The 56,564-nt window shown below is 55.8% G+C and carries 54 protein-coding genes and 1 tRNA gene (1 of these 55 running past the window's edge); 26 read left to right on the forward strand and 29 right to left on the reverse strand.

Annotated features, from left to right (window positions below; genetic code table 11):
• Positions 1-132: 132 nt before the first annotated feature.
• A tRNA-Phe gene (locus ACGS9J_RS21670) sits at positions 133-208 on the reverse strand.
• Between the two features lie 702 nt (positions 209-910).
• On the opposite strand from ACGS9J_RS21670, the gene speF reads away from it, so the two are divergent.
• Positions 911-3,073 (forward strand): ornithine decarboxylase SpeF, encoded by a 2,163-nt coding sequence (gene speF / locus ACGS9J_RS21675; protein ID WP_442232818.1) that lies wholly within the window; start codon positions 911-913, stop codon positions 3,071-3,073.
• A gap of 107 nt (positions 3,074-3,180) precedes the next feature.
• Entirely contained in the window at positions 3,181-4,293 is a 1,113-nt protein-coding gene (locus ACGS9J_RS21680) for a membrane-associated sensor domain-containing protein (protein ID WP_442232819.1), read from the forward strand.
• 44 nt (positions 4,294-4,337) lie between these two features.
• Here ACGS9J_RS21680 and mltC read toward each other — a convergent pair whose 3' ends face one another.
• The 3 genes from mltC to mutY are packed head-to-tail and all read right to left on the reverse strand — an operon-like array spanning position 4,338 to position 6,883.
• Positions 4,338-5,414 carry a membrane-bound lytic murein transglycosylase MltC gene (gene mltC / locus ACGS9J_RS21685; protein WP_442232820.1) on the reverse strand — a complete coding sequence of 359 codons (1,077 nt, stop codon included), beginning with the start codon at positions 5,412-5,414 and terminating at the stop codon, positions 4,338-4,340.
• A 54-nt stretch (positions 5,415-5,468) separates the two neighbouring features.
• The gene (locus ACGS9J_RS21690; protein ID WP_020828614.1) at positions 5,469-5,741 is read right to left on the reverse strand and encodes an oxidative damage protection protein; all 273 of its coding nucleotides are present in this window, start codon (positions 5,739-5,741) and stop codon (positions 5,469-5,471) included.
• Positions 5,738-6,883: an A/G-specific adenine glycosylase gene (gene mutY, locus ACGS9J_RS21695; RefSeq protein ID WP_442232821.1), complete on the reverse strand. Its 1,146-nt coding sequence runs from the start codon at positions 6,881-6,883 to the stop codon at positions 5,738-5,740. Before mutY ends, ACGS9J_RS21690 begins: the two co-directional genes overlap by 4 nt.
• Positions 6,884-7,015: 132 nt before the next feature.
• Here mutY and trmB point away from each other — a divergent pair, with 132 nt between their 5' ends.
• The 6 genes from trmB to ACGS9J_RS21725 all read left to right on the forward strand — a co-directional run bounded on the left by trmB (position 7,016) and on the right by ACGS9J_RS21725 (position 10,390).
• Positions 7,016-7,735 carry a tRNA (guanosine(46)-N7)-methyltransferase TrmB gene (gene trmB, locus ACGS9J_RS21700; RefSeq protein WP_442232822.1) on the forward strand — a complete coding sequence of 240 codons (720 nt, stop codon included), beginning with the start codon at positions 7,016-7,018 and terminating at the stop codon, positions 7,733-7,735.
• Positions 7,735-8,061 (forward strand): YggL family protein, encoded by a 327-nt coding sequence (locus tag ACGS9J_RS21705; protein WP_442232823.1) that lies wholly within the window; start codon positions 7,735-7,737, stop codon positions 8,059-8,061. Before trmB ends, ACGS9J_RS21705 begins: the two co-directional genes overlap by 1 nt.
• 95 nt (positions 8,062-8,156) lie before the next feature.
• Positions 8,157-9,080: a glutaminase B gene (gene glsB, locus ACGS9J_RS21710; protein ID WP_442232824.1), complete on the forward strand. Its 924-nt coding sequence runs from the start codon at positions 8,157-8,159 to the stop codon at positions 9,078-9,080.
• Positions 9,081-9,110: 30 nt separating this feature from the next.
• Complete coding sequence (locus ACGS9J_RS21715) at positions 9,111-9,827, forward strand: DUF2884 domain-containing protein (RefSeq protein WP_442232825.1); 717 nt, start codon at positions 9,111-9,113, stop codon at positions 9,825-9,827.
• A gap of 88 nt (positions 9,828-9,915) precedes the next feature.
• Positions 9,916-10,158 carry a DUF4160 domain-containing protein gene (locus ACGS9J_RS21720; protein WP_442232826.1) on the forward strand — a complete coding sequence of 81 codons (243 nt, stop codon included), beginning with the start codon at positions 9,916-9,918 and terminating at the stop codon, positions 10,156-10,158.
• Entirely contained in the window at positions 10,142-10,390 is a 249-nt protein-coding gene (locus tag ACGS9J_RS21725; protein WP_442232827.1) for a DUF2442 domain-containing protein, read from the forward strand. The genes ACGS9J_RS21720 and ACGS9J_RS21725 overlap by 17 nt, the downstream gene beginning before the upstream one ends.
• A 36-nt stretch (positions 10,391-10,426) precedes the next feature.
• Here ACGS9J_RS21725 and hemW read toward each other — a convergent pair whose 3' ends face one another.
• The 6 genes from hemW to ACGS9J_RS21755 all read right to left on the reverse strand — a co-directional run bounded on the left by hemW (position 10,427) and on the right by ACGS9J_RS21755 (position 14,649).
• The gene (gene hemW / locus ACGS9J_RS21730; protein WP_442232828.1) at positions 10,427-11,566 is read right to left on the reverse strand and encodes a radical SAM family heme chaperone HemW; all 1,140 of its coding nucleotides are present in this window, start codon (positions 11,564-11,566) and stop codon (positions 10,427-10,429) included.
• Complete coding sequence (locus ACGS9J_RS21735) at positions 11,559-12,152, reverse strand: XTP/dITP diphosphatase (RefSeq protein WP_442232829.1); 594 nt, start codon at positions 12,150-12,152, stop codon at positions 11,559-11,561. The genes hemW and ACGS9J_RS21735 overlap by 8 nt, the downstream gene beginning before the upstream one ends.
• Positions 12,153-12,169: 17 nt before the next feature.
• A complete protein-coding gene (gene yggU, locus ACGS9J_RS21740; protein ID WP_020828604.1) occupies positions 12,170-12,460 on the reverse strand; it encodes a DUF167 family protein YggU in 291 nt (96 codons plus the stop codon).
• Complete coding sequence (locus tag ACGS9J_RS21745; protein WP_442232830.1) at positions 12,457-13,011, reverse strand: YggT family protein; 555 nt, start codon at positions 13,009-13,011, stop codon at positions 12,457-12,459. The genes yggU and ACGS9J_RS21745 overlap by 4 nt, the downstream gene beginning before the upstream one ends.
• 31 nt (positions 13,012-13,042) lie before the next feature.
• Positions 13,043-13,864 carry a pyrroline-5-carboxylate reductase gene (gene proC / locus ACGS9J_RS21750; protein ID WP_442232831.1) on the reverse strand — a complete coding sequence of 274 codons (822 nt, stop codon included), beginning with the start codon at positions 13,862-13,864 and terminating at the stop codon, positions 13,043-13,045.
• A gap of 77 nt (positions 13,865-13,941) precedes the next feature.
• Positions 13,942-14,649 (reverse strand): YggS family pyridoxal phosphate-dependent enzyme, encoded by a 708-nt coding sequence (locus ACGS9J_RS21755; protein WP_442232832.1) that lies wholly within the window; start codon positions 14,647-14,649, stop codon positions 13,942-13,944.
• 20 nt (positions 14,650-14,669) lie between these two features.
• Here ACGS9J_RS21755 and ACGS9J_RS21760 point away from each other — a divergent pair, with 20 nt between their 5' ends.
• Positions 14,670-15,692 (forward strand): type IV pilus twitching motility protein PilT, encoded by a 1,023-nt coding sequence (locus tag ACGS9J_RS21760; protein ID WP_442232833.1) that lies wholly within the window; start codon positions 14,670-14,672, stop codon positions 15,690-15,692.
• Here the strand turns inward: ACGS9J_RS21760 and ruvX are convergent.
• From ruvX to ACGS9J_RS21790, 6 genes are all read right to left on the reverse strand, one after another.
• Positions 15,689-16,111: a Holliday junction resolvase RuvX gene (gene ruvX, locus ACGS9J_RS21765; protein ID WP_012146730.1), complete on the reverse strand. Its 423-nt coding sequence runs from the start codon at positions 16,109-16,111 to the stop codon at positions 15,689-15,691. The two genes, ACGS9J_RS21760 and ruvX, sit on opposite strands and share 4 nt — an antisense overlap.
• Positions 16,111-16,674 (reverse strand): YqgE/AlgH family protein, encoded by a 564-nt coding sequence (locus ACGS9J_RS21770; protein ID WP_442232834.1) that lies wholly within the window; start codon positions 16,672-16,674, stop codon positions 16,111-16,113. The genes ruvX and ACGS9J_RS21770 overlap by 1 nt, the downstream gene beginning before the upstream one ends.
• Before the next feature lie 153 nt (positions 16,675-16,827).
• Positions 16,828-17,778: a glutathione synthase gene (gene gshB, locus ACGS9J_RS21775; protein WP_442232835.1), complete on the reverse strand. Its 951-nt coding sequence runs from the start codon at positions 17,776-17,778 to the stop codon at positions 16,828-16,830.
• 10 nt (positions 17,779-17,788) lie between these two features.
• Positions 17,789-18,520, reverse strand: a complete 732-nt coding sequence (gene rsmE, locus ACGS9J_RS21780; protein ID WP_442232836.1) for a 16S rRNA (uracil(1498)-N(3))-methyltransferase — start codon at positions 18,518-18,520, stop codon at positions 17,789-17,791.
• 187 nt (positions 18,521-18,707) lie between these two features.
• On the reverse strand, positions 18,708-19,403 hold the full coding sequence (endA, locus tag ACGS9J_RS21785) for a deoxyribonuclease I (RefSeq protein ID WP_442232837.1): 696 nt from the start codon (positions 19,401-19,403) through the stop codon (positions 18,708-18,710).
• A 101-nt stretch (positions 19,404-19,504) separates the two neighbouring features.
• Positions 19,505-20,017, reverse strand: a complete 513-nt coding sequence (locus ACGS9J_RS21790; protein ID WP_442232838.1) for a SprT family zinc-dependent metalloprotease — start codon at positions 20,015-20,017, stop codon at positions 19,505-19,507.
• 370 nt (positions 20,018-20,387) lie between these two features.
• Between ACGS9J_RS21790 and fumA the strand changes: the two genes are divergently transcribed.
• Together fumA and ACGS9J_RS21800 are read left to right on the forward strand one after the other, a co-directional pair.
• Positions 20,388-22,034: a class I fumarate hydratase FumA gene (gene fumA, locus ACGS9J_RS21795; protein WP_442232839.1), complete on the forward strand. Its 1,647-nt coding sequence runs from the start codon at positions 20,388-20,390 to the stop codon at positions 22,032-22,034.
• 171 nt (positions 22,035-22,205) lie between these two features.
• Positions 22,206-23,072: a helix-turn-helix domain-containing protein gene (locus ACGS9J_RS21800; protein ID WP_442232840.1), complete on the forward strand. Its 867-nt coding sequence runs from the start codon at positions 22,206-22,208 to the stop codon at positions 23,070-23,072.
• On the opposite strand, the gene ACGS9J_RS21805 is transcribed toward ACGS9J_RS21800, so the two are convergent.
• Positions 22,996-24,048, reverse strand: coding sequence for an XdhC family protein (locus tag ACGS9J_RS21805; protein WP_442232841.1), 1,053 nt, complete (start codon positions 24,046-24,048; stop codon positions 22,996-22,998). The two genes, ACGS9J_RS21800 and ACGS9J_RS21805, sit on opposite strands and share 77 nt — an antisense overlap.
• Positions 24,049-24,055: 7 nt before the next feature.
• Entirely contained in the window at positions 24,056-24,640 is a 585-nt protein-coding gene (locus ACGS9J_RS21810; RefSeq protein ID WP_442232842.1) for a nucleotidyltransferase family protein, read from the reverse strand.
• 204 nt (positions 24,641-24,844) lie between these two features.
• On the opposite strand from ACGS9J_RS21810, the gene ACGS9J_RS21815 reads away from it, so the two are divergent.
• The 3 genes from ACGS9J_RS21815 to ACGS9J_RS21825 are packed head-to-tail and all read left to right on the forward strand — an operon-like array spanning position 24,845 to position 29,417.
• The gene (locus ACGS9J_RS21815; protein ID WP_442232843.1) at positions 24,845-27,634 is read left to right on the forward strand and encodes a xanthine dehydrogenase family protein molybdopterin-binding subunit; all 2,790 of its coding nucleotides are present in this window, start codon (positions 24,845-24,847) and stop codon (positions 27,632-27,634) included.
• Positions 27,631-28,185, forward strand: coding sequence for a (2Fe-2S)-binding protein (locus ACGS9J_RS21820; protein WP_209637516.1), 555 nt, complete (start codon positions 27,631-27,633; stop codon positions 28,183-28,185). Before ACGS9J_RS21815 ends, ACGS9J_RS21820 begins: the two co-directional genes overlap by 4 nt.
• A complete protein-coding gene (locus ACGS9J_RS21825; protein ID WP_442232844.1) occupies positions 28,182-29,417 on the forward strand; it encodes a c-type cytochrome in 1,236 nt (411 codons plus the stop codon). The genes ACGS9J_RS21820 and ACGS9J_RS21825 overlap by 4 nt, the downstream gene beginning before the upstream one ends.
• Before the next feature lie 58 nt (positions 29,418-29,475).
• Here ACGS9J_RS21825 and ACGS9J_RS21830 read toward each other — a convergent pair whose 3' ends face one another.
• The 3 genes from ACGS9J_RS21830 to ACGS9J_RS21840 form a co-directional block, all read right to left on the reverse strand.
• Positions 29,476-30,426 carry a glycoside hydrolase family 43 protein gene (locus ACGS9J_RS21830; RefSeq protein ID WP_442232845.1) on the reverse strand — a complete coding sequence of 317 codons (951 nt, stop codon included), beginning with the start codon at positions 30,424-30,426 and terminating at the stop codon, positions 29,476-29,478.
• Positions 30,427-30,436: 10 nt separating this feature from the next.
• Entirely contained in the window at positions 30,437-31,837 is a 1,401-nt protein-coding gene (locus ACGS9J_RS21835; protein WP_442232891.1) for a glycoside-pentoside-hexuronide (GPH):cation symporter, read from the reverse strand.
• A 199-nt stretch (positions 31,838-32,036) separates the two neighbouring features.
• A complete protein-coding gene (locus tag ACGS9J_RS21840; RefSeq protein ID WP_442232846.1) occupies positions 32,037-33,416 on the reverse strand; it encodes an amino acid permease in 1,380 nt (459 codons plus the stop codon).
• Positions 33,417-34,048: 632 nt separating this feature from the next.
• On the opposite strand from ACGS9J_RS21840, the gene pdhR reads away from it, so the two are divergent.
• The 4 genes from pdhR (at position 34,049) to lpdA (ending at position 41,192) form a co-directional block, all read left to right on the forward strand.
• On the forward strand, positions 34,049-34,813 hold the full coding sequence (gene pdhR / locus ACGS9J_RS21845; protein WP_037416788.1) for a pyruvate dehydrogenase complex transcriptional repressor PdhR: 765 nt from the start codon (positions 34,049-34,051) through the stop codon (positions 34,811-34,813).
• A 165-nt stretch (positions 34,814-34,978) separates the two neighbouring features.
• Positions 34,979-37,642, forward strand: a complete 2,664-nt coding sequence (gene aceE / locus ACGS9J_RS21850; protein WP_442232847.1) for a pyruvate dehydrogenase (acetyl-transferring), homodimeric type — start codon at positions 34,979-34,981, stop codon at positions 37,640-37,642.
• 14 nt (positions 37,643-37,656) lie between these two features.
• Entirely contained in the window at positions 37,657-39,534 is a 1,878-nt protein-coding gene (gene aceF / locus ACGS9J_RS21855) for a pyruvate dehydrogenase complex dihydrolipoyllysine-residue acetyltransferase (protein WP_442232848.1), read from the forward strand.
• Between the two features lie 233 nt (positions 39,535-39,767).
• A complete protein-coding gene (gene lpdA, locus ACGS9J_RS21860) occupies positions 39,768-41,192 on the forward strand; it encodes a dihydrolipoyl dehydrogenase (protein WP_020828582.1) in 1,425 nt (474 codons plus the stop codon).
• A 95-nt stretch (positions 41,193-41,287) separates the two neighbouring features.
• Here lpdA and ACGS9J_RS21865 read toward each other — a convergent pair whose 3' ends face one another.
• On the reverse strand, positions 41,288-41,410 hold the full coding sequence (locus ACGS9J_RS21865; protein ID WP_442232849.1) for a hypothetical protein: 123 nt from the start codon (positions 41,408-41,410) through the stop codon (positions 41,288-41,290).
• A 695-nt stretch (positions 41,411-42,105) separates the two neighbouring features.
• On the opposite strand from ACGS9J_RS21865, the gene acnB reads away from it, so the two are divergent.
• Both acnB and yacL read left to right on the forward strand, forming a co-directional pair.
• The gene (acnB, locus tag ACGS9J_RS21870; protein ID WP_442232850.1) at positions 42,106-44,703 is read left to right on the forward strand and encodes a bifunctional aconitate hydratase 2/2-methylisocitrate dehydratase; all 2,598 of its coding nucleotides are present in this window, start codon (positions 42,106-42,108) and stop codon (positions 44,701-44,703) included.
• Positions 44,704-44,842: 139 nt separating this feature from the next.
• Positions 44,843-45,205: a protein YacL gene (gene yacL, locus ACGS9J_RS21875; RefSeq protein ID WP_442232851.1), complete on the forward strand. Its 363-nt coding sequence runs from the start codon at positions 44,843-44,845 to the stop codon at positions 45,203-45,205.
• 37 nt (positions 45,206-45,242) lie between these two features.
• Here the strand turns inward: yacL and speD are convergent, their stop codons facing one another.
• The 3 genes from speD to ACGS9J_RS21890 all read right to left on the reverse strand — a co-directional run bounded on the left by speD (position 45,243) and on the right by ACGS9J_RS21890 (position 47,386).
• On the reverse strand, positions 45,243-46,037 hold the full coding sequence (gene speD / locus ACGS9J_RS21880) for an adenosylmethionine decarboxylase (protein WP_442232852.1): 795 nt from the start codon (positions 46,035-46,037) through the stop codon (positions 45,243-45,245).
• Positions 46,038-46,064: 27 nt separating this feature from the next.
• Entirely contained in the window at positions 46,065-46,928 is an 864-nt protein-coding gene (gene speE / locus ACGS9J_RS21885) for a polyamine aminopropyltransferase (protein ID WP_442232853.1), read from the reverse strand.
• Positions 46,929-47,038: 110 nt separating this feature from the next.
• Complete coding sequence (locus ACGS9J_RS21890) at positions 47,039-47,386, reverse strand: YacC family pilotin-like protein (RefSeq protein WP_442232892.1); 348 nt, start codon at positions 47,384-47,386, stop codon at positions 47,039-47,041.
• Between the two features lie 174 nt (positions 47,387-47,560).
• Between ACGS9J_RS21890 and cueO the strand changes: the two genes are divergently transcribed.
• On the forward strand, positions 47,561-49,207 hold the full coding sequence (cueO, locus tag ACGS9J_RS21895; protein WP_442232854.1) for a multicopper oxidase CueO: 1,647 nt from the start codon (positions 47,561-47,563) through the stop codon (positions 49,205-49,207).
• A 100-nt stretch (positions 49,208-49,307) separates the two neighbouring features.
• On the forward strand, positions 49,308-49,844 hold the full coding sequence (gene hpt / locus ACGS9J_RS21900) for a hypoxanthine phosphoribosyltransferase (protein WP_071827054.1): 537 nt from the start codon (positions 49,308-49,310) through the stop codon (positions 49,842-49,844).
• A 36-nt stretch (positions 49,845-49,880) separates the two neighbouring features.
• Here the strand turns inward: hpt and can are convergent, their stop codons facing one another.
• Positions 49,881-50,537: a carbonate dehydratase gene (gene can / locus ACGS9J_RS21905; protein WP_061807929.1), complete on the reverse strand. Its 657-nt coding sequence runs from the start codon at positions 50,535-50,537 to the stop codon at positions 49,881-49,883.
• A gap of 237 nt (positions 50,538-50,774) precedes the next feature.
• Between can and ACGS9J_RS21910 the strand changes: the two genes are divergently transcribed.
• The 3 genes from ACGS9J_RS21910 (at position 50,775) to ACGS9J_RS21920 (ending at position 53,967) form a co-directional block, all read left to right on the forward strand.
• Positions 50,775-51,698: an ABC transporter ATP-binding protein gene (locus tag ACGS9J_RS21910; RefSeq protein ID WP_442232855.1), complete on the forward strand. Its 924-nt coding sequence runs from the start codon at positions 50,775-50,777 to the stop codon at positions 51,696-51,698.
• Positions 51,695-52,465, forward strand: a complete 771-nt coding sequence (locus tag ACGS9J_RS21915) for an ABC transporter permease (RefSeq protein ID WP_442232856.1) — start codon at positions 51,695-51,697, stop codon at positions 52,463-52,465. Before ACGS9J_RS21910 ends, ACGS9J_RS21915 begins: the two co-directional genes overlap by 4 nt.
• A 221-nt stretch (positions 52,466-52,686) precedes the next feature.
• Complete coding sequence (locus ACGS9J_RS21920; protein ID WP_442232857.1) at positions 52,687-53,967, forward strand: polysaccharide deacetylase family protein; 1,281 nt, start codon at positions 52,687-52,689, stop codon at positions 53,965-53,967.
• 39 nt (positions 53,968-54,006) lie between these two features.
• Here ACGS9J_RS21920 and panD read toward each other — a convergent pair whose 3' ends face one another.
• From panD to panB, 3 genes are all read right to left on the reverse strand, one after another.
• Positions 54,007-54,387 carry an aspartate 1-decarboxylase gene (gene panD / locus ACGS9J_RS21925; protein ID WP_037416822.1) on the reverse strand — a complete coding sequence of 127 codons (381 nt, stop codon included), beginning with the start codon at positions 54,385-54,387 and terminating at the stop codon, positions 54,007-54,009.
• 260 nt (positions 54,388-54,647) lie between these two features.
• A complete protein-coding gene (gene panC / locus ACGS9J_RS21930; RefSeq protein WP_442232858.1) occupies positions 54,648-55,502 on the reverse strand; it encodes a pantoate--beta-alanine ligase in 855 nt (284 codons plus the stop codon).
• 24 nt (positions 55,503-55,526) lie between these two features.
• On the reverse strand, positions 55,527-56,321 hold the full coding sequence (panB, locus tag ACGS9J_RS21935; RefSeq protein ID WP_442232859.1) for a 3-methyl-2-oxobutanoate hydroxymethyltransferase: 795 nt from the start codon (positions 56,319-56,321) through the stop codon (positions 55,527-55,529).
• Between the two features lie 169 nt (positions 56,322-56,490).
• Between panB and qseB the strand changes: the two genes are divergently transcribed.
• Positions 56,491-56,564 carry the beginning of a quorum sensing response regulator transcription factor QseB gene (gene qseB / locus ACGS9J_RS21940; RefSeq protein ID WP_442232860.1) on the forward strand. Its footprint extends 589 nt past the window's final position, so only the first 74 of its 663 coding nucleotides appear in the window; it begins with the start codon at positions 56,491-56,493; the stop codon falls past the right edge of the window.

The raw sequence follows: 56,564 nt of genomic DNA on the forward strand, positions 1-56,564 counted from the left end.
TGCGCCGGGTTGAACAACGCTTCAGCGTTGGCCCGCAGGGTGAGGCCTTTAGGCCGAATAATCGAACTTGTTCGATGAAGAGTCCCACTCCAGAAAAGCAAAAACCCAGCCATTGGCTGGGTTCTCTAAATATGGTGCCCGGACTCGGAATCGAACCAAGGACACGGGGATTTTCAATCCCCTGCTCTACCGACTGAGCTATCCGGGCAACGGGGCGCATTTAACCCTATTGGCCGGATATCGTCAATCGCTTTCTGTCACAAAGCCGATCGGTTGCTCTATTTTCATGCAGCGGCCGGTGGGGCAGGAGGGGTTCTCGGATGTGTTTCGAATATAGATATGCAGAAAAGATGTGTATTTATACCGTTTTGTTTTTTCTGGGTTTTATTTTTATATGATAAATAACAATGTGTTATGTCATGTTTGCGCGTGTGAAATTCGCATGATTGTTACTTGAACACCATAAGGAAACATGCAATCATTGCGCAAATTTTAGCACTCTAGTTCCCTAACGGTGTTTCCGCCCATTTAAGTCAGAGGGTTGCAGGCATGACTGGTTTTGTTACTCAAGCGCCATTGCGCACCAGACATCTGATGATGCCGTCACTCCGCCGTTATCTTTCCCGAACGCCGTCCTCCAGAAACGCCCAGCCCGTCATGCGGTAAGGCTACACCATGCTCGCTGTTAGGCATTATTAAAAATAGAGCTGCGGCTCTGATTTTACTGATGTCTATTGGACGCTGCCGATCCCAGTTCCCGATAGTGACCTGATAATCTTAAGAGAGTCAGCCGGTCACGCTTGCGCTCTGGGCTGCAACCCCGGACATCAATTTGCCGGGATAACCTTTGTTATCTCATCAGCGTGCCCCGTGGCACACCCTCATCCTTAATCGTTTGAGAGTTAGCACTATGAAAGAATTGAAAATAGCCACCAGCGCCAGCCTGGTCGCCGCGATTGAAACACTGCGTGAGATAGTTCGCGTCGAGCAGACTGATTATACCGACGTAGCGGCGTTAGTGGTGTCGGTTGATGACGTCAATGCCGGTATCCTGGCGCAGCTTAAAGCGACCGGGTTCGAGATCCCGACCTTTGTGGCGGTGGCCGGTGACGAGCATCTCTCCCCGGACTACCTGCCGTTTATCAGCGGTGTTTTTGCGCTGGATGGTGCCAGCAAGGCATTTTATATGGCGCAGTTGGAAGCCGCTGCGGATGCCTACGAACAGGCGTTGCTGCCGCCGTTTTTCAAGACCTTGAAAACCTATGTGGAAATGGAAAACTCGACCTTTGCCTGTCCGGGGCATCAGGGCGGGGAGTTTTTCCGCAAGCATCCGGCGGGTCGCAAGTTTTTCGAATTCTACGGTGAAACGCTTTTTCGTTCCGACATGTGCAACGCCGACGTCAAGCTGGGTGACCTGCTGATCCACGAAGGATCGGCCAAGGATGCGCAAAAGCATGCGGCGCGGGTATTCAACGCCGATAAAACCTATTTTGTGCTCAACGGCACCTCGGCCGCCAACAAGGTGGTGACCAACGCGCTGCTGACCCGTGGCGATCTGGTGCTGTTCGACCGTAACAACCATAAGTCCAACCACCATGGCGCACTGATCCAGGCTGGGGCGACGCCGGTGTATCTGGAAACCGCGCGCAACCCGTTTGGCTTTATCGGCGGCATTGATTCTCGCTGCTTTGACGAGCGTTATCTGCGCGAACAAATTCGCGAGGTGGCACCGGAGAAGGCCGAGGCAGCGCGCCCGTTCCGCTTGGCGATCATTCAGCTCGGTACCTACGACGGCACTATTTATAATGCACGCCAGGTGATCGACACCATCGGCCACCTGTGTGATTACATCCTGTTTGACTCCGCCTGGGTGGGTTACGAAGGTTTTATCCCGATGCTGAAAGAGTGTTCGCCGCTGCTGTTGGAGCTGGACGAACTTGATCCGGGCATTTTTGTCACCCAGTCGGTACACAAGCAGCAGGCCGGTTTCTCGCAAACCTCGCAGATCCATAAGAAAGACGACCACATCAAGGGCCAGAAGCGTCACTGCAACCACAAGCACCTGAATAATGCTTTCATGCTGCACGCCTCTACCAGCCCGTTCTACCCGCTGTTTGCTGCGCTGGACGTCAACGCCAAGATGCATGCCGGAGCCGCCGGTCGCCGCATGTGGATGGACTGCGTGAAGCTTGGCATTGAAACTCGCAAACAATTGTTGGAACGCTGTTCGCAGCTCAGGCCGTTTGTGCCGCTGCAGGTCGCGGGCAAGAACTGGCAAGATTACGACACCGATCTGATCGCCAACGACGCCCGCTTCTTCAACTTTGTGCCGGAGGAGAAATGGCACGGTTTTGAAGGCTATGCGCAGGACCAGTATCTGGTCGACCCGTGCAAACTGCTGCTGACCACGCCGGGTATTGATGCGGCCACCGGCCAATACACCGAGTTTGGCGTACCGGCCACCATTCTGGCCAACTTCCTGCGTGAGAACGGCATCGTGCCGGAGAAGTGCGATCTTAACTCGATCCTGTTCCTGCTGACCCCGGCGGAAAATCCGGCCAAAATGGAACAACTGGTGGACATGCTGGTGCAGTTCGAGCGTTACGTGGAAGAGGATGCGCCACTGAGCGTGGTGTTGCCCACGGTGTACCGTAAGAATGAGCAGCGGTATCGCGGCTATACCCTTCGCCAGCTGTGCCAGGAAATGCACGATCTGTACGTCAGCTTTGACGTTAAACAGCTGCAGAAAGAAATGTTCCGGCAGCGTCATTTCCCGCAGGTGATGATGAACCCGCAGGACGCCAACGTGGAGTTTATCCGCGACAACGTCGAACTGGTGCCGATCGGCCAGGCTGAAGGGCGCATTGCGGCGGAGGGCGCGTTGCCATACCCACCGGGCGTGCTGTGCGTGGTGCCGGGGGAAGTCTGGGGCGGGGCGGTGCAACGTTACTTCCTGGCGCTGGAAGAAGGCATTAACCGTCTGCCGGGCTTCTCACCGGAGCTGCAGGGGGTCTATATCGAGAAAAAGGATCACGGTTGGAAACGCATTTTCGGCTATATGATCAAGGCATAGATTGAGGCGGCCAAACAGGCCGCTTTTTAATCCTCCTGGCCTGGGATGACAAAGCAGAGGGGGGCGGCTACCTTTTAGATAAAAGCCATAGGTGCCGGAATAAGCTAATGAAAGAAGAGGGGTATCTCGAGTGGGTCGGCAGAGAGAAAAAACGCTCAACGCTGCGTAATTTTAACTGGTTCTTATTGGTTAATGTGTTGTTGGCGCTCTACCTGTTGTTTCAGCGCGCTGAAGCGTTAGGCGATCCTTCTCTCCTGCATTTGCTGCGCGGTGCGCCGGCGATCTGCGGTGTGATACTGGTGTCCACCCTATTTTTTTTCGTGCTACGCCAGTTGGCTACCGGAGGCGAAAAGCAAGCCTGGCGCGGTGCGGTAGTTTGCACGCTGCTGTTGACCCTGTGCTGGTGCGGTATCTTTCGCTATTTGGTCATAAGCAACAATGTGAATCTGGTTTATCCGTTGTCGCTCGGCCTGTTGTTTTCTTCCCTGATCGCGTTTTACCTGTCCCCACGGTTGTTTTTCCTGTTCAGCATTCCGGTGCTGCTGGTGGCGATTGCCGAAAATATGGTTATCCGCAGCGCTTTTTCACTGGTGAACCTGATTTCATATGCGCTGATGCTGTTTCTGATTTATTCGGCGCAGAGCCGGCTGGAGCAATGGTTCCGGCTGGCGATTGAGCGTGAGCAGGAAAACAAGCAGCTGATTGAGCGGTTGAGCAAGTTGGCACACCGCGATCCGCTCACGGGTATAGCCAATCGTCGCTATTTCGATCACTACTTTGACGCAGTTCTGTTACGCGAATCGACGCTGCAGTCGCCGTTTTCCCTAATCCTGCTGGACGTCGATTTTTTCAAAAAATATAACGACCACTATGGCCATCAGCAGGGAGACGAGTGCCTGATTCGGTTGGCTACCTGTCTGGAAAGCGCCACGCGGCGTGCACAGGATCTGGTGGCCCGCTATGGCGGGGAAGAGTTCGTGATCATGCTGCCGAAATCCGATGTTCACGAGGCGACGCAAGTGGCTCAGAGGATTGAAGCATTGCTTGCCGGTCTGGCCATACCGCATGCGGCTTCCGAGGTGGCCTCATGGGTAACGGTGAGTCAGGGTATTGCGCAATGGCAGCCGGGACAGGATCGTGAACAACTGCTGGGGGCCGCCGATCGTGCCCTGTACCGAGCCAAGGAACTGGGTCGCAACGGTTTTAGTGTAGCGGAGTGAGGTTGGTGGTCAGGGCGATACGAGAGATCGCCCTGACCGGGCAATTAACGGCGTCGGTAACTCTTCTGCGCGTTGTTCACTTTCACCAGATAGCGGCGAGATTCGCCGGCCGGGTGCTTGGTGGTCAGCGTCTGGTAGACGTCGCCAGGCTGCATGCCGTTGATGATGCTTACCGCACGGGTTCTGTCGCTCGAGAACACCCGCAGCACGCTGCCGGCGCCACCGTTATAGGCGGTGATAACGGCATAGCGGCGTGAGGTTGGGTTTTGAATCCCGCCCAAATAGTTGTTCTGCAAAATGGCCAGATAGGCGGTACCGGTGTCGATGTTGTTCTCCGGATCGAACAGGTAACTGCGGCTGGGTTTGCCCCATTTCCCACGCATCTGGAACACATCCTTACCGGCGGTGTGCTGCACCACCTGCATCAGACCCAACGCATCTGAACCGCTCACCGCATACGGGTTAAAGCTCGATTCGGTTTGCATGATCGCCAGGATCAGCGACTCTTCCACCCCGTATTTCTCCGACGCCTTACGGACCATCGGCAGGTATTTGTGCGCACGCTGGTCCAGGTGGTTCGGCACCAACTGAATAGTGACCGAGTAAATCACGTGCAGGCCGGAAGTGCGTTTTTGCAGCTTACTCTGCAACAGATAGTCGGCGAAGTGCGCCGCGCGCCATTCCCAACGGATCGGTGCGCCTTTGTTATCCAGTACCTGGCCGTAAAGGAACGGCTCTTTACTGATCTGGATATCGTTGACGTCGGAATAGAGGTCGATGGAACCTGGATCGTCCCCCATCAGCAAGGTGCTGATAATCGCCTGGCGCAGGTGCGCAGCAGGGTCGGTGGTAGCGATGGTTTCAATGGTGATGGCACCGGTATCAAAGTTGATGTGGCTACGGGTTTGATACTGGTCGGTGTATTTAACGTAATCTTTTGGCCCGGCGATCAGAACTTCGTTCAGACCCCAGATATTCTCGATGTTGTGGGCGAACTGCCCCATCAGGATCTCGAAGCCGTTGGTGTCTTTGACCCAGGCTTCGTTGACTTCGGTGCTTTTTTTGCCGGAACAGGACATCAGCAGGGGCGCTATCACTAGCAAAGCTACAATTTTCTTCATCTTAAAGCCGTATACGAGAAGTATTGGAAGGGCCAGCGCCTGGCCCCAACAGCATTATTCGCTCGGTGGCGTATAGCCTTCGATATGGACGTCGTGTCCTTCGAACAGGAACTTGATCATTTCCGCTTCCAGCAGCTTGCGGTCATCAACGTTCATCATGTTCAGCTTTTTCTCGTTGATCAGCATGGTTTGTTTTTTCATCCATTCTGCCCAGGCTTCTTTCGAGATCTCGTTATAAATGCGTTTGCCGACTTCCCCAGGGTAAAGCTGGAAGTCCTGCCCTTCGGCGTCGCGCTGCAGGAAGGTACAAAAAATGGTTCTGCTCATGCTAATTCCTCATCAATGGCACTATCGCCAAATAAACCCTGTTGGCGCGGGGACTGTTTTGCCAACTGTTGCAACAGGCGGTCAACCGGCGCTGCCAGCCCGACCGATGGCGGCTGCGCTAAGTTATACCAGAGACCGGTGCCCTCATCCATGCTGGCGCCTGCGACGTCCATTTCCAGCCATATTGGCACGATATCGAGATGGAAATGACTGAAAGTATGGCGAAATGCGGTCAACTGCTCCCGGCGATTGTTGTTCAGACCGCGCTGTTGCAGCCAGAGTTCCATCTCTTCGCGTTCGCTGAACTGCGGGAAGCAGAACAGGCCACCCCATAGCCCGACGGCGGGGCGCTGCTCAAGCCAGGCGCGTTCGCCATGCTGCAGCAATAAAAAGTAGGCGGTTTTTTCCGGCAAGGTCTGCTTGGGCTTTTTGCCGGGGTATTTTGCCCAACTGGTATGGGCATAGGCGATGCAGCCAAGGCTGAGCGGGCACAGTTCGCATTTCGGCCTGGAGCGAGTGCAGACCATTGCCCCCAGATCCATCATTGCCTGGTTGAACTGGTCGACGCCCTTGGCCGGGGTAACGTTTTCGCTGATCTCCCACAGCCGGTTTTCGACGTCTTTCTTGCCCGGCCAGCCTTCGACGGCGTAACAGCGGGCCAGCACGCGTTTCACGTTACCGTCGAGGATCGGATAATGTTGGCCAAGCGCCAGCGACAGCACGGCGCCTGCCGTTGAGCGACCGATGCCGGGCAGGGCGTGGATTTCTTCAAAGGTTGTCGGGAACTCACCGCCGTGCTGTGCGACAATAGCCTGCGCCGCCTTATGCAGGTTGCGCGCACGGGCGTAGTAGCCCAGGCCGGTCCACAGGTGCAGCACTTCGTCCAACGGCGCTTCAGCCAGCGCGCGTACGTTGGGAAAACGTGCCATAAAGCGCTGAAAGTAAGGGATCACGGTGGCAACCTGAGTTTGTTGCAACATGACCTCAGAGAGCCATACTTGATAGGCGGTCTTATCAAGCTGCCACGGCAAGGTTTTACGGCCGTAACGCTGGTACCAGTCAAGCACCACCTGTGCGAACTGTTGTGCTTGCATCATAAGCTGATTCGATATCCGGCAGAAAATGAAGCGCGATTGCAGCATAGAGTCATGATGCTGTAAACCGGAACTTTCCGACGTCGCACGGCAGGTACATTAGATGAACACTTGCTAAACCAATGTATCTTTGCATAATGCGCGTTTCCCTAATTGGCAGCCAAACAGACAGAAAGCACTATGATTAATGACGTCATCTCCCCAGAATTTGATGAGAACGGCCGCGCGATGCGCCGTATCCGCAGTTTTGTTCGCCGCCAGGGGCGGTTGACCAAAGGCCAACAGCACGCGTTGGACCACTATTGGCCGGTGATGGGCGTGGAGTATCAGGCTGAACCTGTCGATATCGCCGCACTGTTCGGGCGCGATGCGCCGACCGTGCTGGAGATCGGTTTTGGCATGGGGGCCTCGCTGGTGACCATGGCGGGCAATAACCCACAGCAGAATTTCTTGGGGATTGAAGTCCATTTGCCGGGCGTAGGTGCCTGCCTGGCCGACGCTACCGAAGCGGAACTGAGCAACCTGCGCGTGATGTGTCACGATGCGGTTGAGGTGCTGGAGAATATGATCCCGGACGGTTCGCTGGACATGGTGCAGCTGTTTTTCCCCGATCCGTGGCACAAAGCGCGCCACAACAAACGCCGCATCGTACAGACGCCGTTTGTTGAACTGGTGCGACGCAAACTGAAAGTCGGCGGCGTCTTCCATATGGCCACCGACTGGCAGCCTTATGCAGAACATATGTTAGAGGTTATGAACGGGATCTCAGGCTATCGGAATCTTTCCAGCGATAATGATTACGTGCCGCGCCCGGATTCACGCCCACTGACAAAATTTGAATTACGCGGCCAGCGTCTGGGACATGGCGTTTGGGATTTGATGTTTGAGAGGAAAGAATAATGGCTAAGAACCGCAGTCGTCGTTTACGTAAAAAGTTACACATTGAAGAATTTCAGGAGCTGGGTTTCTCCGTAGCATGGCGCTTTGCCGAAGGCACCGCGGTTGAAGATATCGACAGCACGCTGGACGCTTTCATCGACGAAGTGATTGAGCCGAACGGCATGGCGTTTGACGGTAGCGGCTACCTGCAGTGGGAAGGGTTGATCTGCCTGCAGAAGATCGGTCACTGCACCGACGAACAGCGCGAACTGGTCAAAAACTGGCTGGAAGCGCGTAAACTGACCGACGTTAAGGTCAGCGATCTGTTCGATATCTGGTGGGACTGATTTTCCTGCCTGATAAGCGCGGCCTGATGTCGCGCTGAATCTATTGATTTAAGGTGCCTTTATGGCACCTTTATTTTGTCCGGAGTGTGACCGCGGTGGTAACAACATTGGATAACGCGTTGCTGGATGACATCCTGCAACAGGTGCGCCCGTTGATTGGCCAGGGCAAGGTGGCGGATTATATTCCGGCACTGGCGGAAGTGGCTGCCGATCGCCTGGCGATCGCGGTTTGCACCGTCGACGGCGAGCTGTTCCAGGCCGGCAACGCCTGCGAGCGCTTCTCTATTCAGTCCATTTCCAAGGTGCTGAGCCTGACGCTGGCGCTGACGCGCTATCAGGAGCCGGAGATCTGGCGCCGGGTCGGCAAAGAGCCTTCCGGTCTGCCATTCAACTCGTTGTTGCAGTTGGAAATGGAGCAAGGCAAACCGCGCAATCCGTTTATCAACCCCGGCGCGCTGGTGGTGTGCGACATGCTGCAAACCCGGCTCAGCGCGCCCAAGCAGCGCATGCTGGAAGTGGTGCGCCAACTGGCCGGTGAAGATGACCTGGCCTATGACTCGCGGGTGGCCCGATCCGAGTTCGAACACTCCGATCGCAATGCGGCGATAGCCTACCTGATGAAGTCGTTCGGTAACTTCGAAAACGACGTGCTTACCGTACTGCAAACCTATTTTCACTACTGTGCGCTGCGCATGAGCTGCGTGGAGCTGGCGCGCAGCTTTGTTTATCTGGCCAATCATGGCCGTGATCTTAGCGGGAGCGAAGTGATAAGCCCCCTGCAGGCGCGCCAGATTAATGCGCTGATGATGACCAGCGGGATGTACGACGGCGCAGGGGAATTTGCCTATCGCGTGGGCATGCCGGGCAAGTCCGGAGTGGGGGGGGGTATCGTCGCTATCGTGCCCGATGAGCTGTCGATCGCCGTCTGGTCACCGGAGCTGGATGCCTCCGGTAACTCACTGGCGGGAACTGCGGCGCTGGAACTGTTGTCTCAACGGATTAGCCGTTCGATTTTTTAGCCCCACCACGGAAGGGCGTCAGGAGAATATATGTTAAAGAAAACCGGGTTAGCCTTACTGCTGTTGACTGCTTCACAGGCCCATGCCGAGTATCAGTGCAGCGTTAAACCCCAGGACGATGTGATTATCAGCCCGCAGAACGTGCAGGTGACCGGGGCCAGCGGCAATCTGCAGATTTCCCCGGATGGCGACGTAACCCGTAACGGCCAGGCCTTGAGCCTGAATGACAGCCAGCGCCAGAAGGCCTTCAGCTACCAGAGCGCACTGCGCAAAGAGTTGCCGTGGATCGACAACGGCGCGCAGCAACATTTGGAAAAAGCGCGGGTGGCGCTGGACAAGGTGATCGTCAAAGAGTTGGGCAGCGACAGCAACGTGCGCAACCGTCTGACCACGCTGAATGGCCAGCTCAAGCAGCAGATGAACCGTATCATCGAACACCGCAGCGACGGCCTGGCTTTCCATCACAAGGCGATTGATCAGGTTGAGCAGGATGGCCGCAATCTCGTCCAGCAGAGTATGGGCGGCGTATTGCAGGACAGCCTGAATGAAATGGGCGTCAAGCAGGCGGCCAATAGCGGCGGTAACCCGCTGCAGGCGATCATGGGCAATCTGGGGGGGCTGCAGAAGGCGATTCAGAACGAATGGAATAACCAGGAGCAGGACTTCCAGAACTTCGGCCACGACGTGTGCAACCGCGTTACCGGTTTGGAAACCCAGCGCAAAGATCTGCTTAATGCTTTGAAGTGATCTGGCTATTGGCGCGTTTTTTGACCTTCTAACGAGTATCTGACAGACTGGCTAAACTATAATCAATTGCCAAAAGGATTTTGCATTGATGCCCGTGATATTTCGTTATAAAGGTTATAAATTCTTTTTTTATTCGAATGAAGGTGAGCCTCTGGAACCGGCTCATATTCACGTCAGAGACGCTGTGGCGGAAGCCAAATTCTGGCTGCTGCCGGAGGTGCTGATAGCCCGCAATGATGGGTTTAATGCCAGAGTATTAAAAGAATTAACTGAAGCCGTTGGAGTCCATAAGGGGTTATTTTTGGAGGCCTGGGATGAGTATTTCAGCTAAGAATGTAAGCTTTGATGAGACAACGATGTGGGTTGAGTTGAGCGATGCCAGAATTATCGGTGTTCCACTCGCATGGTTCCCTCGATTGCTGAATGCGACGAACCAAGAGCGCGCCCACTATGAGCTAAGTGCTCGTGGGATCCATTGGGATACGTTGGATGAAGATATTTCTGTTGAGGGTTTGCTAAAGGGAAGGGGGGATATCACTCATTGCCCCCACCATGCGGCCTGACGCTTAAAAAAAGCGCTGAAAATTCAGCGCTTTTTGCTATTCATCTGCCAGGAACAGTTCCAGCAACGAGTTAAGGAACAGTTTGCCTTTTTCGGTGATCTGCCAATATTCCGGCGTTTCTTCCAGATAACCTTTCGCCAGCGCTTCGTCCAGTGGAGCGCGGATAGTGCTTTCATCCAACCCGGTGTAATTGACGAATTCAGCGCGCGGCGCGGCTTCCAGCAGGCGGAAGCGATTCATAAAGAACTCGAACGGCCGATCCGCCGCCGTCACCTCATGCTGCTTGTCCATATACTTGCCCTGCATAAAACCGCGCGGGTGCTTGGTTTTAGCGGTGCGAACAATGCGGCCGTCGCTGAAGGTCAGCTTGCCGTGTGCACCACAACCAATCCCCAGATAGTCGCCAAAGCGCCAGTAGTTGAGGTTATGTTGGCACTGATAGCCCGGTTTGGCGTAGGCCGAGGTTTCATACTGCTGATAGCCGGCGGCGCTCAGCAACTCATGACCCCGCTCGAAAATATCCCACAGGGCATCGTCGTCCGGCAGCACCGGCGGGCGCGAGCTGAACAGGGTATTGGGCTCGATGGTCAGTTGATACCACGACAGATGCGGCGGATTGAGGGCAATGGCCTGGCGCAGATCGTCCAGTGCTTCTTCCAGCGACTGGTCCGGCAGGCCGTGCATCAGATCGAGGTTAAAACTGCGCAGCCCGAGGCCGGTGGCCAGGTGCGCTGCGCGTTTGGCCTCTTCCGGGCCGTGAATGCGTCCCAGACGAGTCAACTTCTCGGCGCTGAAGCTCTGCACCCCGATAGAAATGCGGTTCACACCGGCGCGCTGGTAGCCGCTGAAGCGATCGGCCTCCACGGTGCCAGGGTTGGCCTCCATGGTGATCTCGGCATCGTCAACGACCCTGATGCGTGACCGGACGCCGTCCAGCAGCGATTGCATCGCTTCGGCACTCAGCAGGCTGGGGGTGCCGCCGCCGATAAAAATGGTGCTGATTTCACGGCCGCTGACCAGCGGCAGATCGGCATCCAGATCCGCCAGCAGGTGATCGACATACTCTTGATGCGGTACTTCGCCCTTCAACGCATGCGAGTTGAAGTCGCAGTACGGGCATTTCTGCACGCACCACGGAATGTGAATGTACAAACTCAGCGGGGGCAACTTAAGCATTGCGCATCGCTTCCAACATCAGCTTCAGGGCTTTACCACGGTGTGATACTGCGCGCTTTTCGTCACGGCTCAGTTCGGCAGCGGTGCGGCCCAGCTCCGGAACGTAGAAGATAGGATCGTAACCGAAACCGCCAACACCGGCGGCAGCCTCGGCGATTTCACCGGCCCAGCTGCCGTGGAACACCAGCGGCGTTGGGTCTTCCGCGTGGCGCATATACACCAGCACGCAGTGGAACTGTGCGCCGCGGCTGCCCTGAGGCACGTCTTTCAGCGCCACCAGCAGTTTGTCGAGGTTTTGCTGGTCAGAGGCGTCTACACCCGCGTAACGTGCAGAATAGATGCCTGGCGCGCCGCCCAGCGCATCCACCGCCAGACCCGAGTCGTCGGCGATTGCCGGCAGGCCGGTGATTTGTGCCGCATGGCGGGCTTTCAGGATGGCGTTTTCGATGAACGTCAGGCCGGTTTCTTCGGCGGAATCCACACCCAATTCGGTTTGTGCGACCACGTTCAGGCCAAAATCGGCCAGCAGGTCGGCGAGTTCGCGCACTTTACCCGGGTTACCGGTGGCAAGAACGACTTTTTGCATGATGACTACCTTGAAATTTATTCGATTAGCGCCGCGACCACGGCGGGGATCTGTTGCGGATTAACGATGCGTAACTGTTTATGCCGCCCCAGTTCGCCTTTCTCTATGGTGACGTTGCTTTTCGCCACTTTGAACTGCTTGGCGAGAAACTTGATCAGATGCGCGTTGGCCTGGCCGTCTACCGGCGGGGCGGTAATGGCGACTTTAAGTTCGTCGCCATGCAAACCGACAATCTGGTCGCGGCTGGCTTTCGGCTGAATATATAGCCTGATTGCCAGCCCGTCCAGCACGGGGGTGACTGCACTCACAGCAGGAACCAGATCTCACCGAACAGATCCATGCCCAGGTAGTTGATCAGATACAGGATCAGGATCACCACCATTGCTGAAAAATCAATGCCGCCCATGGCCGGAAGAATACGGCGAATTGGCGCCATCAAGGGTTCGGTCAGTTGATACATCAACTGGTCAATCGGGCTGCGCCCCTGACTGATCCAGCTCATCAGCGCACGGATAATCATCACCCAGAAGATCAGGTAACCGGCCGACTTCACCAGCGAGATCAAACCAAACAGCAGGTTATACGGGCTGAGTGACATCGCGCCGCCCTGAATGAGCAGCAACAGTGGGTACTTGATGGTCATCAGCAGGAACGCCAACAGCAGCGATGCGCTGTCGATGGGGCCCAGTGATGGAATGATGCGACGCAGCGGGCCGATCACCGGCTGGGTGATCTTCACGATAAACTGCGCGAATGGGTTGTAAAAGTCAGCGCGTGTCCACTGCATCCAGATGCGCAGCAGCAGTACCATGACGTAAAGATCAATAACGGTTTTGACCAAAAAAGTCAGCGTTAGCATGAAGTCGTCCTTCTCCTTAACTCTCGATTATTTAAAATGATTTTTCCATTTCCTGCGCGCGGGAAACTGCCGCCTGCATGGCTTTGGCCACGGTGGCCGGCAGCTGTTGCTCGTTGAATACCCGCAGTGCCTCGGCGGTGGTGCCGCCTTTGGAAGTCACCTGCTCACGCAAGGTCGACAATGGCGTCTCCGGGTTGGCTTCCACCAGCGCCGCGGCGCCGGAAGCCGCCTGTTGTACCAGTGCGCGGGCGGTCTGGCTGTCGAAGCCCATACGTTCGGCTTCCTGCTGCATGGCTTCCATAAACAGGAAGAAATAAGCCGGTGCGCTGCCCGCTGCGGCGATCACGCCGTTGATGCCATTTTCGTCATCCACCCAGCACACCTTGCCGACCGAGGCCATCAAATCGCTGGTGTAGTCGCGGTCCTGCTGGTTGACCTGCTGCGGTGCATACAGGCCGCTCATACCTTTGCCCACCAGCGATGGGGTGTTCGGCATGATGCGCACCAGGTTCAGCTTGTCGGCCAGCAGTTGGTAAAAACGGCTGACCTGAATGCCGGCTGCGATCGACAGCACCAGTTTGCCGCTGAAATCGATCTGATCGCGCAGCGGCTGGCAAACGTCCGCCATCATCTGCGGCTTAACCGCCAGCACAATAACATCGGCCGCGCGTGCGCAGGCAAGGTTGTCGCCGCTGCTGACGATACCGTAGTCGGCCGCCAGCGCATCGCGGTTTTTAGCCGAAGGCGCGCAGACGCTAATGGATTTGGCTGGGTAACCGCCCGCCACCAGGCCGGCGATGATGGCACGCGCCATGTTGCCGGCGCCAATAAAGGTAATCTTACGGTGTTGCATTAAAATTCCTCGTCAGTGTGTATCCCCGTCGTCTTGCAAGCAGCAGCCAGGCTACAACTTGAAAGCCATAGGGCAGGTTAAATCGCTGAATAATCACGAGCGCCAAAAATTGCGGTGCCGATACGCACCAGGGTGCTGCCTGCGGCAATGGCCGCCGCCATGTCATCGGTCATGCCCATCGACAGTGTATCCACCTGCGGATAATGCTGTTGCAGAGCCAGAAAGGCATCGCGCATCCGGCCGAACACCGCCAACTGGCTCTGGTAATCTGCTTGCGGAGCCGGAATGGCCATCAGCCCGCGTAACCGGACGTTTGGCAAGGCGACCACCGCCGCGGCCAACGCCGGCAATTCAGCCAGTACAATGCCAGATTTACTTGGCTCATCGCTGATATTTATTTGGATCAGAACGTTAAGCGGCGGCATGTCCGCCGGGCGCTGGTCGCTCAACCGCTGGGCGATGCGCAACCGATCGACGGTGTGGCACCAGGCGAAATGCTCCGCGACCAGCCGGCTCTTATTGGATTGCAAAGGACCGATAAAGTGCCAATCCAGCGTCGCGCCTTCCGGCTGCGCGGCGAAATGCTGAACTTTATCCACGCCTTCCTGAACATAGTTCTCGCCGAAGGCACGCTGGCCTGCCGCGATGGCTTCTGCGATCGCCGCCACAGGTTTGGTTTTACTCACTGCAAGCAGCGTCACTTCTTCTGGAGCACGAGCGCAGCCTTGAGCGGCCGTGACGATGCGGTGTCTGACATCCTGCAGATTCTGTTGGATAGTGCTCATTATTGACCCAGGAGATTGATATGGATATCGGTGAATTCGTGGCCCTTAGTGTAAAGCATAATGCTTCCGATCTGCACCTTTGTACGGGGCATCGGCCGATGTTGCGCATTGATGGTGAATTACAGCCCCTGGAAGGGGCGGAAAGACTGACCGAGACGAAGATGCACCGACTGTGCAGCGCGCTGTTGCAACCCCAGCAACGGCAGCAATTGCAACAGCAGGGGCAGCTTGATCTGGCACTGACGCTACCGGGCGATATCCGGTTGCGCGCCAATTTCTTTCTGCAAAGCCTTGGGGTCTCGGTTGCCATGCGGCTGATTGCCGGTAATTGTCCTACCTTGGCGGACCTGGGGGCGCCGGATATTCTCCCGGCGCTGATGAGAAGGGAGGATGGGTTGATCCTGGTGACCGGGGCGACCGGCAGCGGTAAATCCACTACCCTGGCGGCAATGATCGAGGACATCAATCAGCACCAGCGGCGACATATCCTGACGCTGGAAGATCCGATCGAGTTTATCCACCACAGTCGGCAATGTTTGATCCAGCAGCGTGAGCTGGGCCGCGACAGCCACAGTTTTGACGATGCACTTCGTGCTGCCCTACGTGAGGATCCGGATGTGATCTTGCTGGGGGAGCTGCGTGACACCACAACCATTCGGCTGGCGCTGACCGCCGCGGAAACCGGCCATCTGGTACTGGCGACGTTGCATACCCGCAGTGCGCCGCAGGCGGTGGATCGGTTGGTGGATGTTTTTCCAGCGGAACAAAAGCCCTATGTGCGCGCCCAACTGGCCGGCAGCCTGCAAGCGGTGATTGCGCAGAAACTGTTGAGCCGGGCCGGTGGCGGCAGGGTGGCAATTTTTGAGGTGCTGACGGCGACGGCGGCGGTCAGCAGCATGATCCGCGAGGGCAAAACTCATCAACTGGCTAACGTGCTGCAAACCGGCGGGCAGTCCGGTATGCAGACCTTTGAGCAAGGCCTGCAACAGCGGATCAGTGCGGGATTACTTGGCGGCGGGGAGGGGGCTTTGCGAAGGGATTAACCCAACTGCCGTTCGAACCAGCTTTCCAGAATAACCACCGCCGAGGCGGAGTCCACGCTGCCCTTGTCCAGCGCGCGGAAGCCGCCGCGGTCGAACAGGTTGGCGCGGGCTTCGACGGTGCTGAGACGCTCATCATGCAACGCGATTTGCACGCCAAAACGGCCGTGCAGGCGGTTGGCGAACTTGCGCGCTTGCTCGGTGACCAGCTGTTCGGTGCCGTCCATATTCAGCGGCAGGCCGACCACCACCAGATCCGGTTGCCACTCTTTCAGCAGCTTTTCGATCTTCTGCCAGTCCGGCGAGCCGTCCTGCGCTTTAAAAGCCGCCAGCGCGCGGGCGCTGCCGGTAAGCTCCTGACCAATGGCCGCGCCGATGCTTTTGGTGCCGAAATCGAAGGCGATAATGGTACGGTTGGTCATCAGGCGTGTCCTGCGTGGTTGGCAATGCTGCGGATATCGATGCCAAGGCGGTTGGCGGCCTCGCGCCAGCGGCTGGCGATCGGCGTATGGAACAAGATGTCGGTGTCGGCTTCAATGGTCAGCCAGGCGTTTTCCAACACCTCCTGTTCCAATTGGCCCTTTTCCCAGCCGGCATAGCCGAGCGCCACCAGTACCTCACCCGGCTGTTCCGGTGTGCCCAAGGTTTCCAGCACGTCTTTCGAGGTGGTGATCATGGTATCCGGCGAGATCTGAATACTGGAGCCGAAGCCCTTGCACGGCGTATGCAGGATAAAGCCGCGGTCGTCAGCCAACGGGCCACCGGCAAACACCGGTTTATCCAGGCTGATGGCCGGATCGCGCGCCTGTGGCATGATCTTCAGCTTGCTCAGTACCGTTTCCACCGTGAACTGTTCCACCGGTTTATTGATCACCAGGCCCATGGCGCCGTCTTCATTGTGCTCGCAGACATAAATCACCGAGCGTTTGAAGCGAGGATCCTGAAGTGATGGCATAGCGATAAGAAAATGGTGTTGTAAATTCATGGTGTTATTTAAGGTAATTGATTGGTGAGAAGTTAAACAGCCGCCAGTATGCGGCTATCCCCAACGCCTTTCAAGCCGCGACTCGCTTGACGCGGGCCGACAGCGTCATTCAGGGGGGCAGGATGGCGGGCGACGTCGTCGCCCGCATTGCGATTACTTCGCCGCCAGACGCTTTTCGATCGCGTCCATCAACATACCGGTAATGGAAACCGGGAAGGCCGCTTCTATTTCACGCGCACAGGTTGGGCTGGTGACGTTGATTTCAGTCAGTCGATCGCCAATCACGTCCAGGCCAACAAAGATCAGCCCTTTTTCTTTCAGCGTCGGGGCTACCGCACGTGCAATTTTCCAGTCGCTTTCGCTCAGTGGGCGTGCTTCACCACGGCCACCGGCCGCCAGGTTACCACGGGTCTCGCCCTGGGCCGGGATACGTGCCAGGCAGTAAGGCACCGGCTCACCGTCAACCACCAGAATGCGTTTATCGCCTTCCTTGATGGCCGGCAAGAAGTTCTGCGCCATGCAGAAACGGCTGCCGTGCTCGGTCAGGGTTTCAATAATCACCGACAGGTTAGGGTCGTCCTGCTTCACGCGGAAGATTGACGCGCCGCCCATGCCGTCCAGCGGCTTGAGGATGATGTCGCCGTGCTGCTGGTGGAATTTGCGGATGTGCGCCGCGCTGCGGCTGACCAGGGTATCCGGCGTCAATTCCGGGAACCAGGCGGTGAACAGCTTTTCGTTGCAGTCGCGCAGGCTCTGCGGCTTGTTGACCACCAGCGTGCCTTTGACCTCTGCGCGTTCCAGAATGTAGGTCGCGTAGATGTATTCGGTATCAAACGGCGGATCTTTACGCATCAGGATCACGTCCAGATCCTGCAGCGCCAGATCCTGCTCGCTGCCAAAGCTGAACCAGCTTTCTTTATCTTCCTTGACGCTCAGCAGGCGGGTGTGGGCGCGGCCGTCACCGGCGTGCAGATAGAGATCGTCCATCTCCATGTAGTGCAGTTCCCAGCCACGGCGCTGCGCTTCGAGCAGCATGGCGAAGCTGGTGTCTTTCTTGATATTGATGGAAGCGATAGGGTCCATCACGATGCCGAGCTTAATCATCTTTTCTCCTTTAACCCAGATCGCCGAAACGTACCTGCAAAGCGGTAATTGCGGTGAGCGCTGTGGTTTCTGTACGCAGAACGCGTGGCCCCAGCAGGATATCAGTAAATCCGTGGCCTGTGGTCATCGCAATTTCGTCGGCGGATAAACCGCCTTCCGGCCCAATCAGCAGGCGGACATGTTCCACCGGCAGCGGCAGGGTATTGATGCTGTGGCTGGCGCGGGGATGCAGGTTGAGTTTCAGGCTGCCATCTTGCTCGGCGCACCAGTCTTCCAGTTTCATCGCCTCGCGAATTTCCGGGATGCGGTTACGGCCACACTGTTCGCAGGCGGCGACGGCAATCTTTTGCCATTGCTGAATTTTTTTCGCCAGACGCTCGCCGTCCAACTTCACGCCGCAGCGCTCGGAAAACAGCGGGGTGATGACATTCACCCCAAGCTCGATGGATTTCTGAATGGTGAACTCCATCTTCTCACCGCGAGAAATCACCTGGCCCAAATGCAGATTGAGCGGCGACTCACGGTCTTCCAGTTGGCCGGCAGCGAGCCGCACCTGCACGTTTTTTTTGTCGACCTGGATGATCTCGGCGTCAAACACCTGGTTGCTGCCGTCGAAGAGCTGCAGCGCCTGACCGGCGCTCATGCGCAGTACACGCCCGATGTGGTTGGCGGCGTCTTCGCTTAAGAAGATTTCCGCATGGTCGATCAACGGCTGCGGGTGATAAATGCGGGGTATACGCATATGAATATTCGATCCTGACTCATGTGCAGTCATCAGTGCTGCAGCTTGAAAAAAAAGAGTATATACCCAAAGTAATTGAAGCTGCAGCAAGGCGGCAAGTGAGTGCATCCCGATGAGCTTACTTAAGTAAGTGATTCGGGGGCGCTCACGCAGTCAACACCGCTGCAGTTTTAAGTACGAAGGGGATTTAGCCCTTTCGTTGCTGGCAAGCCTGTTGAATATAGGGATTATGGTTGCCTTGTACCTTAGCGATGCGTGCCTCTCGCAGGCATTCCCACCGGCTGACCGGATACTGGCGGTTCCACACGTCGAAAAGCTGGGTCTGTTGGCGCGAAAGCCGCAGTTGATAACGGTCGCGCATATAAAAGTAGGTGCGGGCGATAGCGCCGCGAGCGCGGGCGGGCGGTTCGGCCTGCTTATTTTTGAAGTCCACTTTCATCGGACACTGGCCGTATTGACCCTCGCCGCCTCTCCACTGGCTGTACATGAAGTTATTGCGATCGCCATTCACTTCACCGATCGCCGGCTGCAGGTTGTGCAGGTCGGTTTCGATTCGGCGGTAGTCGGCGTCTTTGTTGCAGTTTTTGCGCCCCCCCTGTTGCCAGCACTGCAACTGGTGGCCGAACTGCCAGGCCGGTACCACATGTTCCCATTCGATACGCTGCGCGCGCTGGGCATTCTTACGTGGCTGATAGCCACAACTGTTCAGGTCGGGAATACCTTTCTTGCCCTGCCAGTCGATCCGGCAGCCGCAGTAGAAAGAACCGGGCGCATCCTGGTTGATTTTGGCCGCTGCCGCCTTGGCCTGAGAGAAATTATTGATACCCTGCGCCTGTGCGGCGCCCGCAGTGAAAACTACCATAAATAAAATTTTGCGAAGCATGTCCCAAAACGGCTCAAAATTGGAAAGGCAGGCAGGGTAGCGGAAGTTGACAGTCGTAGCAAACGACGATATTGGCTTGTTTTAACGTATAAATCGTTTCGCTAAATGGGCTCACCGGCAAAAAATTTCAGCTTGTCGCCACACTGGCGGCAGCGATATTCACTTTCTCCGCGCATCACCCTATTGTGGCGGCGCACGGTGAGCTGGTGCTGTTGGCAACTGCAGCGGTAGGGGTAGGTTTTGCTCTGCACCGAGGCAATCTCAAACTGGTGGGTGCGGCTGGCCGGAACCTGCAATACGCCTTCCATCATCCAGCGCCATTCGCGCCCATGCGGCGCCACGCGGCCAAACTGGCGGAACACCAACAGGTGTGCCAGCTCATGCGGCACCACTTCGTCGATAAACGGCTGCTGGTTTTCCATCAGCAATACCGGATTCAGCCGAATTTCCCAGGCTTGCAGCCAGGCGGTGCCCGCGCTGGTGCCGCGTTGCTGGTAAACGACTTTGGGTTCCGGGAACTCGACGGAAAAATGCTGACGCGCCAGCTGCAGTTTTTCACGCAGACTGCGCATCACTGCCTGTTGCAGCGCTATGGGGATTCTTACTTTGTTCATTGTGGCTAGCTTAAGCAATGGCACGGCGGCTGGCAATAAGACGAAAAACTAATTCATTTTCCGTCTGCCAGACAGGTTTTTTACCGCATTGATAACCCGATCGACGCTGATGGATTGTAATCAATGTGTTAACTGCGGGATAATAAACCGTACATCCTGAGTCCCTACCGTAGGGGACGAATATATTCGTCCCGATTGACGCGGGTGCAGTAGACATCGCCCCTATAAAGCAGAGGGTTATTATGCGATTTAGCGCAATAACCGACTGATTAAAAATACGTAAGGTAAGGGGAGTGTTTTGATGCGGCCTGCCCCGAGCCGGCTGAGTAAGTGTGAATTTAACGCAGCTGATGTTGCAAGTGAGAGATCAATGTCGAATAAACCGTTCCATTATCAAGATCCGTTCCCGCTGAAGAAAGACGATACCGAATACTATCTGTTAAGCCGCGACCACGTTTCCGTGAGCGAATTTGAAGGCCAGGAAGTTCTGAAAGTAGCCCCTGAAGCGTTAACCCTCCTTGCCCAACACGCGTTCCATGACGCCTCATTTATGCTGCGCCCGGCACACCAGCAACAGGTTGCCGATATCCTCAGCGATCCGGACGCCAGCGAAAACGACAAGTACGTTGCGCTGCAATTTTTGCGTAACTCAGAAATCGCCGCCAAGGGTATTTTGCCTACCTGCCAGGACACCGGCACTGCCATCATCGTCGGCAAAAAAGGTCAACGCGTCTGGACCGGCGGCGGTGACGAAGCCGCCTTGTCTCGCGGGGTGTACAACACCTTTATCGAAGATAACCTGCGTTATTCACAAAACGCCGCGCTGGATATGTACAAAGAGGTCAACACCGGCAGCAACCTGCCGGCGCAGATCGATCTCTACAGCGTCGACGGTGAAGAATACAAATTCCTGTGCATCGCCAAGGGCGGCGGTTCAGCCAACAAAACTTACCTCTATCAGGAAACCAAAGCGCTGCTGTCACCGGGCAAGCTGAAGGATTATCTGGTCGAGAAAATGCGCACGCTGGGCACCGCTGCTTGCCCGCCGTACCACGTGGCATTCGTTATCGGTGGCACCTCGGCCGAAGCGACGCTGAAAACCGTGAAACTGGCGTCGACCAAATACTACGATGGCCTGCCGACCGAAGGTAACGAACACGGCCAGGCATTCCGCGACGTAGCGCTGGAAGAAGAATTGCTGAAAGAAGCGCAGAACCTGGGGTTGGGCGCGCAGTTTGGCGGTAAATACTTTGCGCACGACGTTCGCGTGGTGCGTCTGCCGCGTCATGGCGCATCCTGCCCGGTGGGCATGGGGGTTTCCTGCTCCGCTGACCGTAACATCAAGGGCAAGATCAACCGTGACGGCATCTGGCTGGAGAAGCTGGAGCATAACCCGGGCAAATTTATCCCGCAGGAGCTTCGTCAGGCCGGAGAAGGCGAGGCGATCAAGATCGATCTCAACCGTCCAATGGCCGATATCCTCAAACAGCTGTCGCAATACCCGGTATCTACCCGCCTGTCGTTGAGCGGCACCATCATCGTGGGCCGTGATATCGCGCACGCCAAGCTGAAAGAGCGTCTGGACAACGGCGAAGGTTTGCCGCAGTACGTCAAGGATCACCCGATTTACTACGCCGGCCCGGCCAAAACGCCGGACGGTTATGCATCGGGTTCGCTGGGGCCAACGACGGCCGGGCGTATGGATTCTTATGTTGACCTGTTGCAGTCCCATGGTGGCAGCATGATCATGCTGGCGAAGGGCAACCGCAGCCAGCAAGTGACCGATGCCTGTCACAAGCACGGCGGCTTCTACCTCGGTAGCATCGGTGGCCCGGCGGCCGTACTGGCGCAACAGAGCATCAAGAGCCTGACCTGTGTGGAATACCCGGAGCTGGGCATGGAAGCGATCTGGAAAATCGAAGTGGAAGATTTCCCGGCGTTTATTCTGGTGGATGATAAGGGCAATGACTTCTTCCAGGAGATCCAGGCTGGCCAGTGTTCTCGCTGCGTGAAGTAACAGCATCGAAAGGATTTGCCGCCCGCAGTGGGGCGGCAAATTTCAGGTTTTATCAACCCCTGTGTAAATTCCTGTAGCCGGCTGGACGCCACCTTTTAACCTGTATACCCTACGCGCAAAGCAGTAACACTCGCATAAAGGCTTATTTGGAACAGAAGGTTCGGCAAACATATGGAAACGCAGGAAAATCATATCAGGGAATTGCTGGTCTGGATTGAAGAAAACCTGACCAATCCATTGTCATTGGATATCGTTTCTGCCAAATCAGGCTACTCGAAATGGTATCTGCAGCGGATGTTCAAACAGCAGACCAATTTGTCGCTGGCTTCCTATATTCGCGCTCGCCGCTTGTATCTCGCCGCCTTCGCTTTGCGTTTCACGCAGAAGAGCATCATTGATATTTCCGTAGAATATCAATTCGATAACCAACAAACTTTCTCCCGCTGTTTCAAGAAACACTTTGCTGAATCTCCCAGCGTTTACCGCCATGCGCGCAAGCAGGACTTCAGCCATCTGGTTCGTTCGCTGTCCGCAGGCCAACCCGGTGATATTCAGGTCGATCGCGTTAACGTCGCCAAGGGCCAGTACGCCATCAGGGGGAAAAGTTTCTCTTACCATCTGAACATTGCTGAGCTGGATAAGTCGCATTTGCATATCCGCAGCAAAATCAAAGAGACGTTCTATACGCTGCTGGGTGGTCGTCCTGAGTTGACCTACGCGTTTACCCAGCTGATACCGGACGGGGAACGGGTGAGGGTGGACTACGCTCTGGGCGTTGCCGCGGACTGCCCGGTCAGCGAGGGGAGCGACCTTGAGCCGTTACCGGACATCGACGGTGATTTTTGCCGTTTTTGCTACTCCGGCAAGCCGGTGGCCCTGAACGACCATATCGTGCAAATTTATACCCAGATCTTGCCGAAGCTGGGACTGGCCCGCCGGGTGGGGCCTGACCTGACGATGTTCAACTATTCACTGAACGGGCGGGAGGAGCTGCATCTTGAGCTCCAGCATCTGGTTCCGGTGATCCCTCTTGGCTGAGTGGCCGGGCGGAGGTGGTGCGGTTTTTCTGCTGCACGATATCGGCCATCACCGCCAGCGCGATTTCCGCCGGGGTTTTGCTGCCTAACGGCAGGCCGATCGGGGCATGAATACGCTCCAGCTCCTGCGGGGTGAATTCGGCAATTTGTTGCAGGCGTTGACGGCGACGCGCGCTGTTGCGCAGTGATCCCATGGCGCCGATATAAAATGCCGGAGTGTGGATCGCCTCCATCAGCGTCAGATCGTCCATGCGCGGATCGTGGGTCAGCGCCACAATCGCGGTATTGGCGTGGCAACCGCCGTCTTCAATAAATTTGGCCGGGAACTGGCGCAGCAGCGTTATGTTGGATCTCAGCTGCGACGCGAAATTATCCAGCGCCTCCGGGCGGTTCTCACACACCAACACTTCAAACCCCAATGAGCTGGCGAAATCGGCGCAGTACAACGCCACGCTGGAAAGACCGGCAATCAGCAAACGTGGCGCGGCGGCGATATGCAGGGTAATTTGCGGGCCACGGCGTTCCACCTGGGTGGCGCTGGCAAAATCAGTCAACGTCAGGCTGCCGCAGGCATCGGGCAGGGTCAGACGTTTGACCAGCGCATGGTGTCCGTTTAGCGCCCCCGAAAGGGTTGCCAGATAAGCCACACTGTCGTCGCCCGCCGGCAGGTATTCAATCAGCACCTCCAGCACGCCCCCGCAGGGCAGCGCCACGTTGGGCTCCAGGCCGCCTTCGCCGTAACGGATCACCTGGCTGGCAGCCTGATACTCCCCGTCCGCCAGACGCCGCAGAAAGTCTTCTTCTACGCAACCGCCCGACAGCGAACCGCAGTAATGCCCATCCTGCGTGGCGGCCAGCAGCGCCCCCGGCGATCGCGGTGAGGAGCCGTAGGTGCTCAGGACGGTGCACAGCCACACCGGTTGTTGTTTCAGCCAGTTTATCGCCTGGCTGACCACGGTGATATCGAGATGTTGCATAGATGAGTTACTCGCTGACCGGTAGCTGTGACGGAAGATCTATATCCTGCACGACAGTGGGTTGATCAAGATAAAGCCAGTGTACCGACTGCCCTTTAAGCAGATCGCGTGCGCCATTATCGCCACGTAATTGGCCAAGTTGTTTGCGCAATAGAGCGGAAAAGCCCACCGGGTGGCCCGGCTGCTGCTCAAAACGGGGGCGGACAATGGCGTGGTGCTGTAACGCGGTAGCCACCTGCTGGAAAACCGCCGGGGTAACGAACGGCATATCCGCCAAATGGACCAACCAGCCTTGCCAATGCGGCGTGGCGTTGACGCCGGCAGCGATGGAGTCGCCAAGGCCGGCGCTGGCCAACAGCGTGACCGGCACCTGATAGGTGGCGCAGATCTGTTGTACCTCGAGGTTGTCCGGCCGGGTGACCACCCATATCGGCAGGCCGGACGCCAACGTCTGACGCAGCGTTTGTTCAAATAGCGAGCGTTGACGGCCTGCGCGATCCGCAAACTCTGCATTTAATTTATTGCCTGTGCCACCGGCCTGAGAGAAACGTTCCCCACGTCCGGCGGCGGCGATCACTATGCCTGTTGTCATCTTACCCGCCCGAATTTGCGCAACTTCTAATTACCTTACTAAAAATATGTGTTGTTTAGATGTGTTTTTATTGAAAATCGAATGTTAATCATCACATAATTTTGGTTATAAGCATATGCTTATGACGTCTACGGCAAGGTCGTCAGCGTTTGCGCAACACCACCGCTGAACACAAAATTACAATAAAGATGCAAAGGACTTTTTATGAGCAATTTCAACCCGTCGCGGCGTCGCTTTATCAAAAGCGCCGTGATAGCGGGGGTCTCCGTGTACCTCGCGCCACTGTACAGCCGTGCCTATGCCGCGCTGTTTGAGCAAAAAATCCTCCAGTCCCCGAACTGGGATGCCCATGAAAAACGTATACGTTTTCGCATCGATGGCCGCGCTAAAGTCATGGGGCAGAAGGTGTTTGCCCGTGATATTCGCGCGGTCGACATGCCGCACTGGCCGCAGCAGCAGGCGCACGCTTTTATTCTGCGAGTGACCCAGGCAGACAAGCTGTTCGAGGGTATCGATCTCTCGTTGCTGGGGGACAATCTGCAGCCCGATCGGTTAGTGACCGCCGAGGATTTGGCGCGCGACGGCCTGGCCTTCCCGGCATTCTATGGCGACGACATGCTGCTGCCGATCGGTAAAACTCCGGCTTACCTGGGGCAAGCGGTGGCGATCCTGATTTATCACGATTTTGCCCGTTTCCGCTTCGCCAAAGACAAGCTGAAATTCCGCGACGAGACGATTAAATACGGGGCGGAAACCGGTCCGCTGCAGCGCGATCCCTGGGGCACTTTCCGTTATGTGCGAGTGGGGGGCGATAAGCCGTTCGATGATGACCGTTTCTCCAGTCTGAAAGATACCCCGATTTTCCCGGTTTCGATGAAGAAGCATCTGCCGGTTTGGCCGGAGGGCCGCGAAGGCGGCAAGCTGGATCAGGAAGGCATGTATTACGCCGGAATGATTGCCGATGAACTGCAAACGCCGCCGGAAGATTGGTTGGTGATGTCGCGCCGCTATACCACGCAGTCCGTCGATACCTCCGCGCTGGAACCGGACAATGCCAACGGCTGGTTTGATGCCGAAACGCAAACTCTGCATCTGGTGGTGCCGACCCAGTCGCCGCAGGAAGTGGCCGACGAAATGCCGCGCATGCTGGCGAAACGCAACCCGCCGGTCAAACAGCTGATCCTGCACCCGTGCTATACCGTCGGTTACGGTTCGAAAGATCACTTTAACTTCCCGTATTACGGCGCGGTGGCGGCGATGTACGGCGACGGGCACCCGGTACGCCTGGCCAATGACCGTTTCGAACAGTTCCAAACCGCATTAAAACGCCACGCCTTCGATATGAATTACCGCATTGCGGTGAACCGGCAAACCGGCGTGTTGCAGTCTTTCCATGGTGAAATGACGGCAGACGGCGGTGGCCGCAGCAACTTTACGCCATCGGTGGTGATGGTGGCGGCAACCGCAGCGCAGTCGATTTACTACTTCCCGAAAAGCGATTTGTCTGCGGTGGGGTTGGCTTCGCGAGCCATCGATGCGGGGTCGGCCCGAGGTTACGGCACGCTGCAAAGCATGGCCGCCACCGAGATGATGGTCGATGAGCTGGCTGCCGAGCTGAAGATTGACCCGATTGAATTCCGTTTGCGCAACGTTCTGAAATCCGGCATGAAAAACACTCAGGGTGCCATTCCGGCCGGGGCCATTCGCGCCGATGAAGTGCTGGAGAAGGCCGCGAAGCATGAAATGTGGCTGCAACGAGCCCAACGTAAGGCGGAGTTTGAAAGCCGGCATCCGGGTAAACGCTATGGCGTTGGTTTCGGCTGTGTACAAAAAGACTTCGGTACCGGTGCCGAGACCTCTTTCGCCCGCGTCGAACTGGGGGTAGACGGACGCATTATGCTGCATCACAGCGGTGCCGAGATGGGGACCGGTATGTCGACCTCCCAATCGGTACTGTGCGCGCAGTGGCTGGGGAAACCGGCGGATGAGGCGCACTTCTCGGTGACCGACTGGTCAGTGCTGCCGATGGTCACCAGCGGCGATCCTTACGTTATGTCGCAGGCCGAGCAGGACCGGTTGCAAACCAACCCGGCCTGGACGCCAAGCTATTGTTCACCTTCCAGCGCCAGCAACTCGGCGTTTTATTTCTCCCACAGTACGCGTGAAGCGGCGCGGCTGATATTCGATCACGGCCTGTGGCCGGCGGCGATGGCCATTTGGCAATCCGGCCCTGGTGGCGGCCAGGCGGCACCATTGGTGGTGCGGCGAGAAGATGCACGTTGGGTGGAAGGGGGATTGACCGCTGCCGGTCTGGAAGTGCTGAGTCTGGCGCGGTTGGCAAAACAACTTTACCAGATGGGCGGCATCACCGGCGCGGCAGTCCACGTATTCAACCGCTGGCAGTGGGCGGAAGCGGACTTTACCCTGGGCGGTCAAAGCGAACGTCTGCCGATTGACGGGCTGGCGGTGCGCAATGCCGGCGGCGAGTTCAAAACGCTGCCGCGCAGCCAGGCTTATTATCCGCCGACCCAACGTAATAACGCGGCGGTGACCTATTACAGCGCTGTCGGTACCCTGGCGGAAGTGGCGGTGGATATCGCCACCGGCCAGGTGGAACTGCTGAACCACCATTCGATCATGGAGTGCGGCAACCTGATTGTACCGGAGCTGGTTTCCGGCCAATTGCAGGGCGGGCTGGCGATGGGCATTGGCCATGCGCTGCACGAATATTTACCGCTGTACGAAGACGGGCCCGGTAACGGCACCTGGAACTTTAACCGTTACCACCTGCCGCGTGCCAGCGATGTGGCGGTCTGGAAACAGACCGATGACATCCTGCCCGCGCTGTCAGAAACCGATCCGCCAAAAGGCATGGCCGAAGTGGTGATGATCCCGGTGGTCGCCGCGCTGGTCAACGCCATCGCTGACGCCACTGGCCACCGTTTCCGTGATTTGCCCGTTCGTGCAGAAAATATTCGTGAGGTATTACAATGAGCATCAAAACCCAGCCGATTTCCCTGACCATCAACGATAAGCAATACGGCCCGATCGACGTGCCGGAAGGGCTGATGATGATCGACTTCCTGCACGAATATCTCGATCTGACCGGCTCGCGCCTTGGCTGCGGACAGGGCATCTGTCACGCCTGCGTAGCGATTGTCGATCACCCCAGCGGCACCAGTGAAGAAGTGCGTACCTGCATCACCGGCGCGCATTTCTTCAGCGGTAAAAAAGTACGTACCGTTGAAGGGCATGCCAAGGTGGACGAACAGGGCGAAGTGGTGGAGTTATCGCCTATCCAACAGGCATTTCTGGAGCATTACAGCTTCCAGTGCGGCTACTGCACGCCGGGCTTTGTCAACGCTGCCACCATTTTTGTGGAAAAGCTCAAGCGTGAGCCAATTGCCCGCGAGCAGCTCGAAAGCGCCATCGAGCAGGCGCTGGACAGCCATATCTGCCGCTGTACCGGTTATGTTCGCTACTACGAAGCGGTACGCGACGTGGTGCTCAAAACCCCAGGCCTGGTGAAGGAGACGGCGCAATGAAAAAACGTCTCGCACTGTTGATCCTGCTGGTGGTGATTATCGTCATCGCCCTATTGTGGTGGCGCGAAAACCGCCAGTACGATGGCCCGGTGCAGCGGGTGACCGCCAGCACTGAACAGGTTGCCCGGGGGCGCTATCTGGCTCAGGCCGCCGATTGTGCCGCCTGTCATACCGCCAGCGGTGGCGCCCCGTTGGCCGGAGGCTACCCGCTGGATACGCCGTTCGGCACTCTCTATGGCAGCAACCTGACGCCTTCGGCCGATCATGGCATTGGTCGCTGGACCAAGGACGACTTCTTCCTGGCGCTGACCCAGGGGGTGGCACCGGGCGGCCGTCATCTGTACCCGGCGATGCCTTATACCTCGTATAAAGGGATTTCACGGCAGGATGCCGATGACATCTATGCCTATCTGATGACCCGTCCGGCGGTGGATGTTGCCATTCCGGAAAACGAGATGCCGTTCCCGTTTAACCAACGCATGGCGCTGATTGGCTGGAATCTGCTGTTCCGCAGCCAGGATCCGTTGCCGACCAGTTCGCAGGGCAATTCGGCGCAGTGGCAACGTGGCCGTTATTTGGCGGATACGCTTGGCCACTGTGGGGAATGTCACACGCCGCGCGGCATGCTGGGGCAGATGGATCTTGGCAAACCGATGCAGGGGGGCGCTTTGGGGCGCTTTATGGCCCCGGATATCACGCCACACGGGTTGGCGCAGCGTGGCTGGACGCCGGAGGATCTGCACCGTTTCCTCGCGACCGGTATGGCACCGCAAGGCTCCGCTTTCAGCGAAATGCATATGGTGGTGGATCTCAGCACCCGTCACCTGACGCCGGAAGACGGTCAGGCACTGGCGACCTATTTGATGGGTGAGCAACCGCCGGCCGCCGTGCCGGTCAATATCGGCCAGGGCAGCGATGCCGGGCGCATCAGCTATCTGGATCAGTGTTCCGGCTGTCATGCACGGGAAGGTGAGGGCAAACCGCACGTGGCGGTGGCGATGCGGGATAACGCTACGCTGCGCCAACTGGACGCTAAAAACCTGATTGTCTCGGTGCTGGATGGCTTACCGGCGCAGCAATTCCCCAACGGCGAAAGCATGCAGAGTATGCCGGCCTTTGGCGAACGGCTGGATGATGCGCAGGTGGCGGAGCTGGTGAACTATCTGCGAGTGACCTGGGGTGGGTTGCCGGCGGATGTCACTGCCGAGCAGGTCAAAGCACTGCGTAAGTAAGCCTCAGGGCAACGGTAAAGGCTCGGTGTATGGATGCACCGAGCCTTTGGTGATTGAACTAGCGGTTATCTGCCGGGGGGTCACCCAAGAGCGGCATCCCTTCATCATCCCAGTCCAGTGATTTGATGCGCGCATGACGGTTTGGGTCGTAGAGCGGATCGCCCTCGATTTCAGTGTAATTACGGGCATGGTAAACCAATAGGTCCCGCCCTTGTTCATCAAGGGTAAAACTGTTGTGTCCGGGGCCGAATTGACGGTTTTTAACGCTGGTGCGGAATATTGGCTGATCGACCTTATGCCATTGGGCTGCATCGGTAATATCGCTATCGATATCGGCCCACAGCAGGCCGAGGCAGTAATTCTCGTCGGTAGCGCTGGCGGAATAGCTGATAAATATCTTTTGGCCATGGGTAATCACCGCCGGCCCTTCATTTACCCAGAAACCGACGGTTTCCCACGGGAGTTCTGGTTGGCTCAGCATCACCGGCCGGCCCTTTAACGTCCAGGGGTTTTCCATCTCTGCCAGGTACAAATTAGAGTTGCCGTGAATGGCCGGATCCTTCTGCGCCCAGAGATAAAAATGTTTGCCCTGATGAACGAAATGGGTGGCATCGAGTGAAAAACTGTCCATGTGGCTGTAAATCCGTCCTTTTTCCACCCAATCCCCGGTCAATGGATTGGCTGCACTGCATTCCAGAGCGAACATGCGGTGCTGGAACAGCCCATCGACGATATCGGGGCTGTGAGCGGCAGCGAAGTACAAATACCATTTTCCGTCGATAAAATGCAGCTCCGGTGCCCAGATTAAATGGCTCATCGGCCCTTGTTCCGGCTTTCGCCACACCACCGTCGCGGCAGCCTGCGATAACTCCTTGAGGCTACGCGCACGCCGAAGCTCTAATCGATCATATTCCGGCACGGAGGCGGTGAAATAGTAATAGCCATCGCTGTGGCGCAATATAAAGGGATCTGCCCGCTGTTCAATCAAAGGGTTAGGGTAAGTGCACATGGTGGAGTCCTTACGGGTGTCTGGTTTCAAGTTGCTGTTCACGGTAATCGGTTAGCTCCTGGTAATTGACACGTCGTTTTTCCAGATCGATTTGAATCTGACGCATCATTTGGCGATCCACTTTCAGCAGGCGCACGACACCGGCAGTGATCAGATAACCGATCCCCGGGATCACGGTGAACAACAGTACGATGCTATTGAGTGCACTAGCGCTTTGGTTGACCGCATCGGCCTGATAGCCCGACAGTGACATCAGGAAGCCGACCATGGCACCGGCAACCGCCAGCCCGACTTTAAGGAAGAACAAATTGCCGGAGAAGCTGATACCGGTGATGCGTTTACCGGTTTTCCATTCGCCGTAATCGTCCACGTCGGCCATTAACGACCAGTGCAGCGGTGACGGGATTTGGTGCAGTATATTCAGCAGGAAGTAGGCCACGACGATCAGCGTAGTCATCTGCGGGTTGAAGAAGTAAAAGCCACAGGAAAACGCCGCCAGCAAGATATTGGTCCAAAAGAACACTTTCAGTTTACAGAAGCGATCGGTCAGGGGTTTCGCCAGCGCGCTGCCTATCATCATGCCGACCACGCCGAGTGCAATAAACAGGCTGGCGAACGAGGCCGATTGTTGCATGACGTAGGTAACGTAATACATGGTGGCGGCCATGCGGATAAAACCGGGGCATACGTTGCAAAAAGTCAGCAGGAGAATGCGCACCCACTGATCGTTTTTCCACACGTCCCGCAGATCGGATTTAAGCGCGTCATGAGTCGGCACCGCCGGGCGGATGCGTTCTTTGACCGTGGCAAAGCAAAACAGGAACATAAACAGAGCGATTAACGCGAGCACCCCCATCGCCATTTGATACCCACGCGCCTTGTTTGCCCCGCCAAACCATTCCGCCATTGGCAACAGTGTCAGGGACAGGATCAGCGTGGCGATGCCAACCAGGATAAAACGGTATGACTGACAGGATACCCGTTCATGCGGATCAGCGGTGAGCACGCCGCCCAGTGAACAGTAGGGGATATTGATTGCCGTATAGGTCAGCGACATCAGGAAGTAAGTGGCGAAGGCGTAAACCACTTTGCTGTTGTAACCCCATTCCGGCGTCGTAAACATCAACACGCTAAATAATACATAGGGCAGCGAGATCCACAGCAACCAGGGGCGGAAGCGGCCCCAGCGGCTTTGGGTGCGGTCGGCGATTGCGCCCATAATCGGATCGGTGACGGCATCCAGTACGCGAACCGACAACAGCAAAATGCCGACCAGCGCAGGAGTCAGACCGTAAATGTCGGTGTAGAAATAGTTGAGGAACAGCATAATCGCGCCGCCGATCATGTTGCAGCCGGCATCTCCCATGCCATAGCCAATCTTTTCTTTTATCGATAGGGCATTGCTCTTCATGGACATTTTCTCCGAACCGGCAGGATCTGACTGAGTGGTCACGATTATTGTCCCGGTTGGCGGCGAGTTATCAGAAGTTAATGGTTATAGAGATGGACAAATTCACCGTGGCGGAGAAACTGTGAGCCAGTTTGCAAAATAGAAAGACAAAAAAATGGCCCGCAGCGCAATACTGCGGGCCATTTTGTTTTGGCGCGAACTAGCCGCGGCTGGTTGCGCTCGTGGCGCGTTGGCTGCGTTGCTTGATGATGTAGCCGATGGCCAAAATCGCCACCCAGACCGGGATCAATAGCACCGAGATTTGAATGCCCGGCGTCAGGTACATGATCACCAGGATTGCGGCCATAAACACCAGGCACAGGTAGTTGCTGAACGGATACCAGAAGGCTTTGAACTTCGGCTCAACGCCTTCGCGGTTTTTGGCGGCGCGGAACTTGAGGTGCGCCAGGCTGATCATCGCCCAGTTGATCACCAGTGCCGACACCACCAACGCCATCAGCAGTTCGAAGGCGCGGCCAGGGATCAGGTAGTTAATCAGTACGCAGAACGCCGTGGCGGTGGCGGAGACGGCGATGGCAATCACCGGTACGCCGCGGCCATCGACCTTCAGCAGGCTTTTCGGGCCGTTGCCTTGTTTCGCCAAGCCGTACAGCATGCGGCTGTTGCAGTAAACGCAGCTGTTGTACACCGACAGCGCGGCGGTCAGTACCACCACGTTCAGCACCGTTGCCACCAGATTACTGTTCAGCGCGTGGAAGATCAGCACGAACGGGCTGCCGCCTTCCACCACTTTGCCCCAGGGGTACAGCGACAGCAAAATGGTCAGTGAGCCGATATAAAACAGCAGGATGCGGTAAATCACCTGGTTGGTGGCTTTAGGAATGCTTTTTTGCGGGTTGTCGGCTTCCGCTGCGGTGATGCCCACCAGTTCGAGCCCACCGAACGAGAACATGATCACCGCCATCGCCATCACCAGCCCCATGACGCCGTTGGGGAAGAACCCGCCTTGCGCCCACAGGTTGGTCACGGTGGCTTCCGGGCCGCCCATACCGCTGAACAGCAGGTAGGCACCGAACACGATCATGCCGATAATCGCCACGACTTTGATGATGGCGAACCAGAACTCCATCTCGCCGTAGACCTTCACGTTCGCCAGATTGATGGCGTTGATGGCCAGGAAGAACACTGCCGCCGATACCCAGGTCGGGATTTCCGGCCACCAGTACTGCACATAGATGCCGACCGCGGTCAGTTCCGCCATCGCCACCAGGACGTACAGCACCCAATAGTTCCAGCCGGAAGCAAAGCCGGCGAAATTGCCCCAGTATTTATAGGCGAAGTGGCTGAAAGAACCGGCTACCGGCTCTTCCACCACCATTTCACCCAGTTGGCGCATGATCAGAAATGCGATAAAGCCACCAATGGCATAGCCGAGAATGACCGAAGGGCCGGCCATTTTTATTGTTTGCGCGATCCCGAGAAATAGCCCGGTACCAATAGCGCCCCCTAGAGCAATAAGCTGAATATGGCGGTTTTTCAGGCCGCGTTTCAGCTGGTCGCCATGCTGTTGACCATCCATCAATGAAACCCTCTGTCGTTGCAGAATTACGCACATGCTGTAAAGCAGTGGTTACGATGTGTGTTTTGTTTTATTTACGGCGTTATATCTATTAATTCCACGGAGCCGCTACCGTTTGGCAAAGAATAATGTTATGCGCGTCAGTTTGCACCTGCTTTATAGGGTGAGTGATTAAGATTTCAGCAGTTTAGGAAACAAAATGCGGGTTGTGTGACGGCAGGGGGGATTCAATGCATGAAATAAGCAATAAATCACATAATGCGCAAAAATAATTTAGCGCTGGTCACTTTGCGTTGGCGAAATATTGACCGGTTAAGCGCACCTTATGCGCTGCATATAGCTATTCGTTAAAGTTTAATAAACATGCAATAAAATACAGGCTTGATGCTTCAGTCTGCCTGGCGGGAGGTTTCGTAAAGGTTAAATCAAAAACCTACCTCGTAAATGGTATTACCAAGCGTGCGTTAGCGGTTTGCAGCAGCTCTGGTATTGAGGTGTTAAAATGTGCGGGTAACCTGATTTCGATCAAGGCCCATATGGACAGGAGGTGAATACTTTGTTACTTTACCGTCACGTTTTTGAAATTGGTATTACCAATTGACTCCGCGCCATTCGCAGAGAAGAATTCACCCATGGCCTACAGCAAAATCCGCCAACCCAAGTTGTCAGATGTCATCGAGCAACAGCTTGAACACCTGATCCTCGAGGGAACACTGCGTCCAGGCGAAAAACTGCCACCGGAGCGCGAACTGGCGAAACAATTTGATGTTTCCCGTCCTTCTCTGAGAGAGGCCATCCAGCGCCTGGAAGCTAAAGGGCTGCTCCTGCGCCGTCAGGGCGGTGGCACCTTTGTACAAACTAATCTGTGGCAGAGCTTCAGCGATCCGCTGGCTGAACTGCTGGCCGACCACCCTGAATCACAATTCGATCTGTTGGAAACCCGTCATGCCCTCGAAGGCATTGCTGCCTATTACGCGGCGTTGCGCGGTACCGACGAAGATCTGGCGCGCATCCGCGATTGCCACATTGTGATTCAGCAGGCCCAGGACAGCGGCGATCTCGACGCCGAAGCCGACGCGGTCATGCAATATCAAATCGCCGTGACCGAAGCTGCCCACAACGTTGTGTTACTGCACCTGCTACGCTGCATGGGGCCGATGCTGGAACAGAACGTGCGCCAGAACTTTGAATTGCTCTACTCGCGCCGTGAGATGTTGGCAAAAGTGAGCAGCCACCGCGCCGGAATTTTTGAGGCGATTGTGGCACGCGAGCCGGAAAAGGCCCGTGAAGCCTCGCACCGCCATTTGGCGTTCATCGAGGAAATCTTGCTGGATCTCAGTCGGGAGCATACTCGACGCGAGAGATCGCTGCGGCGTCTCCAGCAACGCAAGGATTAAGAGCGTTCTCTTCAGGGCACACCAGCCTGCGGAGTTTTCGTTCGAAGTGCTTAGTTAAGCATTTAAGCGGCAACCAAACTGATGGGCCTGTCTTCGTGTGTTTTGCCTCAGAACACAGGAAGACAGGCTCCAAAACAAACCATTAGACAGATAAGGAATACCACCATGTCAGAACGTTTAAACAATGACGTGGATCCGATCGAAACCCGCGACTGGCTGCAGGCGATCGAATCGGTCATCCGTGAAGAGGGTGTTGAGCGAGCTCAGTTTCTGATTGATCAGGTATTGGGTGAAGCCCGTAAAGGCGGTGTTAGCGTTGCAGCCGGTGCTGCAGCTCACAACTACGTCAACACCATCGCGGTGGAAGACGAACCTGCTTACCCTGGTAACCTGGATCTTGAGCGTCGTATCCGCAGCGCTATCCGCTGGAACGCGGTAATGACCGTGCTGCGCGCTTCCAAGAAAGATCTGGACCTGGGCGGCCACATGGCTTCCTTCCAATCTTCCGCGACCTTCTATGAAGTCTGCTTTAACCACTTCTTCCGTGCACGCAACGAGCAAGACGGCGGCGATCTGGTTTACTTCCAGGGCCACATCTCTCCGGGCGTTTACGCACGTGCCTTCCTTGAAGGCCGCTTGACCGAAGACCAAATGAACAACTTCCGTCAGGAAGTTCACGGCAAAGGCCTGTCTTCTTACCCGCATCCTAAACTGATGCCGGAATTCTGGCAGTTCCCTACCGTTTCTATGGGCCTGGGCCCAATCAGCGCCATCTACCAGGCGAAGTTCCTGAAATACCTGGAACACCGTGGCCTGAAGAACACCGCTGCTCAAACCGTTTACGCCTTCCTGGGCGACGGTGAGATGGACGAGCCGGAATCCAAGGGCGCGATCACCATCGCTACCCGTGAGAAGCTGGACAACCTGGTATTCGTCATCAACTGTAACCTGCAGCGTCTGGACGGCCCGGTTACCGGTAACGGCAAGATCATCAATGAGCTGGAAGGCATCTTCTCCGGCGCAGGCTGGCAGGTACTGAAAGTGATCTGGGGTGGTCGTTGGGACGAGCTGCTGCGTAAAGACACCAGCGGCAAGCTGATCCAGCTGATGAACGAAACCCTGGACGGCGACTACCAGACCTTCAAATCCAAAGACGGCGCTTACGTGCGTGAGCACTTCTTCGGCCGCTTCCCGGAAACCGCGGCTCTGGTCAAAGACATGACCGACGACGAGATCTGGGCGCTGAACCGTGGTGGTCACGATCCGAAGAAAGTCTTCGCTGCACTGAAAAAAGCGCAGGACACCCAAGGCAAACCAACCGTTATCCTGGCCCATACCATTAAAGGTTACGGCATGGGTGAAACCGCGGAAGGTAAAAACATCGCTCACCAGGTGAAGAAAATGAACATGGAAGGGGTTCACCACTTCCGCGATCGTTTCAACGTGCCGGTTGCCGATGCTGACATCGAAAAACTGCCGTACATCACCTTTGAGAAAGACTCAGAAGAGTACAAATACCTGCACGAACGTCGCCAGGCGCTGAAAGGCTATGTGCCTACCCGTATGCCGAAGTTCACCGAGAAGCTGGAAATGCCGGCTCTGGCAGACTTCAGCTCCTTGCTGGAAGAGCAGAACAAAGAAATCTCTACCACCATCGCCTTTGTGCGTGCCCTGAACGTGATGCTGAAGAACAAGTCGATCAAAGATCGTCTGGTTCCAATCATCGCCGACGAAGCGCGTACCTTCGGTATGGAAGGTCTGTTCCGTCAGATCGGTATCTACAGCCCGAACGGCCAGCAGTACACCCCGCAGGACCGTGAGCAGGTTGCTTACTACAAAGAAGACGAAAAAGGTCAGATCCTGCAGGAAGGCATCAACGAACTGGGCGCAGCATCTTCATGGCTGGCCGCAGCGACTTCCTACAGCACCAACGATCTGCCGATGATTCCGTTCTACATCTACTATTCGATGTTCGGTTTCCAGCGTATCGGTGACCTGTGCTGGGCGGCAGGCGACCAACAGGCACGCGGCTTCCTGATCGGCGGTACTTCAGGCCGTACTACCCTGAACGGCGAAGGTCTGCAGCACGAAGACGGCCACAGCCACATCCAGTCTCTGACTATCCCTAACTGTATCTCTTACGATCCAGCTTATGCATACGAAGTGGCAGTGATCATGCACGACGGTCTGGTTCGCATGTACGGTGACGCGCAAGAAAACGTCTACTACTACATCACTACACTGAACGAAAACTACCATATGCCGGCCATGCCGCAGGGGGCAGAAGAAGGTATCCGTAAAGGTATCTACAAGCTGGACACTCTGGCAGGCAGCAAAGGTAAGGTTCAGTTGCTGGGTTCAGGTTCTATCCTGCGTCACGTGCGTGAAGCGGCGAAGATCCTGGCAGACGATTACGGCGTGGGTTCTGACATCTACAGCGTAACTTCCTTCACTGAACTGGCGCGTGATGGCCAGGACTGCGAACGTTGGAACATGCTGCACCCAACCGAAACTCCACGTGTGCCGTACATCGCTCAGGTGATGAACGATGCGCCGGCGGTTGCGTCTACCGACTACATGAAGCTGTTCGCAGAACAGGTTCGTACTTACGTTCCAGCCAGCGACTATCGCGTACTGGGTACTGACGGCTTCGGTCGTTCAGACAGCCGCGAAAACCTGCGCCACCACTTTGAAGTTGATGCTTCTTACGTTGTGGTTGCTGCACTGGGTGAACTGGCTAAACGCGGTGAAATTGAAGCTTCTGTGGTCGCTGATGCGATTAAGAAATTCGACATCAACCCAGAAAAAGTTAACCCGCGTCTGGCATAAGAGGTACAGAAGAAATGTCTATCGAAATCAAAGTACCGGACATCGGTGCAGACGAAGTGGAAATCACCGAAATTCTGGTGAAAGTGGGCGATAAAGTTGAAGCTGAACAATCGCTGATCACCGTTGAAGGTGATAAAGCTTCCATGGAAGTCCCTTCCCCGCAGGCGGGTGTGGTTAAAGAGATCAAGGTTGCCGTCGGTGATAAAACCGAAACCGGCAAACTGCTGATGATCTTTGAAGCGGAAGGGGCGGCTCAGGCCGCGCCTGCTGCCAAGGCTGAAGAAAAACCGGCTGCAGCACCTGCTGCTCCGGCTGCCGCTGCTGCCAAAGACGTTGCGGTACCGGACATCGGTGCCGACGAAGTGGAAGTGACCGAGATCCTGGTGAAAGTGGGCGACAAGGTGGAAGCCGAGCAGTCCCTGATTACCGTTGAAGGCGACAAAGCTTCGATGGAAGTTCCTGCTCCGTTCGCGGGCACCGTGAAAGAGATCAAAATCGGCACCGGCGACAAAGTCACCACCGGCTCGCTGATCATGGTATTCGAAGTGGCCGGCGCAGCTTCTGCTGCCGCTCCGGCTGCGGCACAAGCACCGGCGGCCCCAGCGGCACCGGCTGCTTCTGCGGCCAAAGACGTTGCAGTACCGGACATCGGTGGCGACGAAGTAGAAGTGACCGAAGTGATGGTGAAAGTGGGCGACAAAGTTGCTGCTGAACAGTCACTGATCACCGTTGAAGGTGACAAGGCTTCTATGGAAGTGCCGGCACCGTTCGCAGGTACCGTGAAAGAAATCAAAATCAGCGCCGGCGACAAAGTGAAAACCGGTTCCCTGATCATGGTGTTCGAAGTTGAAGGTGCTGCACCAGCGGCAGCTCCTGCTCAAAAAGCAGAAGCGGCTCCGGCTCCAACTGCCAGCGCGGCACCGGCCAAACAGGCTGCACCTGCTGCCAAAGGCGAGTTCGCTGAGAATGACGCTTATGTGCATGCAACCCCGGTCATCCGCCGTCTGGCGCGTGAATTCGGCGTAAACCTGGCGAAAGTGAAAGGCACCGGTCGTAAAGGCCGCATCCTGCGCGAAGACGTTCAGACTTACGTGAAAGACGCAGTCAAACGTGCAGAAGCGGCACCAGCTGCTGCCGGCGGTGGTCTGCCAGGCATGCTGCCATGGCCGAAAGTGGACTTCAGCAAGTTCGGTGAGATCGAAGAAGTTGAGCTGGGCCGCATCCAGAAAATCTCGGGTGCCAACCTGAGCCGTAACTGGGTGATGATCCCGCATGTGACTCACTTCGACAAAACTGACATCACCGATCTGGAAGCTTTCCGCAAGCAACAGAACGAAGAAGCTGCCAAACGTAAGCTGGATGTGAAGTTCACCCCTGTGGTGTTCATCATGAAAGCCGTGGCCGCCGCTCTGGAGCAGATGCCACGCTTCAATAGCTCCCTGTCCGAAGATGGCCAGAAGCTGACGCTGAAAAAGTACATCAACGTGGGTGTGGCTGTTGATACACCAAACGGTCTGGTGGTTCCGGTATTCAAAGATGTGAACAAGAAGAGCATCACCGAACTGTCCCGCGAACTGATGGCTATCTCCAAAAAAGCGCGTGACGGTAAACTGACCGCCGGCGAGATGCAGGGTGGCTGTTTCACCATCTCCAGCCTGGGCGGTATCGGGACAACTCACTTCGCGCCGATTGTGAATGCGCCGGAAGTGGCTATTCTGGGTGTCTCCAAGTCTGCTATGGAGCCGGTCTGGAACGGTAAAGAGTTCGTGCCGCGCCTGATGATGCCAATGTCGCTCTCCTTCGACCACCGTGTTATCGATGGTGCAGATGGTGCGCGCTTTATTACCATCATCAATAACATGCTGGCTGATATCCGCCGTATGGTGATGTAATGAAAAAAGGGCGCAGCATGCTGCGCCCTTATCACTTCTGTAGCAGTTTTGTCGGTTTTTGCATGACTCGACAAAATTGTTGAGACACGGGTCACTCGAACACGCTTTGCAGATTATTAACAATTCTGTAAACTGCTCGCGGTGTAAGCGTCCCGGTGGATGAAGGGCGTTATGAGATCGATTAGCAATAAAAATGACGTCTGACCCGCCGGACAATCAATTAAGAGGTCATGATGAGTACTGAAATTAAAACTCAGGTCGTGGTACTTGGGGCGGGCCCGGCAGGTTACTCTGCTGCCTTTCGTTGCGCTGACTTAGGTCTTGAAACCGTTCTGGTTGAACGTTATTCCACGCTGGGCGGGGTTTGCCTGAACGTGGGATGTATCCCTTCCAAAGCACTGCTGCACGTTGCCAAAGTGATCGAAGAAGCCAAAGCGCTGGCCGAGCACGGCATCGTTTTCGGCGAGCCGAAAACTGACATCGACAAAGTGCGCGTCTGGAAAGAAAAAGTCATCAATCAGCTGACCGGCGGTCTGGCTGGCATGGCTAAAGGCCGCAAAGTGAAAGTGGTTAATGGCCTGGGCAAGTTCACCGGCGCTAACACCCTGGTTGTTGAAGGCGAAAATGGTCCAACCACCATCAACTTCGACAATGCCATCATCGCTGCAGGTTCTCGTCCGATCCAACTGCCATTCATTCCTCATGAAGATCCACGCGTGTGGGACTCTACCGATGCACTGGAACTGAAAACTGTCCCAGAGCGTCTGCTGGTTATGGGCGGCGGCATCATCGGCCTGGAAATGGGCACCGTATACCATGCGCTGGGTTCACAGATCGACGTAGTCGAAATGTTTGACCAGGTGATCCCGGCGGCTGACAAAGACGTGGTGAAAGTCTTCACCAAGCGCATCAGCAAGCAGTTCAACCTGATGCTGGAAACCAAAGTGACCGCGGTAGAAGCCAAAGAAGACGGCATCTACGTCACAATGGAAGGCAAAAAAGCGCCGGCAGAACCACAGCGTTATGACGCGGTGCTGGTGGCTATCGGCCGCGTACCGAACGGTAAGCTGCTGGAAGCAGGTAAAGCCGGCGTGGAAGTTGACGAGCGTGGTTTCATCAACGTCGACAAACAGCTGCGTACCAACGTGCCGCACATCTTCGCTATCGGCGACATCGTCGGTCAACCGATGCTGGCGCACAAAGGCGTGCATGAAGGCCACGTCGCCGCTGAAGTGATCGCCGGCATGAAGCACTACTTCGACCCGAAAGTGATCCCATCGATCGCTTACACCGAGCCGGAAGTTGCCTGGGTGGGTCTGACCGAGAAAGAAGCGAAAGAAAAAGGCATCAGCTACGAAACTTCCACCTTCCCGTGGGCAGCTTCTGGCCGTGCTATCGCTTCCGATTGTGCAGACGGCATGACCAAACTGATCTTCGACAAAGAAACTCACCGTATCATCGGTGGCGCGATTGTCGGCACCAACGGCGGCGAGCTGCTGGGTGAGATCGGTCTGGCTATCGAGATGGGTTGCGACGCAGAAGATATCGCGCTGACTATCCATGCTCACCCAACCCTGCACGAATCCGTAGGCTTGGCAGCAGAGATCTTCGAAGGCAGCATCACCGATCTGCCTAACCCGAAAGCCAAGAAGAAGTAATTCTGCTGGTTTGAAGGTGAATAAGCGGCTCCTGAAAAGGGGCCGTTTTTTTTGCGGCATCCAGGTAAAAGGCCGCTCAGTGAGCGGCCAGTAGCTTACTTGTTCTGGAATATCACGTTCAACGTGAGGCTGTTGCCGTTAACCGACCAACCGCCTTTGCTCACGGCAAACGCCGATCCCAGTACAATGAGCAGGATAAACAAAGAACTCCCTTTCATTGCGCGATCCTTGTGGAACCACGACCACCGCGACTTCACCGGAAAAATCCCGGCGGAACAAGCGCTTTGTGGCGCCTGTATCGCAGTAGTTGCAGCACTGTTCTCAAGCCCGATGACCGACTGCTAAACCGGCAGAACAGACCCGCTTAAATAGTACGTTGAAATGAATTTCCGGACATTCTTTTTGTTGATTTTTTAATCATTGTTGCGCACAATGTCCCTGCTTTGTGGCGCTTGTATCGTTCTTTAACGATGTAAGAAATCCGTGAGGTGCCTGCTAACACCGAACGGAACAACAGAACCGCCTTAACGGCGGTTTTTTTGTGCCTGCTGCTCCCAATTTTTGCTATTCGCAATCAATAGCCATTGTAAGTAAGTGGGTATTGTGTTGTGCTCATCAGGCTGTTTTGTGTTGTGAACGGAACCTTCCTGCAGCCCCGTCGGGCCTATGCCGCAGCCGATTACACTGCACTCAACGATTCAGCAAAGATTTAATGTTGCTTTTATGTGAACGAATTAACAACCAATTCAAATCCTGATATGCTGGCTGAGCGGAACCGGGCACTGTAACTTACAGTCCAGGATATCGACAGCAGTGCCCCGTCAGGATCAATGGCATCAATACCGTGCGCTAAACCCGGTTTGAATAGAGAACGCCAGGCACAATAAATGACAATGAGAGCGAGGAGAATGTCGTGCTAGAAGAATACCGTAAGCACGTAGCCGAGCGTGCTGCAGAGGGCATCGTCCCTAAGCCGTTAGACGCCACCCAAATGGCAGCGCTGGTTGAATCATTAAAAAATCCGCCAAAAGGCGAAGAAGAATTCCTGTTAGACCTGCTGATTAACCGTGTGCCACCGGGCGTCGACGAAGCCGCCTATGTAAAAGCAGGTTTCCTGGCAGCCATCGCCAAAGGCGAAGCGACCTCCCCCCTGATTACCCCCGAGAAAGCCGTAGAACTGTTAGGCACCATGCAAGGTGGCTATAACATTCATCCGCTGATCGACGCGCTGGATAACGAAAAGTTGGCTGCAATTGCCGCCAAAGCGCTGTCTCATACGCTGCTGATGTTTGACAACTTCTACGACGTGGAAGAGAAAGCCAAAGCGGGTAACCCGCACGCCAAACAGATTATGCAGTCCTGGGCGGATGCCGAATGGTATCTGTCACGTCCGCAATTGGCGGAAAAGATCACCGTTACCGTATTCAAAGTCACCGGTGAAACCAACACCGATGACCTGTCGCCGGCGCCGGATGCCTGGTCACGCCCGGATATCCCGCTGCACGCCCTGGCGATGCTGAAAAACGAACGTGAAGGCATTGTGCCGGATCAACCGGGCAGCGTTGGCCCGATCAAGCAAATCGAACTGCTGAACAAGAAAGGTTTCCCGCTGGCCTACGTCGGTGACGTAGTCGGTACCGGTTCTTCCCGTAAGTCCGCCACCAACTCGGTGCTGTGGTTTATGGGCGACGACATCCCCTACGTGCCTAACAAGCGCGGCGGCGGTGTGGTGCTGGGCGGTAAAATCGCGCCAATCTTCTTCAACACCATGGAAGATGCCGGTGCATTGCCGATTGAAGTGGACGTCAATGACCTGAACATGGGCGACGTGATCGACATTTACCCGTACAAGGGTGAAGTGCGCAACCACGAAACCGGTGAACTGATTGCCAACTTCGAACTGAAAACTGACGTGCTGCTCGACGAAGTGCGTGCCGGTGGCCGTATCCCGTTGATCATCGGCCGTGGCTTGACCACCAAAGCGCGTGAAGCGCTGGGCTTGCCGCACAGCGACGTGTTCCGCATTGCCAAAGAAGTGGCTGCCAGCAGCAAAGGCTTCTCACTGGCGCAGAAAATGGTTGGCCGCGCCTGTGGCGTTGCCGGCGTGCGTCCGGGAGAATACTGCGAGCCGAAAATGACTTCTGTCGGCTCACAGGACACCACCGGCCCGATGACCCGCGACGAGCTGAAAGATCTGGCTTGCCTGGGCTTCTCCGCCGATCTGGTGATGCAGTCGTTCTGTCACACCGCCGCCTACCCGAAACCGGTTGACGTGACCACTCACCACACGTTGCCGGACTTCATCATGAACCGTGGCGGCGTGTCGCTGCGTCCGGGCGATGGCGTTATCCACTCCTGGCTGAACCGCATGCTGCTGCCGGATACCGTTGGCACCGGCGGTGACTCCCACACCCGTTTCCCGATCGGCATTTCCTTCCCGGCGGGTTCTGGCCTGGTTGCTTTTGCCGCCGCGACCGGCGTGATGCCGCTGGATATGCCTGAGTCTGTCCTGGTGCGCTTCAAAGGCAAGATGCAGCCTGGCATTACCCTGCGTGACCTGGTGCATGCCATCCCTTACTACGCGATCCAGCAAGGCCTGTTGACCGTAGAGAAGAAGGGCAAGAAGAACATCTTCTCCGGCCGTATTCTGGAAATCGAAGGTCTGCCGGAACTGAAGGTTGAGCAGGCATTCGAACTGACTGACGCCTCGGCCGAGCGTTCCGCTGCCGGTTGTACCATCAAGCTGGATAAGGCGCCGATCGAAGAGTATCTGAACTCCAACATCGTGCTGCTGAAGTGGATGATCTCCGAAGGTTACGGCGACCGTCGTACTTTGGAACGCCGTATCCAGGGCATGCAAAAATGGCTGGCGGATCCGCAACTGCTGGAAGGCGATGCGGATGCGGAATACGCCGCGGTGATCGACATCGATCTGGCGGAGATCACTCAGCCAATCCTGTGCGCACCAAACGATCCGGATGATGCACGCCTGCTGTCTGATGTGGCTAACAGCAAGATTGATGAAGTGTTCATCGGTTCTTGCATGACCAACATCGGCCACTTCCGTGCTGCCGGCAAGCTGTTGGATCAGCACAAAGGCCAACTGCCTACCCGTCTGTGGGTTGCTCCGCCAACCAAGATGGACGCGGCGCAATTGACTGAAGAAGGCTACTACAGCGTATTCGGCAAGAGCGGTGCACGCATCGAGATCCCGGGCTGCTCTCTGTGTATGGGTAACCAGGCGCGTGTGGCCGACGGTGCGACGGTGGTTTCCACCTCAACCCGTAACTTCCCGAACCGTTTGGGTACCGGCGCCAACGTTTATCTGGCTTCCGCAGAGCTGGCGGCAGTGTCTTCGCTGCTGGGCCGTCTGCCAACGCCGGACGAATACCAGACGTACATGGCGCAGGTTGATAAGTCAGCGGCGGATACTTACCGCTATCTGAACTTTGACCAACTGGGTCAGTACACCGAAAAAGCCGACGGCGTGATCTTCCAAACCGCTGTTTAAGTCGCTATATTGCGCAACTGTTTAACGGGAGGCCTTGGCCTCCCGTTTTATTTTTCTCAGTTGCCAACTTTGCGAGCGCTCACTGAGTTAGTCATGAATTAATGTTTACACTAAGAGAAAGGGCTCAGGAGGGCGTGCTATGGATTACGAATTTCTGCGTGACGTTACCGGACAGGTAATCGTCAGATTTTCGATGGGGCATGAGGTAATTGGCCACTGGATCAACGAAGAAATCAAAGGCGATTTTAACCTGTTGGATCGGATCGAAGCCGGTGCGGCAGAAGTGAAAGGCAGTGAGCGTCAATGGCAGTTGGAAGGCCGTGAATACACGCTGTTGATGGACGGTGAAGAAGTGATGATCCGCGCCAATCTGCTGGAGTTTGAAGGCGACGAAATGGAAGAGGGGATGAATTATTATGACGAAGAAAGCCTCTCATTCTGCGGCGTCGAAGACTTTTTACAGGTATTGAAAGCCTACCGTTCTTTTATGCTGAAATACTGAATGTAAGGGCGCGGCACATGGCCGCGCCCGATACACATTACAGATGCGGAATATTGCGGCCGTAATAGATTTCCTGCATCTCTTTCCACAGCAGATCGGTAATCTCTTTACGTTCGGCTTCGCTCAGCGCGTCCGGTTTGGCGTTAAACAGGTAGTGCTTCAGATCGAAATCCTTCAGCAACATCTTGGTATGGAAGATGTTCTCCTGATAAACATTCACATCCATCATGTGGTACAGCGCCTTCATATCGTCAGACATAAAGTTCTGGATCGAGTTGATCTCATGATCGATGTAATGCTTCACGCCGTTCACGTCGCGGGTAAAGCCGCGCACGCGGTAATCCATGGTAACGATGTCAGATTCCAACTGGTGTATCAGGTAATTCAGCGCTTTAAGCGGTGAAATCACGCCGCAGGTCGACACTTCGATGTCGGCGCGGAAGGTACACAGACCGCCTTCCGGATGGCTCTCCGGATAGGTGTGAACGCAGATGTGGCTCTTGTCCAGGTGCGCAACCACCGCCTTTGACAGTGGGCCCGGGTGTTCTGAGGTATCGACATCGTCCGGATCGACCGGCTCTTCGCTGACCAGAATGGTGACGCTGGCGCCCTGAGGCTCGTAGTCCTGACGTGCGATATTCAGAATATTGGCACCAATGATCGAGCAGGTCTCGCTCAAGATCTCGGTCAGGCGATTGGCGTTGTATTGCTCGTCAATGTAGGCGATATAGCCGGCGCGGTCATCCGCGGTTTTGGCGTAACAAATATCGTAAATACAAAAACTCAGGCTTTTGGTCAGGTTGTTGAAGCCGTGCAGTTTTAGCTTATGCAATTTGGTTCACCTCCTTTATCTTCTCGCTTAACGTGAAACGTTCAGTGCGTCGAGCAAATACTGCGGCAGTGCAAAGCTGCCCGCGTGAATTGCCGGGTTATAATAACGACAGTTTAAGCCGCTTTGATGAAAGCGTTGTTGCAGCGTCGGCACGTCGAGCTGACGCAGAGCCGGATTTTGGCTTGCCCAGGCGAAGGTCATAATGCCGCCGTAATAGGTCGGTATCGCCGCCTGGTAGAAACTGACGTCTTTGAAGTACTGGCTCAGCTTGATGTGGCTGTTGACCGCTTCGTCTTGCTGCAGGAAACACACGCCGTTCTGTGCAACAAAAATGCCGCCCTCGTTCAGGCAGCGTGCGCAGCCTTCGTAAAACGCCGAGGTGAACAGGCTTTCGCCGGGGCCGATAGGATCGGTACAGTCGGAGATAATCACATCGAATTTTTCATCGGTCTGATTAACAAAGTTGACGCCGTCGTCGATCACCAGCTTAAAGCGTGGATCGTCGTAGGCACCGGCATTGTGATTGGGCAGATATTGGCGGCAGAATTCCACCACACCGGCGTCAATCTCGACCATGGTGATCTGTTCTACGCCCTTATGACGGCTGACTTCGCGTAGCATAGCGCCGTCGCCACCGCCGATAATCAGCACTTTCTTTGCCTGGCCGTGAGCCAGCAGCGGTACGTGGGTCATCATTTCGTGATAGATGAATTCATCGCGCTCGGTGGTTTGCACCACGCCGTCGAGCGCCATAACGCGCCCCAGAACCGGGTTTTCAAAAATCACCAAATCCTGATGTTCGGTCTTCTCACGATACAGCACGTTCTCTACCGAGAAGTACTGGCCGAAGTTGGCATGCAGTGTTTCATACCAAATTTCTTTCTGGGTCATGTGCGGGAACTCCGTAATAACAGCCATGAAAAATTGGCGCAACATCATAGCTAACTCTGCCTGGTGATGCACGGCTGAATTTCAAGCAGAGGTAGCGCAAGGCAGGGGAATTAGTTGGCGTAGGCCAGCAGGCTTAGCGAGTCGCGTGCCAGAGATTTGCATTTGTTCGGGGTAGGGATGGCAATACCACTGAGATCGCGATAGCTGTCTTCACCCAGCGCCTTCATATTAAAACTATTATAGTTGGTCAGATCCCAACGGTTTTGCTGAGCGAAATAAACGATGGCACGCTTGATTTGCGCATTGGGCAAGTCGTTGTAGCCGCAATCGTTTTTCAAATAAATAAACACCGCCGTCAGATCGGCCAGATCTTCCGCTTCAGACTCATTCAGCGCCAAACTGGCGTTGGAGAACCCCAGCATGGTGAGCAACAGCACCAGTAACCTTGTTTTTTTCATCATGAAAATAGACCTGTTTGTTGTCTACAGACGTTATCACACTTGCCTGTAAAGGCACCAAATTTTATTACTCGCAGGTAACATAACCGGCAGCAAAGGCTTGACCTTCCGCTAAGGGGAGGGTTTAGGCTGACGGGCATAATGAGTTAGATCACTGAGAAAAGGGAGTCAGCGATGTTACGCCGTGATTTTATCAAATTGACCGCTGCGCTGGGCGCGGCAAGCGCTTTACCGTTGTGGAGCCGGGGGGCGTGGGCGGCCGAGTTGCCGGCGTTGCCCATCCCGCCATTGCTGACGCCGGACGCGCAAGGGAACATCGCTCTGGCGCTGCAAACCGGTGAGGTTAACTGGCTGCCGGGCAAGGCAACCCAAACCTGGGGCGTTAATGGCGCGTTGCTGGGGCCGGCAGTGCGGCTGCAGCGCGGAAAACCGGTAACGGTCGATATTCGCAATGCGTTGCCGGAGGCCAGCACCGTTCACTGGCACGGTCTGGAAATTCCCGGTGACGTGGATGGCGGCCCACAGGCGTTGATTCAGCCTGGTGCGACGCGCAGAGTGCAGTTCACTATCGAACAGCCCGCGGCTACCTGTTGGTTCCATCCGCATACCCACGGCAAAACCGGCCACCAGGTGATGAAAGGGTTGGCCGGACTGGTGCTGCTGGAAGACGATGAAAGCAGCAGGCTACCGCTGCCGAAAACCTGGGGACAGGATGATATTCCGGTGATCTTGCAGGACAAACGGTTGGGTAAAGACGCGCAGATTGAATATCAACTGGACGTAATGAGCGCGGCGGTAGGCTGGTTCGGCGACCGCATGTTCACCAACGGTGCTCAGTATCCACGGCACGTAGCGCCGCGCGGCTGGTTGCGTCTGCGCTTCCTCAACGGCTGTAATGCGCGCTCGCTGAACCTGGCTGTCAGCGATAACCGCCCATTCTACGTAATCGCCAGCGACGGTGGTTTTCTGGCCGAGCCGGTCAAGTTGACCGAATTGCCGATGCTGATGGGCGAACGCTTTGAAGTGCTGGTGGATGCCTCCGACGGCAAGGCGTTCGACATCGTCACGTTGCCGGTAAAACAGATGGGCATGACGCTGGCGCCGTTCGACCAGCCGCTGCCGGTGTTGCATATTCAGCCTTCGCTGGCGCAGGGCATCAAGACGATGCCGGACAGCCTGGTAAAACTGCCTGCGCTGCCCCCGGTAGCCGGCATTCAGGAGCGTTGGCTGCAACTGATGATGAATCCGCAGTTAGATAAGCTGGGCATGCAGGCGCTGATGGATCGCTACGGCCACCAGGCGATGGCAGGCATGAGCATGGATCACGGTGACATGGGCAAAGGCGGTGATGGCGATATGTCCGGCATGCAAGGTATGGATCATGGCAGTATGAAAGGCATGGACCACGGCAGCATGAAAGGGATGGATCATAGCAATATGAAGGGCATGGATCACGGCGCGAAGCCGTTCGATTTCAGCCATGGCAATATGATCAACGGCAAGGCTTTTGACATGACCAAGCCGATGTTTGAAGCCAAGCGTGGCAAGTACGAGAAATGGACCCTTTCCGGCGAAGGCGACATGATGCTGCACCCGTTCCATATTCACGGTACCCAATTCCGTATTCTGACGGAAAACGGCAAACCGCCGGCGGCCCACCGCAGCGGCTGGAAGGACACGGTGCGCGTAGAAGGCTGGCGCAGTGAAGTGTTGGTGCGCTTCGATCATCTTGCCAACAGCGATCACGCCTATATGGCCCACTGTCACCTGCTGGAACATGAGGATACCGGCATGATGATGGGCTTTACGGTAGCCGACTGATCGCGCCCGTATCGAACAAGTGGCGGCGCGCTCGCGTCGCCACCGGCTTCAGGCTATGCTAAACTCTGCGCCCTTCTTCCGGCAATTGACCTTAAAACCTATGAAACACACTGTAGACGTAATGATTTCCGAGCAGGAAGTTAAGACCCGTATCGCTGAACTTGGCCGCCAGATCACCGAACATTACCGCGACAGCGGCAGTGATATGGTACTGGTAGGGCTGCTGCGCGGCTCCTTCATGTTCATGGCCGATCTGTGCCGCACGATTGAAGTGCCGCATGAAGTCGACTTTATGACGGCTTCCAGCTACGGCAGCGGCATGTCCACCACCCGTGACGTGAAAATCCTCAAGGATTTGGATGAAGACATCCGTGGCAAAGACGTGCTGATCGTGGAAGACATCATCGATTCCGGTAACACGCTGAATAAAGTGCGCGAAATTTTGGCGCTGCGCGGGCCGAAATCTTTGGCGATTTGCACCCTGTTGGACAAGCCTGAACGCCGTGAAGTGGAAGTGCCGGTTGAGTACGTGGGTTTCTCAATCCCGGACGAATTCGTGGTGGGCTATGGTATTGACTACGCTCAGCGTTATCGCCATCTGCCGTACGTCGGTAAAGTGGTCTTGCTGGACGAGTAATAGGCTGTGGGCGCGGCATGCCGCGCCCGTGGCAGGTTAAATACCCTTATCCTGCTGCAGCGTGGCCATGGCCTTGCGATAGCCCATTTCAAGGCTTTCCCGGCTGGTCGCGGCCACTTCCAGATCGCGCAGGCGGCCGTCCTGGATCCCGTACACCCAACCGTGAATCATCACTTTCTGGCCACGTTTCCATGCTGACTGCATGATAGTGGAATGGCCCAGGTTGTAGACCTGCTCAATAACGTTGATTTCGCACAGCACGTCGAGACGTTGTTCCGGTTCCAGTTCACCCAGCAGTGAGCTGTGTTTGTACCACAGGTCGCGAATGTGCAGCAGCCAGTTGTTGATCAGCCCCAACTCCGGGTTCTCGACTGCCGCTTCCACACCGCCGCAGCCCAGGTGGCCGCAGATAATAATATGCTCGACTTCCAGCACGTCGACGGCGTACTGCACCACCGACAGGCAGTTTAAATCGGTGTGGATCACCAGGTTTGCCACGTTACGGTGGACAAAGAGTTCACCCGGCTCCAGCCCGGTCAGTCTTTCCGCCGGTACGCGGCTGTCAGAACAACCTATCCATAAAAAACGGGGCTTTTGCGCCTGTGCTAAACGTTCAAAAAAATCCGGATCTTCCTTGCTGATGTTAGCTGACCAGGTATGGTTATTGGCGATAAGCTTTTCGATTTCTTTCATGGAGGTTATTGGCCTGTAACGGACAGATTGCGTTGGGGTAATATAGGACAAGCGTCACAATTTGGAAATCGGAACAGTGGCGCCAGGCGATATTCAGCCACTTTTTATCCAGTATGGCGGGAAGGAACCTGAATTTACCGCACGGATTTGCCTCAGTGAAAACGCTGCTGATGATAAGATCACTTTCATTACAAAAATGCAGCAGCATACTCATCGTCACAAGGTACCTTTTAACTTATGAATTATGCACTGGAATTAGCGCAGCTAACCAAGACTTACGCCGGCGGCGTCAAGGCTTTGCGCGGGATCGATCTGAATGTCGAAGCGGGGGATTTCTATGCCCTGCTGGGGCCGAACGGCGCCGGTAAATCCACGACCATCGGCATCATCAGTTCGCTGGTGAACAAAACCTCCGGCAGCGTGCGGGTGTTCGGCTACGACATCGATAAAGACATCGTCAACGCCAAGCGTCAGCTCGGGCTGGTGCCGCAGGAATTCAACTTTAACCCGTTCGAAACCGTGATGCAGATTGTGGTCAATCAGGCGGGCTACTATGGCGTAACCCGCCGTGAAGCCCTGGCGCGCGCCGAAAAATACCTGACTCAGTTGGATCTGTGGGGCAAGCGCGATGAACGCGCCCGCATGTTATCCGGCGGGATGAAGCGCCGCCTGATGATCGCCCGCGCATTGATGCATCAGCCAAAATTGCTGATCCTCGATGAACCGACCGCCGGGGTGGATATCGAGCTGCGTCGCTCGATGTGGGGCTTCCTGAAAGAGCTCAACGCTCAGGGCACCACCATTATCCTTACCACCCACTATCTGGAAGAAGCGGAAATGCTGTGCCGCAATATCGGCATTATCCAGAACGGTGAGCTGGTGGAAAACACCTCGATGAAAGGTCTGTTGGCCAAGCTGAAGTCCGAAACCTTTATTCTCGATCTGGCGGCGAAAAGTCCATTGCCGAAGCTGGACGGTTACCGCCACCGCCTGACGGACACTTCAACGCTGGAAGTAGAAGTAATGCGCGAGCAGGGCCTGAATGGCCTGTTTACCCAGCTCAGCACCCAGGGCGTTCAGGTACTGAGCATGCGTAACAAGGCCAATCGGCTGGAAGAGCTGTTTGTCACCCTGGTTAACGGTAATGGAGAAAAAGCATGACGCGTTTGTATTGGGTGGCCTTGCAGAGCATCTGGGCTAAAGAGATCAACCGCTTTGCTCGCATCTGGATCCAGACCCTGGTGCCGCCGGTGATCACCATGACGCTGTATTTCATCATCTTCGGCAACCTGATTGGTTCACGCATCGGTGAGATGCACGGTTTTGATTACATGCAGTTTATCGTCCCCGGCCTGATCATGATGGCGGTGATCACCAACTCGTACGCCAACGTAGCCTCGTCGTTCTTCAGCGCCAAATTCCAGCGCAACATCGAAGAGCTCCTGGTCGCACCGGTGCCGACGCACGTGGTGATTGCCGGTTATGTCGGCGGTGGCGTGGCGCGCGGGATCTGTGTTGGCGTGCTGGTGACCGTGATTTCGCTGTTCTTCGTGCCGCTGCAGGTGCATGCCTGGTGGGTGATTGTCGTCACGCTGCTGCTGACGGCGATTTTGTTCTCGCTGGCGGGCCTGCTCAATGCGGTATTCGCTACGACCTTTGACGATATCAGCCTGATCCCGACCTTTGTGCTGACGCCGCTGACCTATCTGGGCGGGGTCTTCTACTCACTGACGTTGCTGCCGCCGTTCTGGCAGGCGGTGTCCAAGCTGAACCCCATCGTCTACATGATCAGCGGTTTCCGCTATGGCTTCCTGGGCATCAGCGACGTGCCGTTGGCACTCACCATGGCGGTACTGGTGGCGTTTATCGCGGTGTTCTATCTGCTGGTCTGGTTCCTGATTGAACGCGGCCGCGGTCTGCGTACCTGATCCAATCGCGTCTCCGGGCAAGCGTTCGGGGACGCGTTTATCACCCAGCGGCAGGCAGCCTGTAAATCAATAAAATCGCTCAAAGAACCCCTTTCTCCCCGCTGTTCAAATCGTGCTATGCTGGCGCTCCACATTTTCTCCATTTTGTTATATGCCCCATGAATTTCAAGTTGCGGCTTGAAAGGCGACGGGTATTACGCACTCGTAAGCAGAACATAACCATGCGGTCCACACACAAGATAGCGGCTGGGTTACTCGGCATCCTGTTGTCCTTTGCCTCCCCGGCGGGTCTGGCAAATTTGCTGTCGGAAGACAGCGCGGTTAAATCCGAATATATGGAAGCGCAGCGCGACAGCGAGGTTTATTCGCTGATTGGCGAGCATGTCATTCCGGTCGGCGAAGTGAAGCAGGGGCAGTTGATTCAGGTGTTCCCGGCGGATGCCGAATATTACGAGTTCAAATTCGGCCACGGTACGGGGTTTATCGATAAAGACGATGTGCGTGACCTTAAAAAATCACGCAAGGTGAAGGACGACCTTGGTGAGCTGAATAAGCCGTTGACCAATCAGAATCTGATCACGCAAAAAGCGACCAACGTCTATACCGATGCGGATAACACCAGCGATGTGTTTGGCGTGCTGGAAGAGAACCTGCGCTACCCGATCATCGGTAAGCTGAAAGATCGGCTCAACAACACCTGGTATGAGATCAACATTGGCGATCGTCTGGGTTATGTCAGCGAGCTGGACTGCGAGATCGACGCCGGTATTCCGGTGTTGACCTATCACCATCTGCTGAAAAACGAAGAGAACAAACGCTTCCGTCATACTTCGACCACCACCTCCGATGTGGCGTTCAGTAACCAGATGACCTACCTGAAGCAGGCGGGCTACGACACGATTTCCCTGTATCAGTTGGAAGCTTATCTGAATAATCAGATCAATCTGCCGGGCAAGGCGGTGGTGCTGACGTTTGATGACGGGCTGAAATCGGTTTATCGCTACGCTTATCCGGTATTGAAGAATTACGGCTTCCGCGCCACGGCGTTTATTATTTCCTCACGCATCAAGCGCCATCCGCAAAAATGGAATCCAGACTCGCTGCAGTTTATGAGCATTTCCGAACTGAAGCAGATCCAGGACGTGTTCGACGTACAGTCGCATACGCATTTCCTGCATCGCACCGACGGTAACCGTCAGCCGATCCTGCTGAGCCGCTCGTTGCACAATATTGAATTCGATTTTGAGCACTCGCGCCGCGCACTGTCGCAGTTTAATCCGCATGTGCTGTATGTGTCCTATCCGTTTGGCGGCTATAACCAGCGGGCGATACAGGCGGCGAAAAACGCCGGTTTCCATATGGCGGTGACCACGGTGCAGGGCAAAGTGAAGCCGGGGGATAGCCCTTATACGCTGAAGCGGTTGTACATTCTGCGCACCGACTCGATTCAGACCATGGCGGACAGGATCGCCAACAAGCTGGGAACGCTGGTAGTGCAGTAACCGGGAAGGAACGGGCGCCGACAGCGCCCGTTGTGACTTTTAGGCGACCTGAACCGGCACGGCTTTCGCCTTGCGCTGCAGATTATTGTCACCTTCGAAGTAGGCCACTTTCGGGTGGTGTTGGCGGGCATCGGCATCGCTCATCTGCACATAAGAACAGATGATCAGTTTGTCGCCCACGCAGGCGCAGCGTGCTGCCGCACCGTTGACCGAAATAATGCGCGAACCGCGCTCGGCGGCGATGGCATAGGTCGAAAAACGCTGACCGTTATCAACGTTATAAATATCGATAGCTTCATATTCCAGAATGCCTGCGGCCTCCAGAAAGTCCTGATCGATGGCGCAGGAGCCTTCATAGTGCAAGTCGGCCTGAGTCACTTTCACCCGATGCAGCTTGCCTTGCAGCATAGTACGTATCATAACTTTACCTAACTGAGTATCAGCCTATACCCGTCATACTTGAAGCTGCATCTGTGTTGGCTGCACCCGATCACCCCTGTCACATAGTTATCTATGCTCCCGGGGACTTACGGGCTTGCCGCCTTGATGCAACTTCAATTATTTAGGGTATATAGAGGCGATGGGGTTAAACATCCATACCGTGATATATCGTCACCGATAAGCCTGCCATTGTCTACTGTCAGGCAGGGCGTAATGGTGACGATTGCACAAAAAATAGCTTACAGCGTCAGATCAACCTGTTGGTTGTCAATCAAGCGCGCCTTGCCCAGCCAGGCGGCCATTAACACCACGGCACGTTGGCTTTCAACACCCAGCGGTTGCAGGCTGTCGGCGTCACGGATAAACAGCTCGTCTGGGGTGAACCCGGCGTTGCGCAGGTGCCCTGCGGTTTGCTCCAGCAGCTCGTCGATGTGGCGTTCACCGTTGCTGAGCTGTTCGGCCAGCGCATTCATGATTTTGCTGAGCTGCGGGGCGATTTTCCGCTCTTCGGCGGTCAGGTAGCCGTTGCGCGAACTGAGCGCCAGGCCATCTTTAGCACGCACGGTCGGTACGCCGACGATGTCGATGTCGTAGCCCATGTCCGCCACCATTTTGCGGATCAGTGCCAACTGCTGATAATCCTTCTCGCCAAAACAGGCCAGATCCGGTTGCACCAGATTGAACAGCTTGCTGACGATAGTGGCGACGCCACGGAAATGGCCCGGACGGCTGGCGCCCTCCAGTATGGAGGAAATGCCCGGCACGTCGACATAGGTTTGCTGTTCCAGCCCCTGCGGGTAGACATCGGCCGGCGCCGGTGCGAACACCAGTTCTACGCCGCGACGGGTCAGCTTTTCGCTGTCCTCCTGCAGGGTACGTGGGTAACGCGCCAAATCGTCAGGGCGTTCGAACTGCATCGGGTTGACGAAAATACTGACCACCACGACATCGGCGCGCGCGCGGGCTTCATCGACCAGCGTCATATGACCTTCGTGCAGGTTGCCCATGGTCGGCACCAGCGCGATGCGTTTACCCTCTTGACGCCAGCGGCGGATCTGCTGACGCAACAGCGGCAGGGTTTCGATAATTACCATTCCATAACTCCTAACGCAGTCACTTTAGTTGAATGAGTGCTCTTCAGCGGGGTAAATTCCTTGCTCCACATCCTGAATATAGTGTTGCACCGCCGAGCGGATATCGCCGCTTTGCGCCAGGAAGTTTTTAGCGAATTTAGGCGTATGGCCGCCGGTGATGCCAAACGCGTCGTGCATCACCAGAATTTGGCCATCGGTGGCGTTACCGGCGCCAATGCCGATCACCGGAATGGTCAGTTCTTCGGTGATTTTGCGCGCCAATTCGGTTGGCACACATTCCAGCACCAGCAGTTGGATACCGGCCAGCTCCAGATTTTTGGCGTCTTCCAGCAGTTGCTTGGCGGCAAGTTCGTCACGGCCCTGCACTTTATAACCGCCAAACACGTTAACGGATTGCGGCGTCAGGCCGAGGTGGCCGCAGACCGGCACCGCGCGTTCGGTCAGCATTTTCACCGTTTCGCACAGCCAACTGCCGCCTTCCAGCTTCACCATGTTAGCGCCGGCCTGCATCAGCTCGGCGGCATTGGCACAGGCCGATTGTGGCGTGGCGTAACTCATAAAAGGCATATCGGCCAGCAACAGACAGGCTGGCGCGCCACGGCGAACGGCGCGGGTATGGTAGGCAACGTCGGCGACGGTGACCGGCAGCGTGGAGTCGTGGCCCTGCAGCGTCATCCCCAGCGAGTCACCTACCAGCAGTACTTTCACGCCTTGCTCTTCAAACAGTTTGGCAAAGCTGGCATCGTAGGCGGTGAGGGAAGCGAACTTGCGTTGTTCCTGCTTCCACTGGCGCAAATGGGTCACGGTGGTGGGTTTCATCACTACGTCTCCTGAATAGAGCCGCGCGGCGTACGCAGGGCCCTGGCTGCAAAAAAGTGCTGTCATTCTACTGTAACCCTAACGGGGTGGGTAGCGCAGATCATCATGCTTAAGAGGTTCTTAAGAACCTTGTGGTGTAATGGGCGGCAATGGTTAAAAAAGGACGCACATGCGAATTTTGCTGATAGAAGATGACAAGTTAATCGGTGACGGTATCAAGGCCGGCTTAACCAAACTCGGCTT

The sequence above is a fragment of the Serratia quinivorans genome (assembly GCF_052113645.1).
Classification (GTDB): domain Bacteria; phylum Pseudomonadota; class Gammaproteobacteria; order Enterobacterales; family Enterobacteriaceae; genus Serratia; species Serratia quinivorans_B.

What these genes read in the sequence shown, in the direction of transcription:
- ACGS9J_RS21720 (WP_442232826.1), top strand. Translation starts at nt 9,916, where the DNA reads ATGCCCGTGATATTTCGTTATAAAGGTTATAAATTCTTTTTTTATTCG.
- ACGS9J_RS21915 (WP_442232856.1), top strand. Translation starts at nt 51,695, where the DNA reads ATGACGCGTTTGTATTGGGTGGCCTTGCAGAGCATCTGGGCTAAAGAG.
- ACGS9J_RS21680 (WP_442232819.1), top strand. Translation starts at nt 3,181, where the DNA reads ATGAAAGAAGAGGGGTATCTCGAGTGGGTCGGCAGAGAGAAAAAACGC.
- ACGS9J_RS21735 (WP_442232829.1), bottom strand. Translation starts at nt 12,152, where the DNA reads ATGCAAAAAGTCGTTCTTGCCACCGGTAACCCGGGTAAAGTGCGCGAA.
- ACGS9J_RS21840 (WP_442232846.1), bottom strand. Translation starts at nt 33,416, where the DNA reads ATGGATGGTCAACAGCATGGCGACCAGCTGAAACGCGGCCTGAAAAAC.
- mutY (WP_442232821.1), bottom strand. Translation starts at nt 6,883, where the DNA reads ATGCTGCAATCGCGCTTCATTTTCTGCCGGATATCGAATCAGCTTATG.
- mltC (WP_442232820.1), bottom strand. Translation starts at nt 5,414, where the DNA reads ATGAAGAAAATTGTAGCTTTGCTAGTGATAGCGCCCCTGCTGATGTCC.
- can (WP_061807929.1), bottom strand. Translation starts at nt 50,537, where the DNA reads ATGAAAGAAATCGAAAAGCTTATCGCCAATAACCATACCTGGTCAGCT.
- gshB (WP_442232835.1), bottom strand. Translation starts at nt 17,778, where the DNA reads ATGATTAAGCTCGGCATCGTGATGGACCCTATCGCTTCCATCAATATC.
- proC (WP_442232831.1), bottom strand. Translation starts at nt 13,864, where the DNA reads ATGCAACACCGTAAGATTACCTTTATTGGCGCCGGCAACATGGCGCGT.
- ACGS9J_RS21715 (WP_442232825.1), top strand. Translation starts at nt 9,111, where the DNA reads ATGTTAAAGAAAACCGGGTTAGCCTTACTGCTGTTGACTGCTTCACAG.
- ACGS9J_RS21790 (WP_442232838.1), bottom strand. Translation starts at nt 20,017, where the DNA reads ATGAACAAAGTAAGAATCCCCATAGCGCTGCAACAGGCAGTGATGCGC.
- ACGS9J_RS21890 (WP_442232892.1), bottom strand. Translation starts at nt 47,386, where the DNA reads ATGAAAAAAACAAGGTTACTGGTGCTGTTGCTCACCATGCTGGGGTTC.
- speE (WP_442232853.1), bottom strand. Translation starts at nt 46,928, where the DNA reads ATGACCCAGAAAGAAATTTGGTATGAAACACTGCATGCCAACTTCGGC.
- endA (WP_442232837.1), bottom strand. Translation starts at nt 19,403, where the DNA reads ATGCTTCGCAAAATTTTATTTATGGTAGTTTTCACTGCGGGCGCCGCA.
- ACGS9J_RS21820 (WP_209637516.1), top strand. Translation starts at nt 27,631, where the DNA reads ATGAGCATCAAAACCCAGCCGATTTCCCTGACCATCAACGATAAGCAA.
- panC (WP_442232858.1), bottom strand. Translation starts at nt 55,502, where the DNA reads ATGGTAATTATCGAAACCCTGCCGCTGTTGCGTCAGCAGATCCGCCGC.
- aceF (WP_442232848.1), top strand. Translation starts at nt 37,657, where the DNA reads ATGTCTATCGAAATCAAAGTACCGGACATCGGTGCAGACGAAGTGGAA.
- speF (WP_442232818.1), top strand. Translation starts at nt 911, where the DNA reads ATGAAAGAATTGAAAATAGCCACCAGCGCCAGCCTGGTCGCCGCGATT.
- cueO (WP_442232854.1), top strand. Translation starts at nt 47,561, where the DNA reads ATGTTACGCCGTGATTTTATCAAATTGACCGCTGCGCTGGGCGCGGCA.
- ACGS9J_RS21800 (WP_442232840.1), top strand. Translation starts at nt 22,206, where the DNA reads ATGGAAACGCAGGAAAATCATATCAGGGAATTGCTGGTCTGGATTGAA.
- aceE (WP_442232847.1), top strand. Translation starts at nt 34,979, where the DNA reads ATGTCAGAACGTTTAAACAATGACGTGGATCCGATCGAAACCCGCGAC.
- ACGS9J_RS21835 (WP_442232891.1), bottom strand. Translation starts at nt 31,837, where the DNA reads ATGAAGAGCAATGCCCTATCGATAAAAGAAAAGATTGGCTATGGCATG.
- ACGS9J_RS21810 (WP_442232842.1), bottom strand. Translation starts at nt 24,640, where the DNA reads ATGACAACAGGCATAGTGATCGCCGCCGCCGGACGTGGGGAACGTTTC.
- ACGS9J_RS21830 (WP_442232845.1), bottom strand. Translation starts at nt 30,426, where the DNA reads ATGTGCACTTACCCTAACCCTTTGATTGAACAGCGGGCAGATCCCTTT.
- fumA (WP_442232839.1), top strand. Translation starts at nt 20,388, where the DNA reads ATGTCGAATAAACCGTTCCATTATCAAGATCCGTTCCCGCTGAAGAAA.
- ACGS9J_RS21690 (WP_020828614.1), bottom strand. Translation starts at nt 5,741, where the DNA reads ATGAGCAGAACCATTTTTTGTACCTTCCTGCAGCGCGACGCCGAAGGG.
- hemW (WP_442232828.1), bottom strand. Translation starts at nt 11,566, where the DNA reads ATGCTTAAGTTGCCCCCGCTGAGTTTGTACATTCACATTCCGTGGTGC.
- ACGS9J_RS21725 (WP_442232827.1), top strand. Translation starts at nt 10,142, where the DNA reads ATGAGTATTTCAGCTAAGAATGTAAGCTTTGATGAGACAACGATGTGG.
- yacL (WP_442232851.1), top strand. Translation starts at nt 44,843, where the DNA reads ATGGATTACGAATTTCTGCGTGACGTTACCGGACAGGTAATCGTCAGA.
- panB (WP_442232859.1), bottom strand. Translation starts at nt 56,321, where the DNA reads ATGAAACCCACCACCGTGACCCATTTGCGCCAGTGGAAGCAGGAACAA.
- ACGS9J_RS21745 (WP_442232830.1), bottom strand. Translation starts at nt 13,011, where the DNA reads ATGCTAACGCTGACTTTTTTGGTCAAAACCGTTATTGATCTTTACGTC.
- ACGS9J_RS21770 (WP_442232834.1), bottom strand. Translation starts at nt 16,674, where the DNA reads ATGAATTTACAACACCATTTTCTTATCGCTATGCCATCACTTCAGGAT.
- ACGS9J_RS21805 (WP_442232841.1), bottom strand. Translation starts at nt 24,048, where the DNA reads ATGCAACATCTCGATATCACCGTGGTCAGCCAGGCGATAAACTGGCTG.
- panD (WP_037416822.1), bottom strand. Translation starts at nt 54,387, where the DNA reads ATGATACGTACTATGCTGCAAGGCAAGCTGCATCGGGTGAAAGTGACT.
- rsmE (WP_442232836.1), bottom strand. Translation starts at nt 18,520, where the DNA reads ATGCGTATACCCCGCATTTATCACCCGCAGCCGTTGATCGACCATGCG.
- ACGS9J_RS21825 (WP_442232844.1), top strand. Translation starts at nt 28,182, where the DNA reads ATGAAAAAACGTCTCGCACTGTTGATCCTGCTGGTGGTGATTATCGTC.
- ACGS9J_RS21760 (WP_442232833.1), top strand. Translation starts at nt 14,670, where the DNA reads ATGGATATCGGTGAATTCGTGGCCCTTAGTGTAAAGCATAATGCTTCC.
- ACGS9J_RS21815 (WP_442232843.1), top strand. Translation starts at nt 24,845, where the DNA reads ATGAGCAATTTCAACCCGTCGCGGCGTCGCTTTATCAAAAGCGCCGTG.
- trmB (WP_442232822.1), top strand. Translation starts at nt 7,016, where the DNA reads ATGATTAATGACGTCATCTCCCCAGAATTTGATGAGAACGGCCGCGCG.
- pdhR (WP_037416788.1), top strand. Translation starts at nt 34,049, where the DNA reads ATGGCCTACAGCAAAATCCGCCAACCCAAGTTGTCAGATGTCATCGAG.
- hpt (WP_071827054.1), top strand. Translation starts at nt 49,308, where the DNA reads ATGAAACACACTGTAGACGTAATGATTTCCGAGCAGGAAGTTAAGACC.
- ACGS9J_RS21755 (WP_442232832.1), bottom strand. Translation starts at nt 14,649, where the DNA reads ATGAGCACTATCCAACAGAATCTGCAGGATGTCAGACACCGCATCGTC.
- ruvX (WP_012146730.1), bottom strand. Translation starts at nt 16,111, where the DNA reads ATGACCAACCGTACCATTATCGCCTTCGATTTCGGCACCAAAAGCATC.
- lpdA (WP_020828582.1), top strand. Translation starts at nt 39,768, where the DNA reads ATGAGTACTGAAATTAAAACTCAGGTCGTGGTACTTGGGGCGGGCCCG.
- ACGS9J_RS21705 (WP_442232823.1), top strand. Translation starts at nt 7,735, where the DNA reads ATGGCTAAGAACCGCAGTCGTCGTTTACGTAAAAAGTTACACATTGAA.
- ACGS9J_RS21910 (WP_442232855.1), top strand. Translation starts at nt 50,775, where the DNA reads ATGAATTATGCACTGGAATTAGCGCAGCTAACCAAGACTTACGCCGGC.
- ACGS9J_RS21920 (WP_442232857.1), top strand. Translation starts at nt 52,687, where the DNA reads ATGCGGTCCACACACAAGATAGCGGCTGGGTTACTCGGCATCCTGTTG.
- ACGS9J_RS21865 (WP_442232849.1), bottom strand. Translation starts at nt 41,410, where the DNA reads ATGAAAGGGAGTTCTTTGTTTATCCTGCTCATTGTACTGGGATCGGCG.